The sequence below is a fragment of the Micromonospora sp. WMMD723 genome, from assembly GCF_049863385.1.
GTDB lineage: Bacteria > Actinomycetota > Actinomycetes > Mycobacteriales > Micromonosporaceae > Micromonospora > Micromonospora wenchangensis.
The window spans coordinates 5,392,898-5,450,568 of record NZ_JBMKNR010000001.1 but is presented as its reverse complement, the minus strand read 5'-3'; the positions used below and the strand labels follow the sequence as shown (position 1 = coordinate 5,450,568).

Below are 57,671 nucleotides of genomic sequence, written 5' to 3'. Positions count from 1 at the left end.
GACCGAGGCGTGGTACGCGAACGCGTGGTCGATCCGGGAGACCCGCAGCCAGACCGTGCGGGCGGCGACGACGAAGGCGTTGGCGTCGTCGGCGACGCCCCGGGCGACCACGGAGACGATCATCGGTTCGCCGTCGGGAGAGAGTTCGAAGCACAGCTTGCCCCAGTGCCGCTCGTCGACCCAGAGCAGCAGCACCCCGGCGTCGTAGGTGGCCGCGAAGTCGACGGTGACCCGGGCGCTGAACTGGAAGTCGCCGTCCGGGGGCGGGCCGAGCAGGGTCGCCGCGTCGAGCGTCGACCCGGCGGCCGGGTCGCCCGCCGCCGGGTCGATGAAGATGTCGCTGCGCGGGGCCGCCGACCCGGTCACCACGCCGTCCGCCCCGGCGATCGTCCACGCCGCCTCGGGCGACGGCGACAGCGCGAACGGCAGACCCGGGACGTTCCAGGTGGTGGTCATGGCGTCCATTATCTACCGGGGCCCCCGCGTGCGTCGTCCCGGTGACGCGCGCGGGTGACGGTGCGCGACCGGGAACGGCGGGACCGGCGGACGCCGACGGTCGGCTCCCCACCGGGCCGGCACGCACCGTTGTCGGTCGGGCCGCCTAGGGTGAGGGCATGGCTGAGCGAGGTCTGACCCTGATGGCGGTGCACGCGCACCCCGACGACGAGGCGACGAGCACCGGTGGCGTGTTGGCCCGGTATGCGGCGGAGGGCATCACGACGGTGTTGGTGACCTGCACCGACGGTGGTTGCGGTGACGGCCCCGGCGGGGTCAAGCCGGGCGAGCAGGGGCACGACCCGGCCGCCGTGGTGGCGATGCGGCAGGCAGAGCTGGAGGCGAGCTGCGCGGCGTTGAAGGTCAGTCACCTGGAGACGCTCGGTTACGCCGACTCCGGGATGATGGGCTGGTCGACCAACGAGCTGCCCGGAGCGTTCTGGAACACGCCGGTGGCGGAGGCGGCGCAGCGGCTGGCGGAGCTGATCCGGCGCTACCGGCCGGACGTGGTGGTCACCTACGACGAGAACGGCTTCTACGGCCACCCGGACCACATCCAGGCCCACCGGATCACCATGGCCGCCGTCGAGATGACCGACGTCCCGGCGAAGGTCTACTGGACCACCGTGCCGCACACGGCGTTCGCGGAGTTCGGCCGGGTGATGAAGGAGCTGGGCGTCGAGTGGGCCGAGCCGGAGGAGACGCCGGGCGCGGACGGGCCGGGCCCGCAGCTCGGCCTGCCCGACGACGAGATCACCACCTGGGTGGACACCAGCAGCTACGGCAACCAGAAGTTCGACGCGCTGGCCGCCCACGCCAGCCAGACCGAGAACATCTTCTTCCTGCGGATGGGCCGGGACCGGTTCGTCGAGCTGATGGGCCGGGAGACCTTCGTCCGGGTCCGCGACACCACCGGGGCGGCGCTGCCGGAGGACGACCTGTTCGCCGGTCTGCGCTGACCGGTCCGGCGAGTGTTGCCGGGGTGTTCCAGCCGTAACCGGGACGGAACACCCCGGCGGTCATCGCCTGGGGAAGATGGACAACTCGGTATGGTTATCCATCGACAACCGTCTTCCCAGACTCTCCACGGCCGACGATGATCGCGTCATCGAAAGATGCGAAAGCATCTCGGATCGGGGAGGTCAGTTTGAGATCAGCCCTAGCGCTGGCCGGCGTCACCATGCTGGTCGGCAGTGGTCTCGTGGTCACCACCACGAGCGCGTCCGCCGCTCCGCCCGCCGCCTCGGGACCATCGCTGGTCGCCGCCGCCGACACCGCGCTCAAGGAGCACTCCCGCGACGTCAGGTCGTCGGCGAAGGACCGCTACGCCGTGCACAGCAGCAGGCGCGACGCCCAGGGCCGGGGCGCGGTCCGCTACACCCGCGCCTACGACGGGCTCCGCGTCTACGGCGGGGACGTCGTCATCCGCACCGGGGCCGACGGTGACTACGCCGGCAGCTCGGTCGGCCTGGCCGCGCCGCTGAGCCTCGCCACCACCCCGAAGGTCAGCGCCGCCAAGGCCAGCAAGGCGGCGACCACCGCGTTCTCCGGCCGGATCACCGGCACCGGCGCGGCGGAGCTGTTCGTCGACGCCAGCAGCGGCACCGGCCGGCTGGCCTGGGAGACCGTGGTCACCGGCTGGGCGCCCGACGGGCAGACCCCCTCGAGGCTGCACGTGATCAGCGACGCGATCACCGGCGCCCGGATCGGCTCCTACGACGAGATCGAGTCCGTCGTCGGCACCGGCAACAGCATCTACGCCGGCCCGGTCGCGATCGACACCACCCAGTCCGGGGCCACGTACAGCATGATCGACCCGACCCGGGGCAACGGCCGCACCTGCGACATGAACAACGGCACGTCGACCTGCACCACCTTCACCGACGCCGACAACGTGTGGGGCACCGGCGCGGCCTCGAACCGGCAGTCCGCCGCCGTCGACGCCCACTTCGGCGCGGCGACGACCTTCGACTACTTCACCGAGGTGCACGGACGCAACGGCATCTTCGGCAACGGCACCGGCGTGCCGAGCCGGGTGCACTACGGCAACGCGTACGTCAACGCCTTCTGGGACGGCGCGCAGATGACCTACGGCGACGGCGCGGGCAACGCCAAGCCGCTGGTCGCCCTCGACGTGGCCGGCCACGAGATGTCCCACGGCGTCACCGAGAACGTGGTCCCCGGCGGCCTGACCTACTCCGGCGAGTCCGGCGGCCTGAACGAGGCCACCAGCGACATCTTCGGCAACATGGTGGAATTCTACGCGAACACCCCGGTCGACCCCGGCGACTACGAGGTCGGCGAGAAGATCGACATCCGGGGCACCGGCGCGCCGCTGCGCTACATGTACAACCCGACGCTTGACGGGTCGTCGCACGGCTGCTGGTCGACCAGCACCAACAGCCTCGACGTGCACTACTCCTCGGGCGTGGCCAACCACTTCTTCTTCAACCTGGCCGAGGGCTCCGGCGTCACCCCGTACGGCACCTCGCCGCTGTGCGGGTCGGCCCCGCCGGTGACCGGGATCGGCCGGGAGAAGGCGGAGAAGATCTGGTTCCGGGCGCTGGACGCGTACTTCGTGTCGAACACCCGCTACGTGAACACCGCCCAGCCGACCAACACCGCGCGGCTGCACACCCTGTCGGCCGCCACCGACCTGTACGGCCTGTGCAGCACCGAGTACAAGGCCGTGATGGCCGCCTGGACCGCGGTGAACGTCACCGGCACCGAGTCGTGCGCCGCCAACGACTTCACCGTCGCGGTCGCCCCGGCGACGGTGACCGTCGACCCGGGCACCTCGGCCACCGCCACCGTCACCACCACGGTCATCCGGGGCACCGCCGAGACGGTCACCTTCTCGACCGGCCCGCTGCCGGCCGGGGTGAGCGTGTCGTTCTCCCCCACGTCGGTCACCGCCGGCGGGTCGACCACCGTCACGGTCACCGCCGCCGCCACCGCCGGCAGCGGCACGGTGCCGATCACGGTGGTGGGCACCGCGCCCTCGGTGGCCCGCACGACCACGCTGAACGTGACGGTGAACGGGCTGCCGGGCTGCTCCGGCAGCAACGGCACCGACGTGCCGATCGCCGACAACTCGACGGTGGAGAGCACCATCGTGATCAGCGGCTGCGCGGCGACCCCGTCGACCACGAGCAAGGTCGAGGTGCACATCGTGCACACCTACATCGGTGACCTCGTGGTCAGCCTGATCGCCCCGGACGGCAGCGTGTACACGCTGCAGAACCGCTCCGGGGGCAGCACCGACAACATCGACCAGACGTACACCGTGAACCTCTCCTCGGAGGTGGCGAACGGCGCCTGGCGGCTGCGGGTGCAGGACGCGGCGAGCCTGGACACCGGCTACCTCAACAGCTGGAGCCTGAACCTCTGACGCGTCGGTGACGCAGGCGGGCCATCCGGGTCTTTCCGGGTGGCCCGCTCGCGCGTCGGCAGCCCGGTCCCACCCCGGTATAGTCATGCCCGTCTATTGGTGTCGCCGTCCCGACGCCCCAGGTCACCCCCACCCCACCACCGAGGAGGTCCGGATGACTCCGTACCGATCCCGCCTGCGGGCCTGGGCCGTCGCGTTCCTCGCGGCGGTCGCCCTGCCCGCCGCCCTGCTCGGCCCGCCGACGTCGGCGTCGGCCGCGAACACCCTGACCATGCTCGGCGCGGACGTCTCCTCCGTGCAGCGCAGCCTGGACCTCGGCGCGCGGTACTACGACGCCGCCGGCACCGCCCGCGACCCGCTCGACATCCTCAAGGGCGTCGGCGTCAACTACGTCCGGCTGCGGGTCTGGAACAACCCGGCCAGCGGCTGGAACAACAAGGCCAAGGTGCTGGCGTACGCGAGGACGGTCAAGGCCAAGGGCCTCAAGCTGATGATCGACTTCCACTACTCCGACACCTGGGCCGACCCGGGCAAGCAGTACAAGCCGGCCGCCTGGGCCAACCACGGCATCGGCCAGCTCCAGAGCGACGTCTACAACTACACCTCCGACGTGTGCACCAGCCTGCGCAACCAGGGCACCACGCCGGACAGCGTGCAGATCGGCAACGAGATCAACGTCGGCATGCTGTGGAACGACGGCAAGGTCGTCAACAACGACTTCACCAACCTCAGTCTGCTGCTCAAGGCCGGATACCAGGCCACCAAGGCGTGCAACGGCGGCACCCAGGTGATCATCCACACCGCGAACGCGGACAGCATGGACCACGCCCGCTGGTTCTACGACGGCATCCGGGCCAAGGGCGTGCAGTGGGACCTGACCGCGCTGTCGTACTACTGCATGTGGCACGGCACGCTGGCCAACCTCTACAACGTCATCACCGACGTCCGCACCCGGTACGGCAAGCCGGTGGTGCTCACCGAGACGGCGTACCCCTTCACCGCCGCGAACGCCGACAACGAGCCGAACGCGATCAACGGCACCGAACCCTGTGCGGGGCACCAGGCGAGCTGGACCGGCCAGGCCACCGAGTTCTCCTGGGTGCAGGACACCGCCCGCAACGCCGGCGCGATCGGCGTCTTCTACTGGGAGCCGACCTGGTACGCGGTGCCCGGCAACGGGTGGGACCCGGCGAACATCAACGGCACCGGCAACCAGTGGGACAACATGGCCGTCTTCAACTGGACCGGCCAGGTGAACCCGAACATCCGCTGGCGGCCGTAGCAACTCGCGTCCCGGTCGGCGGGCCACCGTCGGTGGCCCGCCGACCGGCCACTACCCTGGCGCGGTGCGATACGACGAGTGCGAAGCGGCCATCCGTGAGCTGGTCGACGCGGCCGACGAGGACGCCCTGCACGCCTTCGGGCTGGCGACGGTCACCCGCCTGCTGGAGGCCGACCTGATCGACGAGGCCGGCGGGGACGACCTGGACGAGGACGCCTGGGCGGCGCTGACCGCGGCGCGGGAGCGGATCACCACGGCCGGCGCGAGCGAGCTGCGCGCCCACCTCGACCGCGTCGACGAGGGTATCCTCGCCGACGGCGACATGGACCCCGGCCTGCTGATCGCCCTGTCGGCCCTCGAACACTGGACCAGCTACCTGGAGGAGCACCGGCGCGGCGAGCTGCACGAACTCGCCCTGCGCTCCGTCGAGGAGGTCGACTACCGGGTCTCGGCCGCGCTCGACGACTTCCTGGCCACGCCGGAGATGGCCGCCGAGTACGCGCGGATCAGGCGGTCGCTGGCCGCCTGACGGGTCGCCGGGCGGTGGGCCGGACCGACGGCGTGCCGCCACCCCGGTGGGCGGCGGCACGCCGGTGCGGACCTCGGTCCCGTGCGGTGCACCCGCGGGCCGGCGCGGCCGTGGCCTGCCGGCCGACGGTCACCGACCGCAGTTCAGCGTCAGCGCGGCCGGCGAGTTGGTCCAGACGAGCATGCCGAACGTCGTGCTGGCGCCCGGGGCCAGCGTGCCGTTCCAGGAGGCGTTGCGCACCGTGACATCGGCGCCGGAGGTGCTGAGCACGCCGTTCCAGAGGGCCGAGATGCGCTCGTCGCCGTACCACCGCCAGCTGACCTGCCAGCCGTTGAGCGTCTGCTCGGCGGTGTTGCGCACGGTGACCGTGGCGGCGAACCCGCCGGTCCAGCGGTTGTCGACGGTGATCGTCGCCCGGCACGACGCCGACCCGGCCGGCAGCGTCCGGACCGGCCCGCTGATGACGTACGGGTCGTGCTTCTCCCCGGCGCTGAACCGGTACCAGTAGTCGCTGTCCGGGGTCAGCCCGGTGACCGTGATCTCCCCCTGCCGTTCCGGACCGGACACCGCCGACGCCACCGGGTTCAGCCAGGCCACCGCGTCGGCCTGGCTGGCGAAGAGGACCAGGGTCATCGGCGGGTCGTAGCCGCACGGCGGCGTCATGATCATCGAGTACCGGACGGTGATGCTCGTGGCGCTGGCCGACACGAACTGCCCGGATACCGGCAGCGCCGGGGGGCACGCGTAGGTGGGGGTGGGAAGGGGGGTGGCCGAGAGCGCCGGCTGGGCCTGGGCGCCGGTGAGCGTGCCGGCCCAACCGGCCAGGGTCAGGGTCGTGGTCGCCAGCACCACGCCGAGCGTGCGGAGCATCCGTACCTCCGAGGGGGTTGCGGGGGCACCGGCGGCCGGGACGGGCCTGGGGTGCCGGGCGGTGAGGGGTGGGGTGATCTCTGCGCGACCGATGGCTGCCGTGGGCCGGGTGGTGCCGGACGGTCCTGCCGACGGGCGGGGGCGACCGGCCGGTGGTCACCGTCACGGACTGCCCGGCGCGGGATGGCGCAGCCGCCCCGCGTGCCCCGACGGATCGACGCGCGAGTGGTCACGCTGGCTCCCGAGCGTGACGACGTCAGAACAGTCTGGCATTCGATGACTGTCGATGCAATGACCGGCCGGCCGGACTCCGGGCCAGCCCTGCCGGGCGCGGCACGCCGCCGTCCGACCGATCGCCGACGGCGGGTCGGATCAGCGGTTACGCGGTGCCGCGGCGCTGTCGCGGACGACCAGATCGGTGGCGAGTTCGATGCGTGGACTCTCGATCGTCTCGCCCCGGGCCAGCCGCAGCACGGTACGGGCGGCCAACATGCCCATCTCGGCCAGCGGTTGCCGGATCGTGGTCAGCGGCGGCGAGCACCAGCGGACCTCCGGCAGGTCGTCGAAGCCCACCACGCTGACGTCGTCGGGCACCCGCAGGCCACGCTTGCGGACCGCCTCGTAGACGCCGAGCGCCATCTGGTCGCTGGAGGCGAAGATCGCGGTGGGCGGTTCGGGCAGGCCCAGCAGGTGCATGCCGGCGGTGTAGCCGGACTCGTGGTAAAAGTTGCCGGGCCGCACCAGCCGGTCGTCGACGGCGAGGCCGGCGGCGTCGAGCGCGGCCCGGTAGCCGTCCATCCGGGCCCGGCTGCACATCAGCTGCGGCGGGCCGGCGATGAAGCCGATCCGCCGGTGACCGAGGCCGAGCAGGTACTGGTTGGCGCGCAGGCTGCCCGCCCAGTTGGTGGCGCCGATGGTGGGGGCCTCCTGGGGGGCCACCCCGGCCGGGTCGACGATGACCACCGGCAGCCGCAGCCGGCGCAGCTCGGCCTGCAACGGCGGCTCCACCATCGAGGTCACGAAGATGACCCCCTCGGTGGAGCGGGTACGCATGTTGTCCAGCCACTGCTTGGCCGACGAGGTGCGCCGGTGGATGGCCGACACGACCGTGCCGGCCCCGCTGGCCTGCGCGACGTCCTCCACCCCACGGATGATCTCCACGGCCCACGGGCTGTCCAGGTCGTTGAAGACCAGGTCGATGAGGGCGGACTGGGTGCGTCGCGCCGCCGAGCGGGGACGGTAGCCGTGCCGGGTGAGCAGCTCCTCCACCCGTTCCCGGGTCTGCGGGGCGACGTCGGACCGGCCGTTGATCACCCGGGAGACCGTGGGCACGGAGACGCCCGCCAACCGCGCGATCATCGCGATGGTGACGTTCCTGCCGTTTTCGGAGCCCACGGTCGCCCTTTCGGTCGGGGGAACTACGGTCGCAGAAGGCTATCGCAGCAGGTCGGGGTCACCCCTTGACGCTGCCGGAGAGCCCACCGATGAGCTGACGTTCGGCGATGGCGTAGAAGCCCAACGCCGGGATCATCGACAGCACGACGTAGGCGAGCACCTTCGCGGTGTCGTCGGAGTACTGCCCCTGGAACGCCTGGACCCCGAGGGGCAGGGTCCACCAGCTCTGATCGGTGAACACCACCAGCGGCAGCATGAAGTTGTTCCAACTGCTCACCAGGGCCAGCACCGACACGGTGGCCAGGGCGGGCCGGGCCATCGGCAGCAGCACCCGCCAGAAGAACCCGAACGGACCGCAACCGTCGAGGGTCGCCGCCTCCTCGACCTCGCCGGGAATGGTCCGGAAGAACTGCCGCAGGATGATGATGGTGATCGGCAGGCCGAAGGCGGCCTGCGGCAGGATCACCCCGAGCGGGTTGTCCAGCAGGCCCATCCCGCGCAGCAGGATGAACAGCGGCAGGATCGCCACCGCGAACGGGAACATCAGCCCGATCGCGAAGAGGGTGACCAGGAACTCCCGACCCCGGAAGGCGAAGCGGGCGAACACGAACGCGGCCATCGCCGCCGCGGCGACCACGACGAACGTGCTGGCCACGGCGATGAAGACGCTGTTGCCCACGTTGCGCCAGAACACCCCGGCGGTGAAGATCTCGACGTAGTTGCCCGGCACCCACGGGTCGGGCAGGCCGAGCGGGTTGGTGGAGAGCTGCCCGTTGTCCTTGAACCCGCCGATCACCCCGAACCAGACCGGCACCACGATGAGCGCGCCGACGGCGATGGAGATGAGGTGCAGCAGGAGGCGGCGGGCCCGCTGGGCCGGGGTCGCCGGGCTGGTCATCGCTGGTCTCCTTGGACGGTGAGGGCGCCCTCGGTGTCGCGCCGCAGGACGATGCGCTGGTAGATGAGGGCGAAGACGAGGCTCAGCAGGAACATGACGATGCTGATCGCGCTGGCGTAGCCGACCTCGAAGCGGCGGAAGCCGAACTGGAACATCGTCACGGCCATGGTTTCCGAGGCGTGGATCGGGCCGCCGCCGGTGAGCACCCAGACCATGTCGAAGAGCTGGATGGTGCCGATGACCGACAGGAACACGCTGATCCGGATGGTCGGCCCGAGCAGCGGCAGGGTGACGAGCCGGAACGCCTGCCACGCGTTGGCCCCGTCGGTGACCGCCGCCTCGTCGAGTTCCTTGGGGATGCTCTGCCGGGCGGCCAGGAAGAGGATCATGTAGAGGCCGAAGTACTTCCAGGAGACCACCAGGAAGACGGCGTACAGGACGGTGTCCGGGTCGGCGAACACGGCCCCCGCGTCGGCCCCCAGGAACCGGGAGATCGCGTCGCCGAACCCCCGGTTGGGCGAGAACACCAGGTTGAACAGGACCGCGGTGGTGACCTCGGAGAGCACGTACGGGGCGAAGAAGATCACCCGGTAGATCGCGCGTCCCCGCAGCGGCTGGTTGAGCAGCATCGCCAGACCCATCGCGACCGGCAGCTGGACGACCAGGGAGAGCACGATCAGCACGAGCCCGTGCCACAGGTCGCCCCGGAACACCGGGTCGCCGAAGGCCCGGGTGTAGTTGTCCAGCCCGATGAAGTTCTCGGGCAGACCGAAGCCGTTCCACTTGTAGAGGCTGGCGTAGCCGGCCACCACGATGGGGGTCAGCACCAGCAGCAGGAACAGCAGCAGGGACGGGGTCAGGAAGACGGCCAGGGCCCGGCGACGGCCCGGCCGGGGCCGGCGGCCGGTACGGCGTACGCCGCCCGGCCCCGGCCCCGACGGTTCGGTCACTCGGCCGCCGGGTCCCGCGTTCGACAGGATCGATGGCGTGGTCATGCCTGCTCCACTCAGTTCTCGCCGGCGGCTGGTGATCGGTGGGGGTGGGACGTCACTACTGGGTCTTCGCCACCTGGGTGATGTCCTTGAGGATCTGCGCGGGTGACTTGCTGCCGGCGACCAGGGCGGCGACGCTGTCGTTGACCTGCTGGCCGACGGCCGGCGGGTACGCCTGGTCCAGGTAGAGCTGGAAGCCGGTGGCGGCGGCCAGCGTCTGCGCGACGACCTTGTTGTTCGGGTCGGCGACGGCGTCGGTGGCTTCCTTGACCGTCGGCAGCACCGCGCCGGTCTTGGTGCTGCGCCGCTGCACGTCGACGCTGAGCAGGGTCTTGAGGAAGTCCATGGTGGCCGGCGGGGCGTCCTTGCCGACGGCGAAGCCGTTGCCACCGCCGAAGACCTCGGTGGCCGAACCCTTGCCGCCGTCGACGGCCGGGAACGGGAAGAAGCCGAGCTTGTCGCCGAGCCCCTTCTTGCTGGTCGAGCTGGACGCCTGCACCGACGGCGCCCACTGCCCCATCAGCTCCAGCGCGGCACCGCCGTTACCCATGGTGGCGGCCTGGCCGTCCGGGGAGCCGTACTCGGCGCCGAGGAAGCCCTTCTGGAACGGCTGGAGGTCGATCAGCTCCTTGAACCGCTCGCCGGCGGCCACGAAGTCCGGGGTCTCGAAGTTCTTGTCCTTGGCGGCCTGCTGGAGCGCGCCCAGCCCGCCGATGCGCATGGACAGGTAGGCCCAGTAGAAGTGGGCCGGCCACTTGTCCTTGCCGGCCAGCGCCACGGGGGTGATCCCGGCGGCCTTGAGCTTGCGGACCACGTCGAGCAGCTCGGCCCAGGTGGCCGGCGGCGCGGCGATCTGCGCCTTGGCGAAGAGGTCCTTGTTGTACCAGAAGCCGACCATGCCGATGTCGAACGGCACCCCGTAGATCTTGCCGTCCACGGTGTACGGCTCCAGCGACAGCGGCAGCAGGCCGTCCTTCCACGGGGCGATGGTCTCGGTGAGGTCCTTGACCAGGCCCGCGTCGACCTGCTGCTTGAGCACCCCGCCGCCCCAGGACTGGAACAGGTCCGGCGGGGAGCCGGCCTGGGTGGCGGTGGTCAGCTTGGCCTTGAACGCCTCGTTCTCCAGCGGCTGGATCTCGATCTTCACGTTGCTGTGCGCGCTCTGGTACTCCTGGGCCACCGCAGCCCAGACCGGCAGCATCGGCTCGGTGTTCTGGATGTGCCACCAGTTGATCGTCTGGGGCGCGTCCGGGTCGTCGGACGCGTCGTCGCTGCAGCCGCTGAGCAGGTAGGCGCCGGCGCCGGCGCCGACGAGGCCGAGCAGCGATCTGCGGGAGAGGTGCGCTGTCATGATCCATCCCTTCAGGGACTCACGAGGTGCTCGGGCGCCGGCCGGGCCGGCGGGTTTCGAAACGTGTATCTCCGGAACTTTCAGAGCGTCGCCGGTATTACCGATCGATGGCGGGCACGCTACGAGTTGTTTCCACGCGGGTCAAGCCCTCTGTCCTATCGCGGCGAAAACGGCTAGCGTGTGCAGGGCTTCACCGACTACGGCCCTGATTCCGAAAGTTTCGAGAGCTGCCCGAGGAGTGCACGTGTCGACCGACACCGCTGAAGTGGCGACCGCTGCCCGGTCGATCCGCAATCCCGTCCTCGCCGGGTTCCACCCGGATCCGTCGATCCTGCGGGTCGGCGACGACTACTACCTGGCCACCTCGACGTTCGAGTGGTACCCCGGGGTCCGCCTGCACCACTCGCGCGACCTGGTGCACTGGCGACCGCTCGGCGGGATCATCACCGACCGCCGCCTGCTCGACCTGCGCGGCTGCGGCGACTCCAACGGTGTGTGGGCACCCGACCTGACCTACCACGACGGGCAGTTCCACCTCGTCTACAGCGACGTGGCCAGCTTCGCCAGCGGCTACTGGGACCCGCAGAACTTCCTGATCACCGCCCCCGACATCACCGGCCCCTGGTCGGACCCGGTGAAGCTGCACGGGCGCGGCTTCGACGCCGCGCTGTTCCACGACGACGACGGCACCACCTGGCTGCTGGCCATGAGCGCCGACTGGCGGCCCGGCCGGGACCGCTTCGGCGGCATCGAGATCCAGCAGTACGACCGGGAGGCGCGCCGCCTGGTCGGCCGGCCCCGCATCCTGTTCACCGGCACCCCGGTCGGGGTCACCGAGGGCCCGCACCTCTACCGCCACGACGGCTGGTACTGGCTGATCACCGCGGAGGGCGGCACGAGTTGGGAGCACCAGGTCACCGTGGCCCGCTCCCGCGAGCTGTTCGGACCGTACGAGGTGGACCCGGACGGCCCGCTGCTGACCTCGGTCGGCCGGCCCGACCTGCGGTTGCAGAAGGCCGGCCACGGCAGCCTGGTCCGCACCCCCGACGGCGGGTGGTACCTCGCCCACCTGGTCGGTCGCCCCTACTCCCCGCTGGGCAGCTGCGTGCTGGGCCGGGAGACCGCGATCCAGCGGGTCGAGTGGCCCGCGGGGGGCTGGCCCCGGATTCCCGGCGGGGTGCCCGCCGACGAGGTCGACGCCCCCGACCTGCCGGCGCACCCGTGGCCGGCGGAACCCGACACCGACGACTTCGACGCCGACGAGCTGGGCACGGCGTGGTCGACGTTGCGCCGGCCGGCCACCCCGGACTGGATCGACCTGCGCTCCCGCCCGTCGCACCTGCGGGTCCACGGTGGGCAGTCTCCGGTGGGGCGTCAGGCCCCCAGCCTGGTCGCCCGCCGGGTCGGCGCGACCCGGTGCGCCCTGGAGACCGTCGTCGAGTTCGACCCGGTCGACCACCGTCAGCTCGCCGGGATCACCGCCTACTACAACACCCTGAACTGGCACCACCTCTACCTGACCCGCGCGGACGACGGCCGTACCGTGCTGGAGCTGCTCAGTTCCGACAACGGTCGGCGTACCGCCCACCCGGAGCTGACCGTGGACACCGGCGGCGTCACCCGGGTCGGCCTGCGCGCCGAGTTCGACGGGCCGGTGGTGCGCTTCGGCTACGACCTGGGTACCGGCTGGCAGCAGCTCCCGGTCGAGTTGGACGCGACCATCCTCTCCGACGAGCACGCCGCGCTGATCATCGACGGCGAGCCGGCCGCCTGGGGGTTCACCGGGGCGTTCCTCGGGCTCTGGGTGCAGGATCTCGGCGGCGACGGCGGGTACGCCGACTTCGACCGGGCCACCTACCGGGAGCACTGACCGGCGCAGCACGACCGACCGCACCACGACCGGCTCCGGTGGGGCCGGTCGTGGTCGTGCCCGGGTCCCGGTCGGGTCGAAACGTTGCGACGCACGACCGGCGGTGTGACCAGGAGTTCCGGAAGTATCGATGGTTGACCGGCGGGTCCCGCGCTCGTAACGTTCCAGTCGACTTCCGGAAATCGATAGCCAACTATCGGTAGCTTCCGGCGCGGCCGTCGCCCGCACACAGCGGTGGCCGCACCGCGCCCCACCCACCTCGCCGCCGTCGACCCGTCGACGCGCCTCGGGAAAGGAACGCAGATGATGCTCAGACGGTGGATGGCCGCCGGGTTGGTCGCCGTCGCGACCGCCGGTGTGTTGAACGCCGTACCGGCCGCCGCCGAACGGCCGTACGACCCGACCGCGCAGAGCCTACGTGCCCTGGGCCAGCGCCACGGCCTGTACGTCGGCACCGCGGTCGACATGGCCGCCCTCGCCGACCCCGCCGAGCCCCGCTACCGGGAGATCGTGCGCGACGAGTTCTCCACCGTCACCGCCGAGAACGTGATGAAGTGGGAGTCCCTGGAGCCGACCCGGGGCACCTACGACTGGAAGGCCGCCGACGACCTCGTCGCCACCGCCCGACGTAACGGCCAGAAGGTCCGGGGTCACGTGCTGGTGTGGCACAGCCAGCTGCCCAAGTGGCTCACCGACGGGGTGGCCGACGGCTCCATCGACAACACCGAGCTGCGGTCGATCCTGCGCAAGCACATCACCACCGTCGCCAGCCGCTACCGGGGCAGGATCTGGCAGTGGGACGTCGTCAACGAGGCCGTCAGCGACCCCTGGGACACCCCGTCCACCCTGCACTACAAGGGCTTCTGGGCCGAGCACCTCGGCCCCGGTTACGTGGCGGACGCGTTCCGCTGGGCACGCGCCGCCGACCCGACCGCCCTGCTGTTCTACAACGACTACAACATCGAGGCGTTCGGCTCCGGCGACCCGGCCAACGACAAGACCCAGTTCGTCTACGACATGGTCAAGGGCCTGCTGGCCCGGGGCGTGCCGATCGACGGGGTCGGCAGCCAGGGCCACCTGGGCACCCAGTACGGCAACTACGACACCCTCCAGGTAGCCGACGCGCTGCACCGGTTCGCCGGGCTGGGGCTGTCCACCGCGTTCACCGAGGTCGACGTGCGCAGCCGGCTGACCGACGGGGTGCAGGCCGGCGACTCGGAGGAGATCAACCCACGGCTCCAGGCGTCGGCGGCGAACTTCCACGTGCTGTTGCAGGCCTGCCTGGCCGAGCCGCGCTGCCTGTCGTTCACCGTCTGGGGCTTCACCGACCGGCACTCCTGGGTGCCCGGCACCTTCGACGACCCGCCGCAGGGCCTGGCCACCATCTACGACGAGAACTACCAGCCCAAGCGGGCGTACCAGGTGATGAAGGCCGACCTGATCTACGCCGGACCGCCGTACGTGCGGATGCGGGCGACGCCGAAGCCGCGCCGGTAGGTCGGCCGGTGGGCGCCGACATCCTCGACACGGCCCGGGGCGGCGGGCGGACGGTCAGCCTCACCTTCGACGACGGCCCGAACCCCGCCGACACCCTGCGCCTGCTCACCGTCCTGCGGCGGCACCGGATCGCGGCCGTGTTCCTCCTCTGCGGCGGGCAGGTCGAGGCCCACCCCGAGGTGGTGCGCAGGATCGTGGCCGACGGCCACCACCTGGGCAACCACAGCATGCACCACGACGACATGACCACCTGGTCGGCCGAGCGGATCGAGGCGGACCTGCGGGAGACCAACGAGGTCATCCGGCGGGCCGTGCCGGCGGCCCGGATCCGGTACTTCCGGGCCCCCTACGGGGCCTGGGGGGCGACCCCGGCGGTGGCCGCCGCACTGGGCATGCGACCGCTCGGGTGGCGGCTGGCCGTCGGGGACTGGGAGCCGCCGGGCACCGACGAGCTCGTCCGCCGGCTGCTCGACGGGGTCACCCCCGGCGCGGTGGTGCTGCTGCACGACGGCGGCGGGGACCGCAGCCAGAGCGTCGCGGCGGTCGACCGGGTCGCGCCCGTGCTGCGCGCACGACGCTGGCGGTTCACCCTGCCGGCCGATTGACCCGCTGCCGGCCCGCCCCGGCGGAGCGGGCCGGCAGACCGGCTACGGCCGGTGCGGGTGGTGGGTGGGGGGTCGGGGTGTGCCGCCCACCCACCACGCCGTCGGGGTGCCGCCGGTCCACGTCCCTGGACGCGGCGGCACCCCGACCTGGCCGGTCACGGCCGGCGTGACCTACCGGACGATCCCGGAGCCACCGCTGCTGCCGCCACCGCCGCGCCGGTGGTGGTCACGGGTACGGTCGGACACGTTGCGCCGGCTCACCGACTCGTGCGACGAGCCGCTGTCCCGGCCGCTGGTGCGGGAGGTGTGGTTGCGGGACGTGTGGTTGCGGGAGGTGACCCCGCTCCTGCGGTGCGAACTGGCGGTGTCGGCGATCTCCCCCCGGGACTCCGTGTCCTGGTGGGAGCGCCTCGGCTGCTCCCGGGGACCCCGGGTGACCATGAGCCCGGAGCCCACCCCGTGCACGATGGCTCCCGAGTTGCCGGCCGTGGTGTCCTGACCCGGCGCGTAGCCGACGCCCCAGGTGAGCGCGCCCGCGGCGGCCACCGCGCCGTAGGCGGCCCGGACCAGGTCACCCTGGCGGCCCGCGCGCAGCGAGTTGACCACCTCCTTGCCCACCACGTACGCGCCGGGGCCGGCGGCCAGGGCCAGGCCCACGCTGTTGGCCACCGCGTTGCCCCGCAGCCCGGCGGCGCCCTGCACCCCGGGCGACGCGACCATCGACACGAAGTTGACGATCTTCTCGTCGTTCTCGTAGATCCAGTTGCCGGTCGCCTTGATCAGGGTCATCACCCGGTTCCCGCTGTCCAGCGAGTGCTCGCTGGTTTCCCTCTCGTTCCACTCGACGCTGATCGAGTCCCCCGGGCCGGGGCTGCTGCGACCCGAGGAGGTCGACGTGCTGTACGGCTGACCCACGTCGGCCTGGTAGTCGGCCGCGCTGTACTGGCCGTAGCCCGACGGCACCGACGAGGTGCTCGGGGCGTCCTGGCTGTAGTTGCTGGGGGTGTAGGCGCCCGGGGGGTAACTGACCTGGCTGTAGTTGCTCGGGGTGTAGGCCCCCGGGGTGTAACTGACCTGGCTGTAGACGCTCGGCGAGTAGACGACCTGCGGCTCGGACTCGGACGGGGTGGGCGGGTAGTGGACGCTGTAGTTCTCGCTGCCGGTGGGACTTCCGGTCCCGCCCGGTGGCGGCTGATGGGGTGAGGACACCTGGGCTCCTTGATGCTCGACCAGCGGTTGACACGCTCTTTACGACCGGCCCGGCGGGCCGGTTCAGCCGGCGGCGGGGGTTTCTCGCCGGTTCGCCTGCCACGGCGTCGCGGTGGCCTTGCCGGCGGCCCGTTCGGTGATCGCCGCGACCTCCTGCCGGGCCTGTGCCGAGATCCGCCCCGCGTCCGGCTCCTTGTACCAGGGCCGCAGCGTGATCACCGCCGGTCGGATGCCGGTGGCGAGCAACAGCGCGGTCCCCTTCGGCAGGGCCCGGATCCGGTCCGGCGGCAGCACGTGCTCCTGTCGGTACGAGGTGGACCGGGACGAGCCGTCCCGGCTGCGCGAGACGCTGACCGTGCTCACGTCGTGCTGCCCGACCAGCTTGGAGACCTTCTCCACGAAGTCGGCGTCGTCGAGGCCCGCGCCGAGCAGCTTGATGGTGGCCGCGCCCCACAGCGCGTCCATCCCGGCCTCCCCCCAGACCCGTGACCCCTGCCGGTAGCTCTGCAACAGGGTGACCACGTTGATCCCCCGCGATCCCAGGTGCGAGTAGAGGTCCGGCAGGTCGGAGATCCGGCACACGTTCGCCGCCTCGTCCAGCACCGCCGTCATCGGCGGGTCGAGCCGGCCGCCCATCCGTTCGGCGGCCACCACCCCCGCCCGCAGCGTCGCGTCGGCCAGGCCGGCGATCACCCCGGCGGCCGAACCACCACCGTCCTTGGAGAGCAGGAAGAGGGTGTCCCGGCCGAGCACGTGCCGCTCCGGGCGGAACTGCGGCAGGTACGGGTCCGGGGACACCCAGGCCAGGATCTCCGGGTCGAGCAGGCACGCCACGCACTGCCGGGCCGTCTCGTAGATGCCGTCGCGGGTCTCCACCGCCCCGCGTACGGTGCCCTGGAGCTGCTCGGCCATCGCCGGCAGCCCGGCGTCGCGCAGCAGGTCGATCGGGGTGCGGTCGGCCGGGTCGGCCAGCCAGCCGAGCAGCTCGGCGACGGGTGCCCGCCCCCGGGCGGCGGCCAGGAAGAGCGCGGTCAGGGTGTTCTGCGCCGCCGAGATCCAGAAGTCCTTCTTGGCGGTGTCGTCGTTGACCGACGCCACGAAGTGCCCGGCCAGTCGGCGGGCCCCCTCGATGCTCGTGCAGTCGGCGAGGATGTCCCACCACATCCGTCGGGGCACGTGGGCGATGCCCTGCGGGTCGAACGTCCATACCGTACCGACGCGTTCCCGTTCGGCGCGGGTCACCGCGTACACGTCGGACTTGTTGGAGGTGAGCAGCACCGCCCCCCGGGCCCGCAGCACCCGGGGCACCGCGATGCCTGTGGACTTGCCGGCCCGGGGGGCCATCAGGTCCAGCTCCACGTCCTCGAAGGAGGAGCGCAGCTCCGGACCGTTGGGCGACAGGTCGCCGAGCAGGTTGCCGGTGTCGTCCGGACTGAGCTGCCGCACCCCGGCCAGCGAGGGACGCAGCTCCCGGGCGCGGGCCGCGATCCCGGCGGGGGTCAGCGGGGCCAGGTCCCGCACCCGGGCCAGCCCGACGCCGCGCCCGCGCAGGTCCAGCAGCCGGCGTCCGGCGAGCACCGCCGGCACCACCAGCAGCAGCGCCACCACCAGCATCCCGGCGTAGACCGCGTACGGCGACGCGCCGGGCCACAGCGTGCCGGTGTCGCCGGAGATCAACGCCAGGTACGCGCCGAGCGTGAACGGCGGCGGGTGCCAGCCGTGCCCGGTCACCGCGGCGCCCAGGGTGCCGCCCAGCCAGGCGACCGTGAACAGCGCCGCGTTGGCGAGGACCACCAGGCAAAACGCCCAGAAGAACAGGTCCGCCCCCCGGGGCGCGCCCGACGACGCCCGGCTCACGCCCGCCACCTCCGCTCGCCGGCGGCGACCTCGTCGGCGGCCAGTTCCGGCCGGGTGGCCAGGTTGCCCAGTTCCGCCTCGGCCTCGAAGACCGCCTGCCGGGCCGCCGCCCGCTCGGCGGCCTGCTGGGCGGCGTAGCCGTTCTGCACCCAGCGCTGGTTGGTGTCGTGCAGCCGGCGCTCGGTGTCGGTGATGGACACCCGGATCGGAATGCCGGGCCGGCCACCCACCTTGATCAGGAACCGGCCCCGCCCCGGTGGCTCCTCGTTGCTGCCGGTGCTCGCCCAGCCCGGCGGCGACGACCAGGAGGAGACCAGCTCGATCTCCCGCTTGGACAGGCCGATCACCCGGCCCAGGTCGGTCATCTCCGCCGCCGGCAGTCCGGCGCAGGCGACGATCCCGGCCCGTTCCACGAAACCGCGCGCCTTGGCCCGGTCGGCGTCGGAACCCAGCGCCTCGGCGTCCTTGAGGGTGTGGGTGATCTTGGCATCGCCGAGGCCGAGCGACCGGTTGAGCCGGGTCAGCGCGTCGATCCGGTCGACGATGCCGGAGGCCGCCCGCAGCGGCCGCCACAACTCGTCCAGGATGGTGAAGAACCAGCGGCGCGGGGCCAGGCCCGCGTCGGCCAGGGCGTGCGAGGCGGCGACCGTGCCCAGCCCCTCGGACCAGGCGGCCAGCATCGCCGCGGCGGTGAGCTGGGTGTCGGACTCGCCGATGCGGGAGATGTCGATGCACACGGCCGGCGCGTCCGGGTCGATCCGGGTGGAGGTGGTCGAGCCGAAGGTGTCGCCCAACGCCCCGTCGAGGATGCCCAGCAGCGAGCGGTGCAGCGGATCCACCGCGTCGCGGTAGCGGCTCTCCTGGCCCCGGTCGAGGGTCACCGCGCGGACCCGGTCCGGCCCCTCCGCCAGCACCCGCAGCAGGTCCGGCAGCAGCGGGGCCCGGCCCTGCGGGGTGTGTTCACGCAGGTGCCGCAGGCAGGCCGAGAGCACCGACTGCTCGTGGTCGTCCAGGGCCCGACCCCGCACGATGGTCAGCAGCGCCGCCACCATGTTCAGCACCCGGCCGTGCGTCTCGGCGGCCAGCGCCCGGCCGGCCCGGCCGCCGATCCGCTCGGCGGCCAGCCCCATCGCCCCCGGGTCCAGCACGTTGATCCCGCCGACGCCACGCCCGATCGGGATCACCTGCCCGCCCAGGGCGCGCACGGTGTCCGCGTAGTCCGGCTTGAGGTCGCCGAGGACCAGCGGCACCACGCCGGTCGCGGCCAGGCCCACCGCCATCCGGTTGATCAGGGTCGACTTGCCCAGGCCGGGCATGCCCAACATGAACAGCGACGGGTTGGAGATGTAGCGGGCCCGGGTGAACCAGGAGATCGGATCACCGCAGACCGTGGCGCCGGTGTAGAGATGCTGACCCAGCGGCACCCCGGACATCGGCGCCCCCGAGCCGGCCGAGAACGGCCACAGCCCGCACGCCTGCACGGTGGTGGCCCGCCACATGGTGGGCGCGTCGAGATAGCCGACCCGCCCGCCGCCGGGCCCCTCCCACCCCCGCGCCGAGGCGGGCAGCTCCCGGCGGGGCCGGGGCGGCCTGGTGTTCTTCGGCGGTACGGGGGCCCCGTCGTCCGGGTCGCCGACCAGCCCGGTCAGCGCGGTCCGCGCCCCCGAGGTCCCGGCCGGCCAGCCCGCCCCGAGCCCGTCCGCGCGGACGACAGGTGCGCCGCTCACATCGCCTCCTGGAGTTCGTGTGGCAGCACGGTCTGCTCCCACGGAAGGATTCCGGCCGGCAGGGTGCAGGTGAACGCCGCCGCCTGCATCCGGTGGGCCGGCCGCATCGCGATCCGGGTCGCGCCGGTCATGTTGCGGACCAGCACCGACGCGTCGTCGAGCTGGGACCGGTCGTCCACGGTGACGGTGAGCATCAGCGAGAACTCCACCAGCCCCGCCCCGGTGGCCTCCTCGGCGGCGGCCTGCTCGGCGGCGCGGACCTCGGCGGCGGCCCGCGCCTGCACCATGCCCCGCCCGGAGGTGGCCATGAACTGTGCCGTACGCCGGTCCGCCTCGACGATCCGGGCCGAGGTCGCCGGGTCGATCGGCCGGTAGAGCAGCGCCACCCGCTTGCGGCGGGTGCCGGCGGACGCGTCGAGCATGGTGCGCAGCACACTGGAGCGCACCGTGCCCCGGGGGGCCAGGGTGAGCAGCCAGGTCCGGGAAACCCCCGAGTCGTGCTGGTAGGCGTCCACCGACTCGACCGCGGCCACCGGCCCGCAGTCGGCCCACTCCAGCCCGGTCTGCCCGTGCTCGGCGCGGACGCTGAGCACCTCGGCGGCGCACGCCGGGTCGTACGCCACCCGGACCACCTCGGCGATCTGCTCGGCCGACAGCGGCTCGGCGACACCGCCACCGGCCCCGATCAGCCCGGTCAGCAGGCTCGGCACCCGGATGGCCAGGTCGGTGACCACGTCCTCCGGATCGCGTCGCGGCCCGCCCACCGGGGCGTAGGTGAGGGTGATGTACGAGTTCATCTCCGACGACGCCGACGGGTAGTCCTCGACCACCTCCTCCAGCACCGCGCGCGCGGCGGCGGGAGCGGCGGCGTCCAGCCGGGGCAGCACCTCCGCCGCGAGCCGGGTGCCCGGGTCCGGGGCGGTCTCCACCACCACCGACGCCCCCCGCAGCCCCGGCTCGTGGGCGAGCCGGGACAGCCACTCCCCCCACAGCGACACCCACGTGTCGACCTGTTCCGGGTCGACCAGCGACCCGCCGTCGGGCTCGCACCGCAGCACGATCGTGTAGAGGTTGCGGCTCTTGTGGTGCAGCACCCCGAACGGCCTGTCGTAGGCGTCCCGGCCCTCCCGGGCGAGCACCCCGCTGAGCAGGCCGGGCGGCGGGAACCGGCCACCCGGTCGCGCCGAGAGCGGCCCGGAGACGTACAGGTGCTCCCGCCGGGACACCCGGCGCGACCAGCCGATCCGCAACGTCAGCAGCTGGTACATGTTGCGGCCGTCCTGGGTGCGGACCGCCATCGGCAGCAGCGCCACCACCAGCGGCACGCCGACCACGAACGCCGCCTGCAGCGACGCCAGCGAGGCCAGCAGCACCAGCACCAGCCCGCCGAACACCCCGACCGTGCCGACCAGGCCGAGCGGGCCCAGCCCGGCCCGGCGCGGCCGACGCCAGTTGCCGTACGTCGGTTCGATGACGGCTTCGGTCGTCATTGCCTCCCCCTCGTCTCACCCGGGCGACGACCGGCCGGCCGTCGCCCCGCTGTCAGTTGTGGCCGGCGTCGCCGTCCGCGCCCGACACGGTGCCGGCCGCCATGTTCCGGCCGGTGCGGGCCGCCCGGTGCGCCCCGTCGATCGCCGCCCCGACCGGCCCGGCCAGCCGGGCGGCGGAACCCGCGGCCGCCGCGGAGCCGGCGGAGCCACCCGCGTTACGGCCGGTCCGGCCCTCGCCGCCGGACGGTCCCTGCCGGCCGGTGTCGCCCCGGCTGCCCTGCGGCCCGCGAGCCCCGGACGGCGCGCCACCGCCGCCGCCACCTGAGGACAGGGCGGACCCGGCGACCCGTTTCGCGCCGGAGGCGACCATGCCGCCCGCGGCCGAGACGGCGGTGCCGGTCGGGTCGCCGGTGCCCAGCGCCGCCGTGGCCGGTACCACGATCTTGAGCAGCGCCGGCAGGGCGATCGCCGACAGCAGCAGCACGCCGATGCCGGCGATGCGGATGTGCGAGGAGTTCTGGGTCCGGCTGCCGACGGCGAGCATCTCCGCGCCGGAGAACATGATCAGACCGACGGCGGGCTTGTAGAGCAGCCAGGCCACCGTCCAGCCGATGTGCTTGCGCCACCAGCCGGCGCCCCAGTTCGTCATCGACGCGGCGGCGGCCAGCGGCAGCGTGCCGAGCATGATGGTCATCACGCCCAGCCGCAGGTAGAGCATCAGCACGTGCACGATGGCGGCGATCAGCAGCAGGAAGGCCAGCACCAGCAGCAGGAACGACTCGATGGAGGAGCCGTTGTCCACACACGGCACACCCATGATCACCTGCATGGCCGCCGACTTGAGCAGGTGGTCGGAGAAGCCGTCGGAGAGGCTGGCCGCCCGGCCCACCACCCACGACCCGGCCCCGGCGACCAGGATGACCCGCAGGAAGCCCTGCAGGGCGGTCCGCCCGGCGGTGCCCTTGCGTTCCATCGCCATCCGGGCGGCGGCGAACAGCACCGACCCGATCGCCAGGTAGGTCACGACCCACTCGATCTGGTCGCTGATCAGGCTCGGTACGTCGTCCGGGCCGCCCTCGGTCGTGGTGCCCAGCGTCGGCACCGAGGCGCTCAGCTCGGCGAAGATCGAGATCGCGGCGGCCAGCATCAGGTTGGCGATCATCCGGACCAGGGTGCCGATCGGGTCACCGAGGAACGAGAAGAAGCCGGTGATGATGTCGAGCGGACTGGGAGGTGAGCACCCGCCCATCTACTTCCTCCAGAGTGTGTAGCCGGCGCTGCCGGTGACCGTGCCGAGCGACGCGTGCACCACACCGGCCCGCGACGGCACGACCTTCCAGTCACCGGCGTCCCAGCGCAGCGCGACCAGGGTCGCCACGTAGCCCCCGGCACCCGTCTTGACCAGCAACTGCACCTGGGCGGTGTCGGCCGCGTACCGGGCCAGGGCGAAGCCCGCGTAGCTGCCGCCGCCGCGACTGGTGACGACCCCGGCGGCGGCTCCCAGCCGGGCCACCAGCACGTCGCGGCCCGGCCCCGGCAGCACCTGCCGGTCGGCCACGGCCCGCCAGGTGGGCCCGGCCAGCTGGGTGGGCACGGCGTGTGCCGCCAGCACCGCGCCGATCGGGGTGTGCGCGAAGCAGCCCAGCACCCCGTCGGCGGTGCGCGACGGTCCCTGCGTCGCGGAGACCGGCACCCGGTCGCCGCCGTCGAGGGTCCGCCACGCCACGTCGTCCGGCGGCACCGCCGCCCCCGAGGCCACCACCGGCCGGGACGGGCACCGCGCCACCGGTGCGTCGGCGGCGGTCCGGGCCACCGGGTCGACCGCCGTCTGCCGGGTCGCCCCGGACACCCAGACCCCCGCCGCCAGCAACGCCATGCCGGCGAGGAACGCGACGGACAGCAGCCAGCCGCGCTCGGCCCAGAACGGCGGGTCCGCCGGGGACCGGCCTCGCCCGCCGGTCACTGCGGCTGGCCCGCGGTGGTGCCGGCACCACCGAGGAAGAAGTTGGCCAACGGACCCGCGACGGCGACCAGGATGCAGCCACCGAGCACCAGGCCGAGGCGGGACATGTGCTCGGAGCTCTCGCCCCGCTTCACCGAGACCGCCATCATCGTTCCGGTGATCAGCACCCCGGCCACCCCGGCGGCGGTGCCGGCCCAGGCGATCAGACCCAGCAGCTTGTTCACCAGGGTGTTCAGCTGGCCCGGCGCGTTGGGGGTCGGGTTGATCCCGGCACCGCCCGGCTGCTGCGGGTCCGGGGCCATCGGGAGGCGGGCGAACAGGTAGGCCGCCGCGTACTGGGACAGGCTCGTGAACGTCATCGGAACAGCTCCTTCAGGGCAGGTGGCATCACCGGAGGCGTCGACGACGCTCCGGCGGCGACGGAGGTGGGACAGGGCCGGCAGTGCGGGGTGCGCTGCGGCCGGCGGCGACCGGCTCAGAGTCCGAGGTCGCCGAAGAACATGACGAGCGGTCCGGCGGTCGCGCCGAGCACGCAACCCATCGCAACGAACACCGCCCCGCGGAAGTGGTCGCTCATTTCCCCGGGCACGCCCCGGTTGAGTTGGATGGCCATCGAGATGCCGAGGATGAGCAGCCCGGCGACGCCCGCCGCGCTGACCCCCCAGGCGAGCAGGTTCAGCAGGTCGTCGGCCGCGCCGCCGGCCGGGTTGTACGGCGGTGGGGGCTGGAAGGCCGGCAGCGGGGAGGGCGCCGCCGCCGGACCCCGTGCCAGGAGCGCGGCGACGATCCCGTACCCGGAGGTCACGGTGTCCTCCCCTCGCCGGCCGACCCGGTCGCCACCCGCAGCCGGTCCAGGGCCTTAGGCATCCGGGCGGGCTGCTGTCCCAGCCGCCACGCCGGAATCCACGGCACCCGGTGCACCGGGGCGACCGACCGCAGCACCCGGATGCGACGGGCCAGTGCCGACGGCAACCGGACCGGGGCGTCGGCCAGCAGCACCAGACCGACCAGCCGCATGCCGGGCGGATGACGCCCCTCCCGCAGCGCGTTGAGCGCCCGGGACATCGCCCGCATGCCCTCGGCGTTGGTCCGGGCGACCAGCATCACCGTGGCCGGCTCCGCCCGTGCGGCGTCCGGCCACCGGCAGCCGAGGTCGACGCCGCCGAAGAGCCGGGACAGCGTCGTCGTGCCGGCGCCACCGTGCGCCGCGATCCAGCCCAGCCCCGCCTCGGACAGGGACCGCCGGGACACGGCCGCCCCGGGTCCGGTCCGGACGGACGGCGGCCCCGGTGGCATCCGCGGTGCCGGGTCGGTCATCGTCGCGGACCCCATGCACCCACCTCCTGTCGAATGTCGCTCCACTTCGTCGACGTCCCGGTTGAACCACCCCGGGTCCCGACCCGTCAGTACGGCGGGCCGGGCGGTCGACGGACGCCACTACGACGGGCCCCGCCACCCGGTTCACGCCGGGGACGAACTTTTTTCCACCGCACTGGTGAGCAGCCTGGGAGGCGACATGGCAGCGTCCGACAACGACGGCGCGGAGCCGACGCAAGGGTCGAACCGGAGCAGCGCGGCGCTGATCGGCGCGGCCGTCGCGGCCGGGCTGAGCTGCCTGGCGACCCCGGTGGCCGGGGTGGTCGGGGCCGCCGCCGTCTTCGTGATCGGCGCGCTGGGCGTGCTGCTCGCCCCGCTCGTCGCGCTGATCCTGTTCTTCGGCGGCGGCGGTGGGTCGGCCGATCCGGTCAGCGCCGCCGACGACTCGCTGGCCGCCGCGCAGGGCGACGGCAAGGGCACGCTCGACCCCGACCAGGTGCCCGAGGGGCTGGCGGACAGCATCGAGGACGCGGGGAAGACCTGCACCCAGATCGGCCCCGTGGTGATCGCCGCGCAGATCGAGGTGGCCTCCGGGTGGGACCCGGCGAAGGTCGGCCCGAACGGGGAGAAGGGGATCTCCCAACTGCCGCCCGAGGTCTTCACCAGGTACGGCGAGGACACCGACGACGACGGCGACACCGACGCGGTCGACGAGGAGGACTCGATCGCCGCCCAGGCCAAGCACGTCTGCGCCCTGGCCGGGCAGGCCCAGGCCCTGCTCGACGACGGCGAGGCGATCGGTGAGGTGCTCGACCTGACGCTCGCCGCGTACGCCGTCGGCATCGACGAGGTACGCCGGGCCGGTGGCGTCCCCTCCACCAATGCCGCCCAGCTCTACCTCGCGCAGGTCCGGTCCCTGTTCGCCAAGTACCAGGGGCTCGGCGGTCCGCCGCCGTCGTTCCCGCCGACCACCTCGCCCAGCCCCGGAGCCTCGGGCGACTGAACCGCACCGACCGGCGGAACCGATCCGACCGGCAGACCGATGAGGAGTGTCCATGACGGTGACGACCCCGCAGGAGCAGACCCGCGCCGACGACGCGCCGCCGGACGACCGGCCGCCCACCTCACCGTTCATCCTCTACCTGCGTGACGACGAGTACGACGAGGAGTTGGCGCTGCTCAGCAACTGGGTCCGGCTGCTGCTCGTGCCGATCTACGCCCGGGAGGCGTCCTCGGCCGCGCCCTGGTGCGGGCAGTGGTGGCGGCACCCCGAGGCGGTGGCGCAGCTGCACGGCCTGTGGCTGGCCTGGCAGGAACTCACCGGCCCGGAGGCGGGACTGTGCGGCCCGGCCAACTGGCACCGCGACTACCTGGAACCGGTGCTGACCAGCCTGCGCAACCCGGCCGGGCCGTTCGCCGGCTGCAAGGCGGGCGCGCACCGGGCCAAGGAGATCCCGCACACCGACCCGTACTGACCACGGCGGCCCGCCCCGCCCCGCCCCGGGCCGGCAGGTCCGGGTCCGGGGCCGGCACGTCGGGTCCGGGCCGGACTCGGACCTGACGTGCCCCGGGCGGGGCGGGGCCGGCCGGAGCGGCTCAGCGGGAGATCGGGGCGGTGACGATCGCGGTGCCGTCCACCAGGCCCACGGTGACGAAGGCCAGGTCCGCGACCGGCAGCGACAGTTCGCCGGTCACCTCCTGCGGCCCGGTCGAGGCGGTCCAGTCCCGCACCACGTGGGTGACGCCGTCGCGGGTCACCGCGAACAGCCGGTACCGCAGGCCCTGGCGCAGGCCGGTGGCGGTGATCCGGATGGTGGAGCCCCGCCCCTCGTCGGTGGTGATCGCGACGGAGAGGCTCACCCCCTCGGCAGGCGCCTCCCCGGTCGCGGTGAGCACCACGCCGCTGCGGTCGCCGAAGCCGGTGACCGCAGCGATCCCGCCGGCCAGGACGACGGCCACCAGCGCGGCGGCCACCCCTGCCCAGAGGACCGTCCGGCGACGCCGGGCCGGGTCGGCGGGCCGGGTGCCTCCCGGGCCGGGGGCCGTCGCGGGTCGGTCCCCGCCGGGGCGGCTGCCCGCCCCACGGCCGGTGGTACGCGGACCGGCACCCCGGCGGTCACCCCGTCGGGGTGCCGCGACCGGCGTGCCGGACTGCGGGACCGGCGCCACGTCGGCGGGCGGCCCGGTGTCGGCGGCCGGGGCGGGGGGCAGGTCCGACCCGGCGGGTGCCGGCGGGCCGCCGTCGGCGGCGGGTGTGACCGGGCCGCCGTCGGCGGCGGGTGCCGGCGGCGGGTCGGCGGGCGGACGCGCGACCGGCACCGGTGCCGCCGGCCGACCAGATCCGGTGGAAGATGGCGGGCCTGCCGGCGGCGGGTCGACCGACAACGGGCCCGGTGGCAGTCCCGACGACGGCGGGTCGGCAGGCGGCGCGGGGTGGGCGCGGGGGTCCGCCGGGGGGCCGAACCCGGGCGGTAGCGGAAACTCGGGCGTCAGGCCGGCGAGGTCGTCCCAGTCGGCGGCGTCCAGCCCGCCGAGGGCACTGGTCACGCCGCCCATCTCGCCCGCCGCGGCCAGGCACTCGTCACAACCGGCCAGGTGGTTCTCGAACGCGACCCGGTCGGCATCGTCGAGCGCGCCGAGCAGGTAGAGAGCCAGGGTGGCGTGCTCAGCGGTGGGATGGTCACCCCCGGTGCGCATCACGCCCCCCTTCTCGACCCGGAGACACCGGTGGCGGTGTGACGACCCCAGGGACGGCAGCCGTCCGGGAGGTCGAGCGGGAAACCGACACGTCGCGTCATCACGACGACTCGGTCGGGCCGATCGCTGCGTGCAGCGCGCGCACCGCATAGTACGTTCTGGACTTTACCGTACCCTCCGGGATTCCCAGTCGCTGCGCGGCCTCGGCGACCGAGGAGCCCTTGTAGTACATCTCGACGAGCACCTCACGGTGTTCCGGTTTGATCTGCTGCAACGCCAACCGGACGGTGTGGGTGCTGACCACCCGGTCCATCTCGTCGTCGGCCGAGGCGAGCCGGTTGAGGTCGGGGATGGCCACCTCGGGCGGTCGGGACTGCCGGGCGCGCATCGCGTCGATGGCCACGTGCCGGGCGACCGTGTAGAGCCACGGGGCGATCCGGCGTGGGTCCTCCGCCAGCGTCTCCAGGTTCCGCCAGGTGCGCAGGAACGTCTCCTGGACCAGGTCCTCGGCGAGTTCCTGCCGACCGAGGACGAGGCGGGTGAGGAACCTCAGCAGCGGTCCCCGGTACTGCTCGTGGATCCAGCGCATCAGGGCCTCGGGGGAGGCCCGTTCGGTCGCCGCGTCGCCGGTCACCCCGGGCGCTTCGTTGGGCACCGCCGACACAGAACGCCTCCCCCTGACGTACGGGTCGCCCCCGTACGGCCGCGCCGTCGTCTCGACGTCGAGCCCGCCTAGGAAGAGAGCATAACCGTGCTCATCGGACGGTCGACCGGGCCGTCGACCGGTCGACGGGTGCCGCCGGGGTGCGACGGTGGACGGCACGGCGGTGGTCCACCGGTCGGTGTCGTGCGCCGGGGCGACGAGGGTGGCCACGCTCATCGGGTGAAACGCAGCCAGCGGACGTTGACGAACTCCTCGGGTTGGCCACTGGCGAACGTGAGGTAGACGTCGTGCACCCCGGTCACCGGGGCGAGGTTCCCCGGCACGGTGACCCAGTTTTGCCAGCCTCCGGTACTGGCCACCGCGATGCTGCCCACCGGCGGCAGGCCGGGGGCGTCGAGGCGTACCTCGATCAGGCCGGAGACGCCCTGCGGCGCGCCGGAGGCCACCCGCACCTGGAACTGGGTCGCCGGTTCGCGGCCGAAGTCGACCCCCCGGTATCCGGCCCAGTCGCCGTGGGCGAGGAAGCCCAGGTGCTCGCCGCCCTCACTGGAGGGTTCCTTCCGTACGCCCTGCTGCCGGTCGAAGCTGGCCGCCGCGATCTCCTGGCCCACGCCCCGGGCGGCGACGACGGCCGCCGGCCCCTCCACGACCACCGGTCCCTCGACGACCACCGGGCGCTCCACGACCACCGGGCGTTCGACCTCGGGTGCCGGCTGTCCGGCCGCACCCCCGCCGAACGGGGTGAGCGTGATGGTCATCTCCCGGGGCTGGACGTCCTGGATGTAGGAGGCGTCGTCGGCGACGTCGTCGAAGGGGAAGCCGTACGCCCGGCCGTCGGCGCTGTGCCGGTGCAGCACCCGGGAGTAGTGGTTGGTCACCGGATGCTGGTAGTAGGCGTCCCGGCTGGTGGTCGGCTGGTCCGGTTGGTCGAGCACCGACCGGTTCAACCCGGCCCCGAGGACCGCCGCCACCGGACCGGAGAGCCCGTCGTTGGGTGCGGCGAGCGCGCCGTCGCAGTGGAACACGTTGAGTGTCGAGGGCCGGTCGAAGGCGCGGACCCCGCCGTCGAAGGCGAACCGCCCGTCGACCACCCGGCCCCGGACGGTGCCCTCCGACCGGTGGATCCGCAGCTCGGTACGGCTGTACCGGTCCCAGATCTCGGCGATGTAGCCGTCGTAGTAGGTCGGGTCGAAGCGACCTGTCTCGATGCCCTTGCCCGGTGCGATGACGCGCAGCCCGTCGCCGACCACCAGCCGCTCGAAGCCGGGCTGGCGGGCCAGTTCGGCGAAGATCGCGTCCCGGCCACCGTCGACGAGCTTGCCGGTGGCCTGCTCCACGTCGCCGAGCAGCCGGATCGACATCGGGATGCTGAACATGTCCACGGTGGTGGTGTTGCAGAACATGCCGGAGGCGTTGTAGGTGAACTCACAGCAGTCGTGCAGGACGCCGAAGCTCGGGTCGTCGGCCACCCAGCCGACCGGGTACTGCAACGCCGGCCGCCCGTTGCCGTCGGTGACCACGGTGAACCGCAGCTCGCCGTCGATGGCGAAGTAGATCCGGCCCGACATCATCGGCAGGACGAACCGGGTCACCCCGGAACCGGCCAGCCGCACGCCGATGTCGGCGACGCCGTCCGGGCCGTTGTGCGCCGGGTCGGCCGGGGTGAACTTCCCACTCTCCCGGACGTAGCCCATCGCCCCGGTCTCCGCGTCGGTGCCGACGACGTACATCCGGATCGCCGAGTTGGCGAACCGGCCCGTGCTGTTCACCACGTTCAGCGGCAGGCCGCCCGAGGCCCGCGCCCGCGAGATCAACGGGGCCGCCACGAGCGGCACGCCGACCACGGCGGCGCCGGCGAAACCCATCCCGAGTACCCTGCGGCGAGAAAGCATCCCAAGCTCCGATCAACGACACGGCCATCGCCGCCGAGTCCCGGTGTGACGTCGGCCCGGCCCGGCGGTAGCCACGTTGACGGCCCGCCGTACCCCTCGGTTCAATGTCGACCGGACCAAAATCACCAGATCCGATTCGAGCCCGGTGAACCGGGGACATCGCGCATCCGTCACGACAGCGATGTCGCCACGCCGGAAGGGACACCTCCCGTGAAATCCGATCACCCCTCCGTACTCGCCCGACTGGGGTCGATCCCCCGTCGTACCGCAGCCTTCGTCGTCGCCGGACTCGCCGTGTTGTCCATGGTGGTGGCCGCTGTCGGCTGGGGCGCGGCCGAGGCCCGCGACGACGACCTGACCGGTCGGCCCGTCTCCAAGGAACACCTGACGACCATCCAGGCAGCCGCCCGCTCGTGCCCGACGCTCACCCCGGCGCGGCTGGCCGGCCAGCTGATGGCCGAGTCGGGGTTGGACGGTCGGGCCGACCGGACCGCCTCCGGCGGGCAGGGCATCGCCGGTCTCGACACCGCCGCGTGGAAGTCGTGGGCACCGTGGCCCGGCGCGGAGCGTTCCGATCCGGCCGCGAACATCCTCGCCCTGGCCCACCTGATGTGCGACCTCAGCGGCCAGGTGCGGCTGGCGGACGTCGCGGGGGACACCTGGCGGCTCTCGCTGGCCGCGTTCCACACCGGCCTCGACGAGGTACGCGACGCCAAGGGGGTGCCCACCGACGCGGTCGAGTACGTCGACCAGGCCAGCGGGTACGCCGCCTACTACGGCAAGCTGACCGCGTTCGGCGGTTCCGGCCAGCCCCGCCCCAGCTCCGGCGTCCAGCAGCCCAAGGCGGTGCCCGGCAACTACACGGCGCTCGTCGTCCGGGCCGGTTCGGTCTGCCCCGAGGTGACGCCGCCGCTGGTCGCCGCCCAGCTGATGGCGCTGTCCGGATTCGACGCCAACCTGCTCGGCCCCGAGGGGCAGCGGGGTGTCGCGCAGTTCCGACCCGAGGTGTGGCAGGCGTACGGCCCGTCCGACGCCTCGGCGTGGGACCCGCAGGCGGCGATCCCGGCGGTCGGCACGGCCCTGTGCGCCCTGCACAAGGAGCTGTCCGGGCTGGAGGGTGACCCGTCGCTGCTGGCGTTGGCCGCGTACCGCAACGGCCCGGCCGCCGTGCGCCAGGCCGGCGGCGACCTCGACGCCGGCACGCAGGCGTTCCTACGGACCATGCGGGAGCACACCGACTACTACGCCCTGGACAACCGGCTGCGGCCGACGCCGCCGTCGGCGTCGCCGTCGCCCAGCCCGACCGTGACCCCGCCGGCGTCGCCGTCGCCCGGCCCGAAGGGCAGCTCGGCCGCCCCGCCGCCGCCCGCGAGCCCGTCGGCCAAGCCGGCGGCGGCACCGACCCGACCGGCCGGCACCAAGCAGCTCGTGGGCAAGGAGACCGGGCTGTGCGTCACCGCCGGGACCAGCGACGGGGTACGGGCGGTGCTGAACAAGTGCCGGGAGGAGCGGTCGCAGTGGTGGGACTTCCGCTCCGACGGCAGCGTCCGGGCCAACGGGCTCTGCCTCGACGTGGCCTGGGGTGAGAAGAAGGACGGCACCCCCGTGCAGGTCGCCGTGTGCAGCGGCAATCCCGCCCAGAAGTGGGAGTGGATCGAGCACAACGGCCGCACCTCCCTGTTCAACCGGGAGACCGACCGCTGCCTGGACGTCGACGGGCACGGCGTCGGCGCGCCGATGATGTCCTGGATCTGCGTGTTCAACCCGAAGCAGACCTTCACCCGGCGGTAGCAGTACCGACAGGCGGGCTCCGGTGGGCAACGTGCCCACCGGAGCCCGTCGCGTCGGGACCGCCGGGGCCCGGCGGTCACCCGGGCCCGGCACCGGCGTCGGCGGCCGGGCCGGGCACGACCGGTGGAGGGCTCAGCCGGCGAACCGGCGGCGGCGCAGCCGCAGGCCGAAGACCACGGCGACACCGCAGAGCAGCGCGATGCCGAGGATGACGGCGAGCGCCGCGCCGTTGTTGCCCTGCTGCTGGCTGGCCACCTGGTTACGGTCGTCGACCGCCACCGACACCGAGGCGGCCGGGTTGATCATGCCGGAGCCGTACTTGGCGTCGGGGGCCGTGCCGATCGCGTCGGCGGTGCTGCGGATACGCTCCTTGACCTGGGCGGCGGTCAGGTCGGGCTGGGCCGCCCGGATCAGCGCCGCCTGCCCGGCGACGAACGCGACGGCGAACTCGGTGCCGGTGTTGCTGACCGCCTTGCCCCCGCCCACGCCGAGGCTCGCCACGTCCACCCCGGGCGCGACCACCTCCACCGCGCCCTGCACGTACTGCTCGGCAAGCTGGTCGCCGGCACCGACGCCTCCGGTGAACAGCAGCGCACCGCCCCCGGAGCGGCCGGCCGGGGACGGCGGCGGCACCGCTTTGGTCGGCGCACCGGCCACCAGCAGGACATCGTGGTCGAGGGCGGTGGCCACGGAGGACGCCACCGCCGGGTCGCCGAGGTCGACGTGGGAGCCGACCGCGACCACCGACGCGCCGGCGCTGACCGCCACCTCGATGGCGTTCGCCGCGTCGGCCGCCCGCGCGGCGCCCGAACCACGGACCACGCGGACGGGCAGGATGGTGGCGTCCGGCGCGATGCCCACCGGGCTGCCGTCGACGCTGCTGTCACCGGCGATGATGCCCGCCATCGCGGTGCCGCTGCCCAGGCAGTCGGTGTCCCCGCGCCCGTTGCCGACGGTCACGTCCGCGCCGACCGCCACCCGGCCGCTGAGCTGCTGCACACTCGCGTCGACGCCGGTGTCGACCACCGCCACCTTGACCCCGTTGCCACGGGTGAGGGTCCAGGCGCTGTCGGCGGCCATCCGCAGCTGCGCCCAGTCCGACCTGCTGCTCGACCCGGTGGTGGCGGTGCACTTCGGGCCGTTCGCGCCCGGTCGGGGGCTGCCGCCCGTTCGGGTGGGGCTCGGATCCGGGCTCGGGCTGACGGCCCTGGGTGTGGGGTCGACCGCGCCGGAGGGCCGGGCACTCGGGGTGGGCCGCTTGCCCGTCGGGAGCTGGCCGTACTTCACCCCCTCACCGGCCGCGTCCCAGGGCAGCACGAGCTGCCAGCCGGCCTTGAGGCTGCCCGGGTCGGTCAGCCGGGACCCGTCGGGCTGCACCCGGCCGGTGTTGAGGTGGTAGATCTCCGCGGACCGTTCGCCGCTACCGAGGAACCGCCGCGCGATCGCCGTCAGGCTCTCCGGCTGGCCCTGGTACTGCGCCGCGACCACGTAGTACTTCACGTACGGCTGCGGATCGTTGGTGGCCTTCGCCACAACCGGCCCGGTCGGCGCCATCAGCACGCAGCCGGCCATCGCCACCGCGAGCAGGCGGGCAAGGATCGAGCGCTTCGCCAGCACTGGGTGTCCCCCTTCAGTCACCATGGCCGAGCGTCACCGGCCTTCACCGTCTATTGCGGATCAGCGGCCGGTCCGTTCAAATCAATCTGAACCAGATTTCCATGATCCTCGTCATGAGGTCAGCCGAGGGTACCGGCCGCCGATGACGGGAACGTCTCCTCGGGCCGTCCCCCGATGGGGACGGATGACCGGCAGGCGGGCGACCCTCCACCACCGACGGTGGCGGCGAACGACCGGCCGGGCGATCAGGTGCCGGTGGAGACGAAGGTGGGGCGGCGGTGAACGGGCTCGGGCGCACGGTGGAGCCGATGGGCGGCAACGGCTTGGACCGGGTGCCGGCCACCCGCCGTTTCGACCCGCGCCGGCACCGCCGCATCGCCGGGCTGTACGACCTCTGGCTGGCCCCGGGCGCCGGCGGACGGCTGGTGGTACCCACCGCCCCGGGCCGGCCGCTCGACGCGCGGGCCGTCGCCACCCTGGTCCGGCACGGCGCGGACGCGGCGCAGGACGTCCGGATCCTCGCCGACGACGGGGCCCGCCACCTCGACCTGTTCACCGAGGTGGCCGGCCTGCTCGGGCACGACGTGCTGGTCAGCCCGGACGGCTCGGACATCAGGCACGCCGTCGACAGGTCGGCCACCGGGCCCACCCGCCCGACCGCCGACAGCGGGCCACTGGACGCGGTGCCGCTGGACCGGGTGACCCGGCAGCCGATGGACTGGCTCGTGCTCCAGCCACCGGATCTCGCCACCTCCCTACCCGGCTGGTTCGCGGTGGACGACGGGCTGGTCCGCCCCCGTACCGGGGTGGTGGGGTTGCCGCTGCCCGACGGCCTCGCCCTGGCCACCCGGGCCGACTTCGTGACCAGGCGGGCCACCGCGCACCGGCTCGGCGCGTCGAGCGGGGTGGTCACCGTCGCCGTCACCGCCCGTTCCGGCGGCTTCCTCGTCGGCACCTACAGCGGCACCCAGGATGTGCACAGCGGCGGGCAGCTCGCCGCGCTCCTCGGCGACCTGCCGCTCTACGGCGCCGACCTGCGGCTCTGGCTGACCTGGCCGTCCGACGCCGACGAGCAGGCCCGGCTCGTCGCGGAGGTGGTCGAGCTGGCCGAAACGACCGGGGCCACCGTCTGGACCCCACCCGCGGGCGGCCGGGCCGAGCTGATCGACGACCGGCGCGACCTGCGGGCGTTCGACCCGACGGGCGCGGTCGCCGCGTGGCAGGCCCACCGGCCGAGGTACGCCGACGGCCCGTCGACCCTGGACGCGACCCCCGAGGGGCTGCTGGTGTCCCGACGCGACCGGGAACGGATCGTGGTCGCCTCCCCCGCCGCCGGAGCCGTCGACACCGGCTCGGCCGACGGCCACCCGGGACCGGCCCGCGCCGACGACCCGGCCCCCGGACCGGACGGCACCTCCCCGCCCCGCTCGGCGGACCCGGCCGACCCGGCACCCCCGACGCCGGTCGGCGACGGCACCGGGGCGGAACAGCCGGCCGTGCCCCTCCCCCGGCCCGCCCTGGTCACCGAGAGCCGCCGCGCGGCCGACTACGGCCCGCCCTGGTTGCGGCGCGGCCAGCAGGTCAACGCCGAGACGTTCGAGGCGTACGTCCTCGTCGAGGGTGACCCGGCGCGGGCGGTCGGCGACGGGTTGCCCGGCGTCGAGTTGTTCGTGCCCGCGTTCCTCGACCCCCGGTCGGCCCCGGCCGGCAGCGAACTGCTGCGGGTGCGGATCTCCCCGGGCGGCGCGATCCCGATGGCGGTGCTGCGGGCGCACGTGCCCGCGCGGTTCAAGTACGTCCTGGGCAGCCCCGACACCTACCTGCTGCCGGCCGCCCGGCTGGACCGGGTCCGGCTGGTGGGCGGTTTCCGCTGCGACGGGTTCAGCCGCCTGCTGCCCACCGTGGACGCCGACGGCGAGCCCCTGCGGATCCGCGCCGCGCCCACCAACCGTTCGGTCGCCGGGCTGCCGAACGACGTCCGCCGCTGGCCCGGCTTCGGCACCCGGCAGGCGTACGCGCTGCTGCCGGCCCGGTCCCGGGGGCTGCCCCGGGGCTGGTTGCCCCTCTACCAGCAGCGGCCGGTGGCCCGGCCGGGCCGGTTGCTGGTCGAGGTGCGGGTGCCGGCGGGACGCACCGTCGACGTCGGGGCCACCCACACCATGCTGGCCGGGTTGCCCCTGGTCCGGAGCAGGGTGGACCGGCTGCACCGGGCCGGCGTGGACCTGGTCCTGGCCAGCCGCTCGTACGACCGGATCGTGGTGCAGCGCGCCTTCCGGGCGCAGGGGGGCGGGTGGCAGCGGATCGCGGAGTTCACCCCGGGGCCGCTGCCGTCCGCCGTCGCCGGCCTTCAGTCCGCCGTACCGCCCCGGGTGGACCCGCCGTCGACCGGGGACACCTGAACCGACCAGCGGCCGGCCGGCACCGGTCCGATCACCACCGGCACGCACCGCCCCCCGGTGTCCGTGGCGAGTCGCCGCGCCCCGGCCAGCTCCGCACCGGCCAGGCCGGGGGTGAACACCACGTACGGCGCGGGCGGGTCGGCGTCGGGTGCGCTCGCCGCCGGCAGCCCCGGCAGCGACCGGCACCCCGGCGGGGCCTGCCCGCCGAGCACGTCGCCCACCGTGGCCACGCCGATCCCCCCGGCCCGCAGCCGCCCGGCGAACAGGGCGGCCGTGCGCCGGCAGTCGTCGGTGTCGCCGACCAGGGTGAGCACGTCGGGTGCCCGCCCCAGGTCGACGTGCAACCGCCACGGTCCCCGGTGGCCCAGCACCAGGGGCAGGGTCGCCGGGGGCGCGGTCTCGTCCGGGCCGAGCCAGGCGTACGCGGGCGCGCCCCGGCCCGCCGCAACCCCGACCAACCGGACCCGGATCGGCCCGAGTCCGGTCTCCAGTTCGGTGCTCAGGTACGGGACCTCGTTGCCGGTCGGCACCACCGGACGCGGCAGATCCACCCCGGCCGACGCGTCGGCGGTCCCGACGGAAGCCACGCCCGCCGAGGCGGGGACAGCCCCGGGGGATGCCACGCCGACCGACGCGCCGGCGGTCCCGGCGGATGTCCCTGCGGTCGGCGCGGTGGCGGTCGGGCTCGGACCGGCCGGCGGCTGCGGTGGGTCGATCGGGGTCGGTCGGGGTGGTGCCGACTGTGGTGCCCGGGGCGGCCAGACCGGCTTCACGGGCAGCCCGCCCGTCGTCGCCGAGGGTGACGGTCGGGTACCGGGGACCACCGCCTCCGATACCGCCACCTCGGCCGCCGCTCCCGGCACGGACTCCGACACCGGCACGGAATCCGACGCCGGGACGGGTTCAGCCACCGGGGGGGCCGCCGGCTCCGGGGCGGACGCCGCAGCCGGGTCTGCGGGCAGCTCCCGCGGGGACGTCGACCCCTCGACCGGCACCGGCGCCGGTGGTGACGCTGGACCCGGTAGTGCCGCCGGGGGCGACACCGACGGGGCGGTGGGCCGGGCGGCGGTACGCGGTGCCGGCAGGACCACCGACGGCGGCGGGGGCAGGATCGGCGGGGTGACCGCCGGCGGGGCCGGTCGCCGGGCCGGTGCCGTGACCGGCCGGGTGATCGGCGGAGCCGGCGGGGGCGACGGCGGTGCCCCCGACGTCGACGCTGCGGGCGTCCGGCGGGTGACCGGGGGCGGTGCGGTGTCCACCTCGCCGGGCACCGGCACGGCGGCCAGCTCGGCGGGGGTCGGGGTGTGGTGCCGCTGCGGCGGCCACGGCCCGTCGTCCTCCAGCACCAGCCGGCGGGGTCCGCCACGACGCAGCAGCAGCACGGCCACGGCGGCGAAGAAGACCGCCAGCAGCCCCGCACCGACCCGGATCAGCAGCGGGTCCAGCCCGTCGCCCACCTGCGGAGCCTCCGGCGGCCGGGCGACGGCCCGGGTGGTCGCGGCGGCTGTCCGCGCCGGACGGGAGGCCGTCGCGGAGGACGGGGCCACCGCGCGCGGGGTCGAGCCGGGGCGGGACGGGGTCGTGGCGCGCGGGCTCGGGCTGGCCGGAGCCGGTGACCGTGGCCCCAGTTGCGGCAGCCGGCCGATCCGTACCCCCTGGCCCTGCGCGTCCCTGGGCAGCACGAGCCGCCAGCCGGGGCGCAGGACCACCCCGTCGGTGAACGTCTCGCCGTCGGGCTGGACCCGGCCGACGTTGAGTTCGACGATCTCCCGGAACCGGTTACCGTTACCGAGGGTACGCAGCGCGATGGCGTAGAGGTACTCCCGTTGCCCGTCGACGGGTGGCCCGACCACGTAGTACCTACCGGTTTCGGCCGGCACCGCGCTGACCGGCCGTACCGCACCGGGCGGTCGAGCCACGCCCACCGGCTGCGCCGCCTGTGCCGGCTGTGCCGCCACGAGCAGCGCGATCCCGGCCAGCAGCACCGTGACAAAGGCCCGCCGCATCGCCACCATCGCTTTCCCCACCCTCGGTCCCACCGACATCCTCCCGTCCCGGCCCCCTTATACGAACCGGGGTGCCGACGGTTCAACCCGAGCCGGATCGTCCTGCGTGTGGGCGGGTGCCGTCCCGTCAGGCCGGCGGCAGGCCGCCCGCGCGCACCGCGTCCGAGGGTCGTGCCAGGATGTGGCGATGTCGTACCCCCCTCAGCCGTCGTACCCGTCCGCGCCCGGCCCCGTCACGCCGCTGATCGCCTACCCGCAGCCGATTCCCCCGCCGCCGGGACACGCGGTGCTGGCCGTCTCGGTCAACCGCGGTCCGTACCTGGTGCCCGTCCCGGCCACCAGCCGTTTCAAGGTCGACGGCCGGTTGGTGTCGATCCCCGGCGAGGGCACCTGGTACGTGGCCGTGCCGGCCGGGGCACACGACATCCGCTACACGGACTTCATGGGCATCCCGATCGTCACCACCGCGCTCACCGTCCAGCCCGGACTGGTGTACCCGCTGTCGTTCCGCTTCGGCGGCTGGCGCAACCGGGTCCACGACGGGCAGGGCACCGACGTGACGAAGTTCGGCATGTGGTCGAACTACAGCCTGGTGCTCGTCATCCTGCCGGTGGTGCTGCTGCTCTGCTGCGGTGGTCTCGGCCTGATCAGCACGCTCTCGACCTCCCCCTGACCGACGGCACCGGCCGGGCCGGCACCCGGTAACGTCGCCCCGATGCCTCCTGCGGACGGACCGAGCGGCCTGACCACGACGGAACGTGCGGTCGACGCCCGCTTCCGTGCCGTCCTGGCCCGGCTGCCCCGACGCGGACCGGCCGGCTGGCTGGTCGAGTTCCTGGTCTTCGGGCTCAAGCAGGCCTGGGCGTGCGTGTTCGGCGGGGCGATGCTGGCGGTCATCCTGGCGGCCCGGCTCTGGTACCCGCAGGATGCCGCTCTCGCCCGGAACGACCTGCTGACCGTCGCCGCGGTCGTCATCCAGGCGGCCATGCTGGCCGGACGGCTGGAATCCCTGCGCGAACTACGGGTGGTGGTGCTGTTCCATCTGGTCGGGACCGCGATGGAGTTGTTCAAGACGCACGTCGGCTCGTGGTCCTACGCTCCGGACGGGGTGCTGCGGCTCGGTGCGGTGCCGCTGTTCAGTGGCTTCATGTACGCCGCGGTCGGCTCCTACCTGGTCCGGGTCAACCGGTTGTTCGACCTGCGTTTCACGCGCTACCCCCGACGCCGGGTGACGGCGCTGGTGGCGGTCGCGATCTATGCCAACTTCTTCACCAACCACTACCTGCCGGACGTCAGGTGGCTGCTCATCACCCTCGTCGCGGTGGTGTTCGGCCGTTGCGTGATGCAGTTCCGGGTCTTCCGGTTCCGGTTGCGGATGCCGCTGCTGCTGGCCTTCCTCCTGGTCGCCTTCTTCATCTGGTTGGCGGAGAACATCGCCACCTGGTCGCAGGCGTGGCTCTACCCCGGTCAGGTGGCCGGGTGGGACCCGGTGTCGCCGACGAAGCTCGCCTCGTGGTTCCTCCTCATGATCATTTCGGTGGTCCTGGTCACCTGGGTCTCGCCACCCCGCCCACCGGAAAAGCCACGACCGCCGAAGAAGTCACCCCGACCCCCGCAGCCGGGACGTGCCACCGGCGGGGGCCGGTCGGCGGCGCAGCCCGTGCCCGGGTCAGCGCAGCCGGCGGGCGGTGAACCGGGCCGGCGGGTCGGCGACGGCGTCCTGGGCGGCGACCAGTTGGATCTCCCGGGTGCCCGCCGCGAGGGTCCGCTCCAGCACGGTGAAGACCGAGGAGATGGTCCGTTCCAGCGCGGTCGCCGGTGAACCCGTCGTCCGCAGGTGGGCCAGGTAGAGCGCGGCGGTGACGTCGCCACCGCCGTTGGGGTTGATCGGCAGCAGCGGCGTGGTCACCGCCCAGGCGCCCTCGTCCGAGACGGCCACCACCTCCAGCGAGCCGGTCGGCACGTCGTCGTGCAGCACGCTGGTCACCAGCACGTCCCGGGGGCCGGTGGCGCGGACCACGTCGACGGCGTCCAGCACGGCGGGCAGCGAGGTGGTCGTCCGGCCGGCGAGGAAGTCCAACTCGAAGTGGTTCGGGGTGATGATGTCGGCGCGCGGGACCACCACGTCACGCAGGTACTCCGGAATGCCGGGCCGGACGAACATCCCCCGCCCGGTGTCGCCCATCACCGGGTCGCAGCAGTACACCGCGTCCGGGTTGGCGGCCCGCACCCGGTCGGCCGCGGCGAGGATGACCGCACCCATCGCCGGGTCGCCCTGGTAGCCCGACAGCACCGCGTCGGCGGTGCCGAGCACCCCCCGGTCGGCGATGCCCTCGATCACCTCCGCCACGTCGGCCGGGGCCAGCAGCGGCCCGCGCCACGCGCCGTACCCGGTGTGGTTGGAGAAGTGCACGGTCAGCACCGGCCAGACCTCGTGCCCGAGGCGCTGGAGGGGGAACACGGCCGCCGAGTTGCCGACGTGGCCGTAGGCGACCGAGGACTGGATGGACAGGATCTTCACCGGCTCATCATGGCCGTTCCCCCCGACACCCCGGGTACGGGCCCACCGATTCGCCCCCGCGTCGCCGACCTGCCGGGTCGGACCGGGCGGGCGGTGACGGTTCCGGCCGCCCCGGCGGTGCACGCGGGGTCGGCCGGAACCGTGCTCAGGTCAGGTCGAGGGTGTACTGCGCGGTGTGCACCGTCCCGTCGACCTGGAAGTCGAAGAACGCCCGGTAGCGGCCCGCGCTCGGGGCGGTCAGCCAGAACCGCACCGTCCCGTCCACCAGTTCCTGGTCCGGGTGGACGTGCACGTAGCCCAGGTCACCCTCACGTACCACCACCAGGTGCCCGTACGCCCCCAGGTAGCGTTCCAGGCGGGCCGGGTCGACGCCGTCGAGCCGGAAGGACAGCGGCACCGTCACCCCCACGGTGGGGGTGCCGCCCATGGTGACCGTGAACGGCCCGGCCGTGGACTGCGACGCGGCTGGCGGCAGCGGGACCGGGGTGTGCGCGCCGGGCACCTGGTGGTCGACCCCCAGCACCAGCGGGGCCGTGGTGCCGTCGGCGCCGGTCACCGAGAAGTCGGCGTAGATCCGGTAGCCGCCGGGCCGGGTCAGCGTCAGCGGGACGCTCCAGGTGCCGTCCGCCGCCATGGTCGGGTGCAGGTGCTGGTAACCGCTCAGGTCCCGCCCCACCACGACCAGGTGCAGCGGCTTGTCGTGGACGACCGCGAACCGGGTCGCCGCCTTCCCGTCCGCGCCGACGATGCGGAACCGGTAGTCGGCCCGTACGCCCGCCGGTTGGGTCCGGGCCGCCGGCTCGACGGTGTAACCCCCGGCGTTGACCGACAGCCCGGTCACCTGTGCCTGGGCCCCACCGGCGTCGCCGGGATGGGTGTGCGCCCCGGTGCCGGGCCCGTGCTGGTGCCCGTCCCCGGCCGCCAGCGCCGCACCGGTGGCCGGCGGGGCGGCGGTGGTGGTGCCGTCGGCGGGCCGGGTACCGGAACCGATCCGGCCCAGCGCGAAGCCCGCCAGCAGGGCCACCACCAGCCCTCCGACGAGCAACGCGAGACCCGTGTTGCCCAGTCGGGACCCGGGATGCGGTGCAGGGGCGGCGGATACCGGCACGCCGGTGCCGGAGTCCGTCGCGGCGGAGTCCGTCGCGCCGACGTCGGCGGACGTCGCGGCGGAGGCCGCCTCGTCGGCCCCGGAGGTCGCTCCGGCGGACCCCACCGTGGCCGTGGCCGTTCCCGCCGTGGCCGCAGCCGCCTCGGCGGGGAGTCGTTTCGCCCTGCCGGAGGCCGGGGCAGCCTGAGCCGAGGTCGGGGCCGCCCTGCCGGAGGCCGGGGCAGCCGGGGCGGCCGGGACCGCCTTGGCCGGGGCCGCGCCGGTCCTGGCGGGGGTCGTCACGGACGCGGTGACCACCTGACGGCGGGCGGCGGCCGGACGGGCCGTCTTCCTGCCGCCGCCCGTCCCCTTCGACCGGTTGACGCGGGTGCCGGAGCCGGGCCGGGCGGCCGTCCCCCCGGACCGGGGCCGACCGGCGGGCCGGGTGGCGGGCACCGGGCGACGCCGCCAGGCCGCGAAGCCGACCGCCGCCACGACCAGCACCGCACCGCCGGCCCAGGCCAGCCAGCCGAGGCCGGCCCCGTCGTCGTCTTCGGCGGCGGCCGGCGGGGCGGCCGGCGCGGCGGCGGTCACCGGGGCGGTCGGTACCGCGGAGGCCGCCGGGCCGCCGTGGCCGGAGGTGGCGTGCTGTTCGGCGGCGGCCACCAGCGCCGGATCCGGCTGGTCGACGGGGGGCTGCCAGCCGGACGGCGCGGCGGTCGGCCGTCCGGTGTAGCGGAAGGTCATGGTGCCCCGGACCGGCTCACCGTCGGAGGCCACCGACAGGTAGCTCACCGCGTACTGGCCGGCCGCCGGCAGGTGGGCCAGGGTGACCACCGCCGGGAAGCCGGTGCTGTACTCCTTCGGCTCGAACTTGCCGTCGACCAGCAGGTACTCCCGGACCGGCTTGTCCAGGGGCCGGGGGGAGCCGTGCCGCCAGCCGTTGTCGACCCGGCCACCGCCGGGCCCGGTGACGGTGAAGTACGCGTTGGCCGCGACCTGCTCGGTGAAGTACAGCTCCACCGTCGTCAGCGGCTCGGCCACCGTGGCGTTGGCCGCCGGGGTCGACATCGCCAGGGTGCCGTGCGCCTGCGCCGCCGTGGTGGGCAGCAGGACCACCGCCGCGGCGAACACGAGGGCGAGCAGGCCGGCGAGGGTACGTCCGGCGGGTCCGGTGGCTGGAGGGGGACAGCGCATCGGATCATCCTCACGAAGAGTGGACTTCAATCAATAGTTCACTAACTTTTTACGCAGATGGCAAAAGTTTTGGCTACGGCGTCCCAACCTGAGGTCGGGATGATCAAAACTCGTCCCCGGCTCCGCACCCCGTGCCCGGCCGGTCACGGTGGGCCTCCGTTTCCGACCACGGTACGGATGATCCGCCGACGCCTCCCGTCCGTACCAGTGGGCGGGGACGACGCCGGGTATGCCGTACGCTCACCCGGGACCTACTACACCTCGTCGTTACCGTTGACGGACGACGACGGAGCACGACAGACGGCAGAACCGGACACGGAGGTGGCAGGTGGGCGACGACGACGCGGAGATCACCGCGTGGGCGCTGGCCGCCGGTCGGGGTGACCGGGAGGCCGCGGCCCGCTTCATCCGGGCGACCCAGCAGCACGTACGACGGTTCGTCGCGCACCTGATCAGCCCGGCCGAGGCCGACGACCTCACCCAGGAGACGTACCTGCGGGCGATGCGCTCGCTGCCGTCGTTCGCCGCCCGTTCCTCGGCCCGCACGTGGCTGCTCGGCATCGCCCGCCGGACCGCCGTCGACCACGTCCGGGCGGCCACCTCGCGTCCGCGGACGGTGCCGCTGTCCGAGTGGCACGACACGCCGGACACCCGGGGCAGCGGCTTCGACGGCGAGGTGGTCCTCAACGACCTGCTGCTGGCCCTGGCCGCCGACCGTCGGGAGGCGTTCGTCGCCACCCAGGTCCTCGGCCTGTCCTACGCCGAGGCGGCCGAGGTGTGCGGCTGCCCGGTCGGCACCATCCGCTCCCGGGTCGCCCGGGCCCGCGAGGATCTCGTCGCGGCGGTCGAGGGGAACCCCCGGGCGATCCGCCGCCGGCCGGGAAGCGCCGCCGGCTGACCGTCGCCCCCGGGCCGCGACCGTGCCCCGGGGACCCACGGGAACCACCACACCCTGCCGGCCGACTACCCGTACATGGGGTGTGAGCAGTGGCGGGAGATCCTGTCGGCACAGTTGGACGGCGAGGAGACCCCCGCCGAGCGGATCGCGGCGGACGCGCACCTGGACGGGTGCGCGGGCTGCCGGCTGTGGTGTGACCGGGCCGCGACGGTGACCCGACGGTCCCGCCTGACGCTCTCCGCCACCGACCGCCGCGACCCGACCGTCGACCGGCCCGGCCGCCTGCGGTCGACGACCGCGGCCACGGCAGGGTCGGAGCCGGAGGGCGCGGCGGCCGACCCGGATCTCGTCGACGTCGTGCTGGCCGCGCTCCCCGCGCCCCGCCGGCTGCGGGACCGGCTGGTGCCGGTCCTGCGCACCGGGCTGGCCCTCATCGGCGCCCTGCAACTGGTGCTCGGGCTGGCCCAGGTCGGCCGGGGCCCGGCCGCCGGGCACGCCCACGGCGCGCTCGACACGCTGGCCTCCGGGCACCTGTGGCACGAGTCGGCCGCGTGGAACATCGCGGTCGGCGCGGGTTTCCTCTTCGTGGCCGCCCGGCGCGCCCCGACCGGAGGGCTGCTGCCGATGTTGAGCGCCTTCGTCGGCGCGCTCGTGCTGCTCTCGGCCAACGACCTGGTCACCGGCCGGGTGGAGCCGACCCGGCTGGTCAGTCACGGGTTCCTGGTCACCGGCTACCTGATCGTGGTCGCGCTGTCCCGGCCCCGGCTGCGGCCGGACGGCCCGGCGGGGCGGGGCCGGGCAGACCGGCCCGCCTGGCGGCTGCGTACGGACGACGTGCCCGCCGCCGCTCCGACGGTGCGCCTGCTGCCGCCGTACGCGGGCTCGGCGCGGACCCGCGACCGGTCGGCCGCCTGAGCCGGACGTCGCCCGGTCCGCCGTCCCCGCGCCCGCCGGGCGGCGGCCGACGGCGCGTCCCGCCCGGCGGGACGATCCGGTCACCCGGAAGGGCACGATCCCGACCGGCCGGAACTATCGGTGACCGGTGACCGACCAACGGGACAGAGCATCGGCACAACGGAGGAAAACCCATGCGTCCCACCGGTCCACTCGGCACGAATCGACGCGCGTCAGTCGTCTTCGCCGCCGCCACCGCCGCCCTGCTGGCCGTCGGCCCCGCCGGCTGCGGCCCGGCCGACCCGGCGTCGGGCACCCCGTCGGGCGCCTCGGCACCGGCGAGCGCGTCCGCCGGGGTGATCACCATCCGCGACCCGTGGGTGAAGGCGGCCGACAAGGGCATGACGGCGGCCTTCGGGACCCTGGTCAACGACAGCGACACCGACGTCACGCTCACCGGCGCCACCACCGAGGTGTCCGTACTGGAACTGCACGAGATGACCACGAAGGACGGCACGATGGTCATGCGGCAGAAGCAGGGCGGCGTCGTGATCAGGGCGAAGGGCACCCACGTGTTGGAGCCCGGCGGCGACCACCTGATGTTGATGGACCTGCGCCGGCCAGTGCGGGCCGGCGACCAGGTCACCGTGACCCTCACCTTCGCCGACGGCCGGACCCAGCAGTTCACCGCCGTGGCCAAGCCGTTCACCGGGGCGCAGGAGAGCTACGCCCCCGGCCACGGCGCGCCCGAGCCGACCATGAAGGGTCAGCCGACCATGAGCGGTCAGCCGGTCCCGGGTGGACAGCCGACGAGCGGCCCGACCTCGTGACCGGACACCCGGACGTGCGTGCGGTGAGCCGGCGCGGCCTGCTCGCCGGCGGGGCGCTGGCCGCGGGCGGCGCGCTGGCCGGCGGTGCGGTGGTCGTCGCCGGGCGGGACGGGCCGACCGGCGGGCCGGCCGCGCCGCAGCCGAGTCCGGTGGCGGCCGTCGGGGGCCTGGTCGAGCCGTTCCACGGGCCCCGGCAGGCGGGGGTGACCACCGAACCGCAGGCCCACGCCGCGTTCGTCGCGTTCACCCTGCGACCGGGAACCGACCGGGCGGCGCTGGGCCGGCTGCTGCGGCTGCTCAGCGACGACGCGGCCCGGCTCACCCAGGGCCGGCCGGCGTTGGCCGACACCGAGGCCGAACTCGGACTGCTGCCGGCGCGGCTGACCGTGACCTTCGGTTTCGGACCCGGCCTGTACCGGGCCGCGGGCGTCGACGACCGGCGGCCCGCGTCGGTGGCCGACCTGCCGGCGTTGCGGATCGACCGGCTCCGACCGGCCTGGTCCGGCGGGGACCTGCTGGTGCAGATCTGCGCCGACGACGCGGTCACCGTCGCCCACGCCCAGCGGGTGCTGGTGAAGGACAGCCGGCCCTTCGCCACCGTCGCGTGGGTGCAGCAGGGCTTCCGGCGCAGCCCCGGCGTCGAGCCCGCCGGGCACACCCAACGCAACCTGTTCGGCCAGCTCGACGGCACCGCCAACCCCCGTCCCGGCAGCGCGTTGGACACCGCCGTCTGGGTGCCCGACGGACCGGACTGGCTGCGCGACAGCACCACCCTGGTGGTCCGCCGGATCAGCATGAACCTGGAGACCTGGGACCTGCTCGGCCGTACCGACCGGGAACTCGCCGTCGGCCGGCGGCTCGACACCGGCGCCCCGCTCACCGGCACCGGCGAACACGACGAACCCGACTTCGCCGCCGTCGGCGACGACGGGCTCACCGTCATCCCCGACTTCTCCCACCTCACCCGGGCCCGGGTCACCGACGACCGGTTGAAGATCCTGCGCCGCCCGTACAACTACGACGGTGTGCCCTCTCCGCAGGGGCACGCCGACAGTGGCCTGATCTTCGCCTCGTACCAGGCCGACGTCACCGCCCAGTTCCTGCCCATCCAACGTCGACTCGCCGACCGGGACCTGCTCAACGAGTGGACCACGCCGATCGGATCCGCCGTCTTCGCCGTCCCGCCCGGCTGCCCGCCCGACGGGTGGATCGGCCAGCAGGTGCTGGGCTGAGCCGGCCGATGACGACCATGTCACCGTGGCACCGGGCCGCCGGCCGGTTCGTCGCCGTACTGCTGGCCGGCGTCCTGACCCTGATCGTCGCCGCCACGCCGGCCCGGGGGCACAACGGACTGCGGTCCGCCTCGCCGGCCCGGGACGCGACGCTGACCCGCGCACCCACCGAGATCACGCTGGAGTTCATGGCGCGGCTCGACCCGACACTCACCACCATCGTGCTCACCGACGGGACGAAACGACGTGTCCCCACCGGCGATCCGGTGGTCTCCGGCGCGACGGGAAACGTCCGGGTGACCGCTCCCCTGCCCAACGGGACGTACACCGTCGCGTACCGGGTGGTCTCCGCCGACGGGCACCCGGTACAGGGGTCGTACCCGTTCACCGTGGCGGACCCGGCCGGTCCGGCCGCCCCGCCGTCCCCCGAGCCGCCCGGCCCGTCGACCGCCGCGGTCGCGTCGGGGCGCGACGGCTGGGTCGCCGTCGTCGGCGTCGCCGGCAGCGCGTTGGTCGTCCTGCTGGGGGCGGCGGCCGTGCTACGTCGGCGACGCCGGTCGTCGCGCCCCTGAGGCCACCCGCCGCCGCTGGGCCGCAGGCGGTCGCGGCCCGCAGAACCGGTCCGGCAGGCCGCCGGGACGCCCGCTCCCCTGTGGACCGGTGACGTCGCGGCCCTGTCCGGACATGTGCCGGGAACCGCCGGGACGTCCGCTGCGACTACCTCACCGGGTGACGCCGACCGCACGGACGGCGGCCCATCAGCCAAGGCACGGGCGACCATCGGGTACCTCCCGACACATTCGATCGGATGGATATGTCTGTCACTGAGTTGTCCGACCCGCCGAGGCCGGAATCCGCGCCGTCCGCCGCCCCAGCCGCCCGCCCGGCCCGGGGCGGGTCCCCGTTCGGCGCGCTGCTGCTGCGGCTGCACTTCTACGCCGGCGTCCTGGTCGCACCGTTCCTGGTGGTCGCCGCGTTGACCGGGCTCGCCTACACGGTGGCCCCGCAGGTGGACGCGGCGCTCTACGGCGACCGGTTGACCGTGACGCAGGTGGGTGAGCGCCCCGTTCCGGTGGCCGACCAGGTCGGGGCGGCCCGCAACGCCCACCCGGAGGGCAGCGTCAGCGCGGTGCAGCCCGGCACCGGCGACCGCACCACGCGGGTGGTGTTCACCGTGCCGGAGCTGGCGGACCGGCAGCACACCGTGTACGTCGACCCGTACACCGGCCGGGTGCAGGGGCAGCTCACCACCTGGTTCGGGTCCACACCGGCCACCACCTGGCTGGACGACCTGCACCGCAACCTGCACCTGGGCGCGGTCGGCCGGCACTACTCGGAGCTGGCCGCGAGCTGGCTGTGGGTGCTCGCGCTCGGCGGGGTGGTGCTGTGGTGGCGTCGCCGCCGGGCCTCCCGGGCCACCGCGCGGCACCTGCTCGTCCCGGACCTGACCGCCGCCCGCGGGGTACGTCGGACCCGGAGCTGGCACGCCACCACCGGGATCTGGCTCACCGTCGGCCTGCTGTTCCTCTCGGCCACCGGGTTGACCTGGTCCCGGTACGCCGGGGCGAACTTCGGCGCCGGTCTCGACGCGCTCGACGCCCGCGCCCCGCAGCTGTCCACCGCCCTCGCCGCCGGACCGGTCCCGACCGACACCGGCGGCGGCCACCACGGCGCCGCCGGGGCCGGCGGGGTGGTCGAGTCGGCCGCCTTCGACCGGGTGCTGACCGCCGCCCGGACGGCCGGACTGGCCGGCCCGGTCGAGATCGCCCCCGGCGCGCCGGGCTCGGCCTGGACGGTCACCCAGGTCGACAACACCTGGCCGGTCGCCAAGGACCGCGTCGCCGTCGACCCCACCACGGGCACGGTCACCGCCCGCAGCGACTTCGCCGACTGGCCGGTGCTGGCCCAGCTCAGTGGACTCGGCATCCAGGCCCACATGGGGGTGCTCCTCGGCCCGGTCAACCAGATCCTGCTCGCCGCGCTGGCCCTCGGGCTGCTCTGCGTCATCGTCTGGGGCTACCGGATGTGGTGGCAGCGCCGGCCCACCCGGGCGGACCGGCGGGCCCGCACCGGCACCGCGCCGCCCCGGGGCGGCGTCCGGGGACTGCCCTGGTGGGCGGTGCTGGTCGGCGTACCGGTGGTGGCGGCGGTCGGCTGGGCACTGCCCCTGCTCGGGTCGAGTCTCCTCGCCTTCCTCGTCGTCGACGTCACCCTGGGCGCGGTGGCCCGACGACGCCGCCGGGGCACCGCCCCCGACTCCCCCGTGTCGGCCGGCGGATGACGTGCCGACGCCCGGCCGGCACGTCACATTCCCGGGGCGACGATTGACCGGCCGGGGGTCGCGCCGTTACGGTCGAACCACTATCTGCGGCGTCGCGAGGTAAGCCGGTGGGAATCCGGCGCGGTCGCGCCACTGTGAGCGGTTCCGTCGTCGACGGGTCCGCGAGCCAGGACGCTCGGTCGTCCGCAGCCTTGCGATGGGGACGCGTCATCCCCGGGAAGGTTCGAATCCCATGTCGAGTCCCACTCCTGCCCAGCCGCTGGTACACCCCGTCGGGTCCGCCCGTCTGTGGTGGGCGGCCCTGGCCGTCGTCGGCGTACTCCTGCTGCTCACCTACCTGGTCGCGTTCGACCAGGGTGCGGTCTCGCGCAGCGGCATGTTCCTGCACGAGCTGATGCACGACGGCCGGCACCTGCTCGGTGTCCCGTGCCACTGACCCCTGCCCACAACCCACCCACCTTCGTCACCGTCCTGATCCGCGGGCTCCTCGCCGGCCTCGTCGCCGGCCTGCTCGCGGGCGGTTTCGGCTACCTCGTCGGTGAGCCGCGCATCGACGCGGCCATCGCGATCGAGGAGGCCGCCACCCACACCGGGCCGGTGGCCGACGACCACCACGCCGAGGACCTGGTCGGCCGGGACGGGCAGCGGTTCGGCCTGTTCCTGGCCACCGGCCTGTTCGGGACGGCGATGGGCGGCCTGCTCGCGACCGCGTTCGTGCTGCTGCGCCGACGTTTCCCGGCCGCCGACGACGGCCGGTCGGCGTTGCTGCTGGCCGGCGGCGCCCTGCTCGGCGTGGTGCTCGTGCCGTTCGGGAAGTACCCGGCCAATCCCCCGGCGGTCGGCAACCCCGACACCATCGACCAGCGCACCGTCGCCTACCTGGCGTTGGTGGTGCTCGGCCTGGTGGCCGTCTGGGCGGGCACGCTCGGCTACCGGTCGGTCCGCGCCGACGCGCCGCCCTGGCAACGGTACGGCGCCGCCCTCGGCGGATTCATCCTGGTCGCCGGCGTCGGGTACGTCGTCCTGCCGTCCTTCCAGGAGGTCCCGGACGACTTCCCGGCAACGCTGCTGTGGAACTTCCGGCTGGCGTCGCTCGGCACCCAGGTGGTGCTCTGGGTCGCCGTCGGTCTGCTGTTCAGCGCCCTGATGAGCCGACGTCCCGGAGGCTCACGCCCCGACGACCGGGCCGGCGAGCCACTGTCCGGTCAGGCCACGCCGGCCCGTCGGTGACCTCGACCAGCCTGCGGCTGGTCGCCCACGCCCACACCGGCGCGCTGCGGCGGGCGGTGTTCGGCGCGGGCGACGACGACCTGGACGAGGGCGGTCGACAGGCCGCCCTCGCCCTGGCCGGCCACGGGCGGACCGGGCCACTGGGCACGGTGGACACCTGCCTGACCAGTCCGGCCACCGCAGCGGTGCAGACCGCGTACGCCCTCGGGTTACGGCCCACCGTCGAGGCCGCGTTGGCCGACTGCGACTACGCCGGCTGGGCCGGACGCAGCCTGACCGACGTCGGGGCACGGGAACCCGGGGCGCTGCGCCAGTGGTGGGAGAAACCCGAGGCGGCACCGCACGGCGGGGAGTCCCTCGCCGCGCTGCGCGACCGGGTCGCCGGCTGGCTCGACGACCGGCTCGGGCCGGGCCGGCGGATCGTCGCGGTGACCCATCCGATGGTGGTCCGGGTGGCGATCGTGCACGCGCTCGACCTGCCGATGGCCGCCCTGCCCCGGCTGGACGTCACCCCCCTGGCGGTGGTGCGCCTCAGCCGCTACGGCCCCCGGTGGCAGCTCCGGTTCACCGCCCCGGTCGGGCCGCAGGACCGGAACCCGCGATGAACCGCCGGTCCGCCTCCGCCGAATCCGCGCGTTGGGTGCCGCCGGAGTCGAGGACGTCCTCGCCGCCGAGGGTGACCTGCACCGGTTCCGGGTCTTCAGAACCAGCCCGCCCAGCGCGGCCGGTCCGTGCAGCGGCAGCTGCGCCGGTTCCTGGGCACCACCGGCGGCCGCAGGGCCCGGTACGCTGCCGCGCTGGTGCACGCCCTCGACCCGGACCACGTCCCCCGGCCGTTGGACCGGCTGCTTCCCGCTCGGCCGTACCGCGCGGACTGACCCCGACGGACCCGGGCGGCAGGGCACGGCAGCCGGCTGCGGGGCGGCGACGGGTAGCGTCGCGCAGATGACCGGTGATCCGCTGCTGCTCGCTGCCGACGATCCGCTGGCGGTCGCGGTGACCGGGGCGATCCGCGACGGTGACCTGACCCGGCTGCGGTCGCTGCTCGGCGCGCACCCGGGGTTGGCCGCCGGGCGCATCGTCGACCGGGTCGGCGGGGTCCGTACCCTGCTGCACGTGGTCACCGACTGGCCGGGCCGGTTCCCGCGCGGTGCCGGCACCGTCGCCGCGCTGGTCGCCGCCGGTGCCGACGTCGACGCCCGGTTCGCCGGGCCGCACCGGGAGACCCCGCTGCACTGGGCGGCCAGCTGCGACGACGTGGACGTCGTCGACGCCCTGTTGGACGCCGGTGCCGACATCGAAGCTCCCGGCAGCGTGATCGCCGGCGGCACGCCGCTTTCGAATGCGCGGGCCTTCGCCCAGTGGCGGGTGGCGTACCGGTTGGTCGTCCGGGGCGCCCGCACCACCCTCGTCGACGCGGCGACGCTCGGCCTGCACGACCGGGTGGAGCGGGCCTGCACCGGCGACGCCCCGCCGTCGACCGACGAGCTGGACTGGGCGTTCTGGGGTGCGTGCCACGGCGGGCGGCAGTCCTGCGCCGGGTACCTGTGGACGCGCGGCGCGCGGCTCAACCGGGTGCCGCCGTGGGAGCACCGCACCGCCCTGGACGCGGCCGTCCGGCGCGGTGCCACCGAACTGGTCGGCTGGCTGCGGGCGCGAGGTGCCGTCACCGCCGCCGAGCTGGACCCCCACCCGCCCGACGCCACCGGCTGAACCGGGTAAGCCCACCGTGCGTCCGACGGGACGACTCCGGGCTACTCCCCGGCGGCCAACTGCTCCTTGGCGTCGTCGTAGCCGGCCTCCGCCGGCGCGTCGGCCGGCGCGTAGATCACCCGGATCACCCCGGTCGGGTACACCTCGGTCGTGGTCACCCGCAGGTGGTACGGGGTGTCCCCGTCGTCGAACAGCCGGCGGCCCTTGCGCGCCGCCACCGGGTGCACCAGCAGCCGCAGTTCGTCGACGAGACCGGCGGCGAGCAGCTGCTGCACCACGGAGATCGAACCGGGGATGAGGACGCCGCCGACACCGGGGTCGTCGCGCAGCGCGGTGACGACGTCGACGAGGTCGCCGTCGAGCACCTCGGAGTTGCGCCAGGGCAGCTCCCTCGCCTGCCGCGTGACGACCACCTTGCGCAGGTCGCCGAGCTGCTTGGCGAAGGGCGCGTCGTCGCCACCGGCGGCCTCCCGGTCGGGCCACGCCCCGGCGAAGCTGTCGTAGGTCTCCCGGCCGAACAGCAGCACGTCGGCATCGTCGTAGTCCGCGCTGACGGCCCGCCCCATGTTGTCGTCGAAGTACGGGAAGTGCCAGTCGGGGTCGATCTCGGCCACGCCGTCGGCCGAGATGAACAGCGTGGAGATGACCTTTGCCATCGGAAGGGTCCCTTCGGGTCGGTAACCGGACCGGCCCAGCATCCCAAACTCCCCGATCGGGCACGGCCCATCCCCGGTCACCGGTCCGGCCCGTCGTGAATAGGTCCTACCCGCGCAGCGGGAGCCGGTAGCGTCGGGTGGGGCCGAACCGGGTGTCCCCGATGCCTTCGAAGAGGCCGCCGCACCGCTCGATCGTCCGTGCGGAGGCGACGTTGTCGGTAGCGCAGACGACCAGCAGCCGTTCCCGACCGAGTAGCCGCGCCTCGTCCATCATCCGTCGTACCGCCCAGGTGGCCAGCCCCCGGCGGCGGGCGGAGGGACGGATGCCGTACCCGAGGTGGCCGGCCCAGGGTGCCTGCTCGTCGCAGTCGGGGCGCAGGGCGATCCCACCGAGCACCCGCACCCGCCCCGGCTCCCGCTCGACGATCCAGCGGTACGCGTAGGTGTCGTCGGGGGCCACGGTCCGGTCCGACGGCGGCGTCAGTCGTGCCAGCCACGCAGCGAACCCGGCCGGCGAGTCCACGTCGTCGCAGGGGTGCAGTCCGAAACCGTCCTCGTGCTGCCCCGGCCCCCACTCCGCGTGCGCTTCCTGCCAAGCGGCACGCAGCCGGGCGGTGGGGGCGACCAGGTCGGGCATCCGCCGAAGGTACTCCCGCCGGGTGAGGGATGCTGCGGTCCGGTCGCCGCTGACGAAAAAGATCGTGGCGGGTGGTGAAACCCGGGGACGGTTCCGGACGTCCTGAGGGGTGAGTCGGGTGCCGGCGGCGACCACCGGGCCGGTACGCCGACCGCGATCCCCCACCAGAAGGAGCGGACGATGTCGACGAAACGATGGCTCGCGGGCGTCGGGTTGCTGGCCCTGGCCGGCACGATGGCGGCCTGCGCCCAGGCGCGACCCGGTGCCGACGCGCCTGCGGCCGAGCCGCAGCGCAAGCCGGCGGCCGTGGCGGTGGGGCTGTCCGCCACCCCGCCGCAGAAGAGTTCCGCCCCGCGCGGGTTCACCGGCACCCGGCAGTACACGATCGTCCGGGTCGGTTCGTTCGAGGGCGGCCTGTCGCTGACCGACTCCGGGCGGCTGGCCGAGGTCGACGACGACCAGGGGCGGCAACTGTTCGTGCCGACCCCGCTGGGCGGTGGGAAGTACCTGATCAAGGCGTACGCCCGGACCAGTGCCGGCCCGCTGTGCTGGCGGGTGCATAATCCCGGCAACAGCCAGCCGCTGGTGGTGCAGGCCGCCACCTGCCGGACCGACGACGCGCGCCAGCAGTTCGAGATCTTCGCGGCGGCCGGCAGCACGCCGTCGTACCTGATCAGCAGCGCCGGGGCGTTCCTGCGGACCTCCGCGCGCTCCGGCCTCATCCTCGAGGAGTTGGGTGACGCCCCGCCGACGAGCAGTTTCCGGTTCACCGACAATGGGCCGGCACCGGCCGGTCGGTGACGGTGGACCGGTCGGGTCGGTCGGGGTCGTGCCCCGGCCGACCCGACCGGAACGGGGCGTGACAGGGTCGGGCGGGGCCGGGCGGGCTGTCCGCAGGCGGGGACGGCACCAGAGGCGAGCGGGTGGGTGGAGAGCGTGATCGATGCGTGACGCCGAGGAGTTCGACGCGTTCTACGCCTCGTCGGCCCAGCGGGTGCTGGGGCAGGTGTACGCGATGGTCAGCAGCCGTACCGACGCCGAGGACGCGGTGGCCGAGGCGTACGCCCGTGCCTGGAGCCGCTGGTCGACGGTGCGGGAGTGCGACAGCCCCGAGGCGTGGGTGCGCAAGGTGGCGTACCGGATCGCGGTGAGCGCCTGGCGCAAGACGGTGAACCGGGTGCGGGCCCACCGCCGGGAGGCGGTCGCCCAGCAGGTCGAGCCGGTCTCGGTCGATCATGTCGTACTGGTCGAGGCGTTGCGGCGCATTCCCAGCGAGCAGCGCCGGGCCATCGTGCTGCACCACCTGGTCGGCCTCAGCGTGGCCGAGATCGCCGTGGAGACCCGGGCGAATCCGAACACCGTCAAGACCCGGCTGGCCCGGGGCCGCCGGGGCCTGGCCGGGTACCTGAGCGGGGACGAACACCAGACGACGGCGGGGAGGGGCCATGGGGTCTGACGACATGCTCGACGACGCCCTGCGGGGGCTGGCCCGGCACGCCGGGCAGACCGCTCGGCTCGCCACGGTCGCCGAGGTCCGTCGGCGGGGCGACCGCAGGCGTCGACGGCGGCACGTCGCGACGGCCGCGGTGGGGGTCGTGGTGCTGGGGGCGCTGGGGGCCGGTTTCGCCGTGGCCCGCCTGGCAGGGCCGCCGCAGGCCACCCTGCCCGTCGGTCCGCCCGCCACGACGTCGGCGCCGCCCACGGCCACCCCGTCCACCGGGCCGACTCCGCGTACCCCGGCCACCGGCGGGCCGACGTCCGGGTCGACGGGTGCCACACCGGATACGACGCGGGGTTCGGCGTCCGCCGATCCGTTGCGGCTCGGGCAGCGCCGGTTCGCCCTGGTCCGGTCCGCAGCGGCGGAGGGTGCGGTGTCCCTGCTCGACGACGGCCGCCTCGGCGAGGTCGACGGTGACGAGGGCCGGTCGCTGTTCGTCTTCGTGCCCCAGGGTTCCGGCACCTACCTGGTCCGCACCGCCGAACCGGACGCCGACGGCGACCTGGCCTGCTGGCAGGTCCGGTCGTCGGGTTCCCAGCCGCTCACCGTGGCGGGGGCCCCGTGCGCGCCGACGGAGCCGCGGCAGCTGTTCTCGATCGCCGTCGACGGCACGGCGGGCGGTCAGCGGACCTACGCCATCAGCAACAACTCGGCGTACCTGCAGTACTCCAGCCGTCGCGGACTGATCCTCGAGGAGCTGGGCGACGCCCCGCTGACCACCGTGTTCCGGTTCGTCGACAACGGCCCCGCGCCGCAGGGCTGACCCCGGCAGGGGCGCGGGTGGGCCGCGCTCACCGCCGGGGCAGGCCGGCCACCCAGCGGTCCAGTTCCGTCGGGGAGTCGAAGCGCAGCACGGGTGGTCCGGTGGGATCGGCCTGCCAGGCCCGCATCCGGCGGCGGGCCCGGCCGAACGCGCCGACGTGCCAGACCAGGATCGAGTCCCGGGACAGTACGCTGCCGAGCGTCTCCCGGTTGCCGTTGCAGATCACCTCGCCGGTCACCAACCGGCTGACGGTACGGCGCAGCAACCGCCCGAAGGACCGCCAGCGCGGGTAGTCCAGGGCGACGACCAGGTCGGCGCGGGCCAGCGGTACGTCCCGCCATCCGTGGTAGGCCCCGTCGATGATCCACCGTTCGCCCCGGCAGATCTGCGTGATCCGGTCGCGTTGCTGGGCCACCGGCACCTCGACCCAGCCGGGCAGCCACAGCAGGTCGTCGACGGGGTGCCAGGGCAGTCCCAGCCGGTCGGCCAGCCGCGCGGCGAGTGTGGACTTGCCCGCGCCGTACACCCCGTAGACCAGGATGCGGGACGGTGCGCTCATCCGGGCAGCCTACGCAGCCGGTACGGGGGCCGCACGGGATGCCCGGGGCGGTCCGGCGCGACGGTCGCCCGGCGCGGGCGGCCGGTCGCCGGTCGGCACGGCGGGCGTCGATGCCTCTTGTCGGAATCTCCCGCCGTCCATTAGTTTGTTTAACATCCAGACCAACTAGCTCCACCTCCACCTGCGAATCCACCACCAGCCCTTTCCAAGGGGGGACCGATGACACCCCAGCAACCCGGCTCGAAGGCCTCGCGCCGCCACTTCCTCGGCCTGGTCGGCCTCGGCACGGCCGCCATCGCCGGCGGCCCCCTGCTCGCCGGGTGCTCCGAGAAGCCGGCCGGCTCCGGCGCCGCGCAGAACCTGGACTCCTACGCCAACCTGCTGCCGACGCGCAAGGACCTCGCCCAGAGCATCAAGCCCGACATCATCGGCACCCGCCCGGTGCCCGACGGCTACACGAAGTACCCGACCTCGCTGGTCGACGCGATCACCGAGCGGCCGGGCACCAGCGGCAAGGAGGTCACCGCGATGACCCCCGCGTGGGGTCCGGCCCCGCCCGGGGCGGCGCAGAGTGCCTACCTCCAGGCGGTGAACGCCGAGCTGGGCACCCCGGTCAACTTCACCATCCAAGACGGCAACACCTACGCCGACAAACTCAACGCGATGCTCGGCGCGCGGGACGTCCCGGAGCTGCTCTGCGTGCCGGCCTGGGAGGTGGACAAGATCCCGCGCTTCTCCGAGGCGATCAAGGTGCTCTTCGAGGACCTCACCGACCACCTCAAGGGCGACGCGGCCAACGCCTACCCGATGCTGGCCTCGTTCCCCACCGGCGCCTGGCGCAACTCGCTGTGGAACGAGCGGCTGATGGCCGTGCCCAACCCGACCGACGGGCCGTTCCCCTGGGCGTTGTTCACCCGCAAGGACCTGCTCGACGCGCGCGGGCTGGCGGTGCCGGCGTCGCTCGACGACCTGCTCACCGTGGCCAAGCAGGTCACCGACCCGGCCAAGAAGGTGTGGGCGTTCGACAACGTCTTCGACATGATCCAGATGTACCACAAGGTGCCGGCCTCCAAGCAGGGCTGGCGGCTGAAGGCCGACGGGACCCCGGAGTTCAAGTACGAGACCCCGGAGTACCGGCAGGCCGTCGAGGTGATGGCCAAGATCTACAAGGACGGTCTGGTCCACCCCGAGATCATCGCCAGCAAGGGCGCGGACAGCGCCCAACTGTTCGCCAAGAACGGCGCGATCGTCTTCACCCGCAACGGCGTGGGCTTCTGGCAGGGCGCCCAGGCCGAGCACCAGAAGGTCAACCCCAAGCTGAACATCCAGCCGGTGCCGGTCTTCTCGGCCACCGGCGGCGACCCTCTGGTCTGGGGCGACGACGAGCCGATCTCCTTCACCTTCGTCAAGAAGGGCGTCGGCAAGGAGCGGGTCGAGGAACTGCTGCGGATCATGAACTGGTGCTCCGCGCCGCTCGGCTCGCAGGAGGCGCAGCTGCGTGACTACGGAGTGGCGGGCAAGCACCACACCAGCACGCCGAACGGGCCGGTCAAGACCGACCTGGCGTTCAAGGAGATCGCCAACCAGTACTTCTTCATCAGCGGTCGCAACCCCACCATCGGCCCGTACCCAGAGACGCCGAACTACGTGCCGGACCTCCTGAACTACTCCAACGCCATGGTGAAGTACCTGGAGAAGGACCCCTGGGACGGGGTGAAGCTGGAGATGCCGGCCGCGTACAAGGCCAACCAGGTGCCCGCCGAGGACAAGATCACCGACATGCTGCGGGGCCGCCGGCCGCTGTCCGACATCGACGCCATCGTGCAGGAGTGGAAGGCCAACGGGGGCGAGGAAGCGCGGGAACTGCTCGC

At 73.8% G+C, this 57,671-nt stretch carries 52 protein-coding genes, 1 pseudogene and 1 riboswitch (2 of these 54 running past the window's edge); of the genes and pseudogenes, 28 read left to right on the top strand and 25 right to left on the bottom strand.

Annotated features, from left to right (window positions below; all coding sequences use genetic code 11):
• Positions 1–456 carry the 5' portion of a DUF1349 domain-containing protein gene (locus tag ACN261_RS23670; protein ID WP_425852183.1) on the bottom strand. Its footprint begins 168 nt before the window's first position, so the window shows 456 of its 624 coding nt (coding positions 1–456); the start codon lies at positions 454–456; its stop codon lies beyond the left edge, outside the window.
• Between the two features lie 158 nt (positions 457–614).
• Here ACN261_RS23670 and ACN261_RS23665 point away from each other — a divergent pair, with 158 nt between their 5' ends.
• From ACN261_RS23665 to ACN261_RS23650, 4 genes are all read left to right on the top strand, one after another.
• Positions 615–1,454, top strand: a complete 840-nt coding sequence (locus ACN261_RS23665) for a PIG-L family deacetylase (RefSeq protein ID WP_421481848.1) — start codon at positions 615–617, stop codon at positions 1,452–1,454.
• Positions 1,455–1,642: 188 nt separating this feature from the next.
• The gene (locus tag ACN261_RS23660) at positions 1,643–3,886 is read left to right on the top strand and encodes a M4 family metallopeptidase (RefSeq protein ID WP_425852181.1); all 2,244 of its coding nucleotides are present in this window, start codon (positions 1,643–1,645) and stop codon (positions 3,884–3,886) included.
• A 154-nt stretch (positions 3,887–4,040) separates the two neighbouring features.
• Positions 4,041–5,168 carry a glycoside hydrolase family 53 protein gene (locus tag ACN261_RS23655; RefSeq protein ID WP_425852179.1) on the top strand — a complete coding sequence of 376 codons (1,128 nt, stop codon included), beginning with the start codon at positions 4,041–4,043 and terminating at the stop codon, positions 5,166–5,168.
• A gap of 64 nt (positions 5,169–5,232) precedes the next feature.
• Complete coding sequence (locus tag ACN261_RS23650; RefSeq protein ID WP_421481845.1) at positions 5,233–5,697, top strand: hypothetical protein; 465 nt, start codon at positions 5,233–5,235, stop codon at positions 5,695–5,697.
• A gap of 129 nt (positions 5,698–5,826) precedes the next feature.
• On the opposite strand, the gene ACN261_RS23645 is transcribed toward ACN261_RS23650, so the two are convergent.
• The 5 genes from ACN261_RS23645 to ACN261_RS23625 all read right to left on the bottom strand — a co-directional run bounded on the left by ACN261_RS23645 (position 5,827) and on the right by ACN261_RS23625 (position 11,203).
• The gene (locus ACN261_RS23645) at positions 5,827–6,567 is read right to left on the bottom strand and encodes a cellulose binding domain-containing protein (protein WP_425852177.1); all 741 of its coding nucleotides are present in this window, start codon (positions 6,565–6,567) and stop codon (positions 5,827–5,829) included.
• A gap of 372 nt (positions 6,568–6,939) precedes the next feature.
• Positions 6,940–7,926 (bottom strand): LacI family DNA-binding transcriptional regulator, encoded by a 987-nt coding sequence (locus tag ACN261_RS23640; RefSeq protein WP_363793472.1) that lies wholly within the window; start codon positions 7,924–7,926, stop codon positions 6,940–6,942.
• 94 nt (positions 7,927–8,020) lie between these two features.
• Entirely contained in the window at positions 8,021–8,860 is an 840-nt protein-coding gene (locus ACN261_RS23635; RefSeq protein ID WP_421481842.1) for a carbohydrate ABC transporter permease, read from the bottom strand.
• Positions 8,857–9,855 carry a carbohydrate ABC transporter permease gene (locus ACN261_RS23630; RefSeq protein WP_363655293.1) on the bottom strand — a complete coding sequence of 333 codons (999 nt, stop codon included), beginning with the start codon at positions 9,853–9,855 and terminating at the stop codon, positions 8,857–8,859. The genes ACN261_RS23635 and ACN261_RS23630 overlap by 4 nt, the downstream gene beginning before the upstream one ends.
• A gap of 55 nt (positions 9,856–9,910) precedes the next feature.
• Positions 9,911–11,203 carry an extracellular solute-binding protein gene (locus ACN261_RS23625; protein ID WP_421481841.1) on the bottom strand — a complete coding sequence of 431 codons (1,293 nt, stop codon included), beginning with the start codon at positions 11,201–11,203 and terminating at the stop codon, positions 9,911–9,913.
• Positions 11,204–11,447: 244 nt separating this feature from the next.
• Here ACN261_RS23625 and ACN261_RS23620 point away from each other — a divergent pair, with 244 nt between their 5' ends.
• The 3 genes from ACN261_RS23620 (at position 11,448) to ACN261_RS23610 (ending at position 15,175) form a co-directional block, all read left to right on the top strand.
• Positions 11,448–13,073 (top strand): glycoside hydrolase family 43 protein, encoded by a 1,626-nt coding sequence (locus ACN261_RS23620; protein WP_421481840.1) that lies wholly within the window; start codon positions 11,448–11,450, stop codon positions 13,071–13,073.
• 303 nt (positions 13,074–13,376) lie between these two features.
• Entirely contained in the window at positions 13,377–14,570 is a 1,194-nt protein-coding gene (locus ACN261_RS23615; protein WP_425852174.1) for an endo-1,4-beta-xylanase, read from the top strand.
• Positions 14,571–14,578: 8 nt separating this feature from the next.
• Positions 14,579–15,175, top strand: coding sequence for a polysaccharide deacetylase family protein (locus ACN261_RS23610; RefSeq protein WP_421481838.1), 597 nt, complete (start codon positions 14,579–14,581; stop codon positions 15,173–15,175).
• Between the two features lie 171 nt (positions 15,176–15,346).
• Here the strand turns inward: ACN261_RS23610 and ACN261_RS23605 are convergent, their stop codons facing one another.
• The 9 genes from ACN261_RS23605 to ACN261_RS23565 all read right to left on the bottom strand — a co-directional run bounded on the left by ACN261_RS23605 (position 15,347) and on the right by ACN261_RS23565 (position 24,672).
• Complete coding sequence (locus ACN261_RS23605; protein ID WP_421481837.1) at positions 15,347–16,384, bottom strand: hypothetical protein; 1,038 nt, start codon at positions 16,382–16,384, stop codon at positions 15,347–15,349.
• Between the two features lie 63 nt (positions 16,385–16,447).
• Positions 16,448–18,241 (bottom strand): type IV secretory system conjugative DNA transfer family protein, encoded by a 1,794-nt coding sequence (locus tag ACN261_RS23600; protein ID WP_421481836.1) that lies wholly within the window; start codon positions 18,239–18,241, stop codon positions 16,448–16,450.
• Positions 18,238–19,968 (bottom strand): ATP/GTP-binding protein, encoded by a 1,731-nt coding sequence (locus ACN261_RS23595; RefSeq protein WP_421481835.1) that lies wholly within the window; start codon positions 19,966–19,968, stop codon positions 18,238–18,240. Before ACN261_RS23595 ends, ACN261_RS23600 begins: the two co-directional genes overlap by 4 nt.
• A complete protein-coding gene (locus ACN261_RS23590; protein ID WP_421481834.1) occupies positions 19,965–21,458 on the bottom strand; it encodes an SCO6880 family protein in 1,494 nt (497 codons plus the stop codon). The genes ACN261_RS23595 and ACN261_RS23590 overlap by 4 nt, the downstream gene beginning before the upstream one ends.
• Before the next feature lie 52 nt (positions 21,459–21,510).
• Complete coding sequence (locus ACN261_RS23585) at positions 21,511–22,707, bottom strand: hypothetical protein (RefSeq protein ID WP_421481833.1); 1,197 nt, start codon at positions 22,705–22,707, stop codon at positions 21,511–21,513.
• Positions 22,708–23,421: a hypothetical protein gene (locus ACN261_RS23580; RefSeq protein WP_421481832.1), complete on the bottom strand. Its 714-nt coding sequence runs from the start codon at positions 23,419–23,421 to the stop codon at positions 22,708–22,710.
• Positions 23,418–23,780, bottom strand: coding sequence for a hypothetical protein (locus ACN261_RS23575; protein ID WP_363658128.1), 363 nt, complete (start codon positions 23,778–23,780; stop codon positions 23,418–23,420). The genes ACN261_RS23580 and ACN261_RS23575 overlap by 4 nt, the downstream gene beginning before the upstream one ends.
• Before the next feature lie 116 nt (positions 23,781–23,896).
• Entirely contained in the window at positions 23,897–24,226 is a 330-nt protein-coding gene (locus ACN261_RS23570) for a hypothetical protein (RefSeq protein WP_421481831.1), read from the bottom strand.
• Entirely contained in the window at positions 24,223–24,672 is a 450-nt protein-coding gene (locus ACN261_RS23565) for a hypothetical protein (protein ID WP_421481830.1), read from the bottom strand. Before ACN261_RS23565 ends, ACN261_RS23570 begins: the two co-directional genes overlap by 4 nt.
• Positions 24,673–24,937: 265 nt before the next feature.
• Here ACN261_RS23565 and ACN261_RS23560 point away from each other — a divergent pair, with 265 nt between their 5' ends.
• Together ACN261_RS23560 and ACN261_RS23555 are read left to right on the top strand one after the other, a co-directional pair.
• Entirely contained in the window at positions 24,938–25,741 is an 804-nt protein-coding gene (locus ACN261_RS23560) for a transglycosylase SLT domain-containing protein (protein WP_425852169.1), read from the top strand.
• A gap of 52 nt (positions 25,742–25,793) precedes the next feature.
• On the top strand, positions 25,794–26,213 hold the full coding sequence (locus ACN261_RS23555) for a DUF4913 domain-containing protein (RefSeq protein ID WP_425852167.1): 420 nt from the start codon (positions 25,794–25,796) through the stop codon (positions 26,211–26,213).
• 121 nt (positions 26,214–26,334) lie between these two features.
• Here the strand turns inward: ACN261_RS23555 and ACN261_RS23550 are convergent, their stop codons facing one another.
• From ACN261_RS23550 to ACN261_RS23540, 3 genes are all read right to left on the bottom strand, one after another.
• Complete coding sequence (locus tag ACN261_RS23550; protein ID WP_425852165.1) at positions 26,335–27,435, bottom strand: zf-HC2 domain-containing protein; 1,101 nt, start codon at positions 27,433–27,435, stop codon at positions 26,335–26,337.
• A 100-nt stretch (positions 27,436–27,535) separates the two neighbouring features.
• Positions 27,536–28,090, bottom strand: coding sequence for a sigma-70 family RNA polymerase sigma factor (locus ACN261_RS23545; protein WP_145920254.1), 555 nt, complete (start codon positions 28,088–28,090; stop codon positions 27,536–27,538).
• A 221-nt stretch (positions 28,091–28,311) separates the two neighbouring features.
• Positions 28,312–29,964, bottom strand: a complete 1,653-nt coding sequence (locus ACN261_RS23540; protein ID WP_425852162.1) for a beta-1,3-glucanase family protein — start codon at positions 29,962–29,964, stop codon at positions 28,312–28,314.
• A gap of 237 nt (positions 29,965–30,201) precedes the next feature.
• Here ACN261_RS23540 and ACN261_RS23535 point away from each other — a divergent pair, with 237 nt between their 5' ends.
• On the top strand, positions 30,202–31,782 hold the full coding sequence (locus tag ACN261_RS23535; protein ID WP_421481826.1) for a ricin-type beta-trefoil lectin domain protein: 1,581 nt from the start codon (positions 30,202–30,204) through the stop codon (positions 31,780–31,782).
• A gap of 132 nt (positions 31,783–31,914) precedes the next feature.
• Here ACN261_RS23535 and ACN261_RS23530 read toward each other — a convergent pair whose 3' ends face one another.
• Positions 31,915–33,399 carry a S8 family serine peptidase gene (locus ACN261_RS23530; RefSeq protein ID WP_421481825.1) on the bottom strand — a complete coding sequence of 495 codons (1,485 nt, stop codon included), beginning with the start codon at positions 33,397–33,399 and terminating at the stop codon, positions 31,915–31,917.
• A gap of 278 nt (positions 33,400–33,677) precedes the next feature.
• On the opposite strand from ACN261_RS23530, the gene ACN261_RS23525 reads away from it, so the two are divergent.
• Positions 33,678–35,798 (top strand): hypothetical protein, encoded by a 2,121-nt coding sequence (locus ACN261_RS23525; protein ID WP_425852160.1) that lies wholly within the window; start codon positions 33,678–33,680, stop codon positions 35,796–35,798.
• Here ACN261_RS23525 and ACN261_RS23520 read toward each other — a convergent pair.
• Positions 35,747–37,825, bottom strand: a complete 2,079-nt coding sequence (locus tag ACN261_RS23520) for a hypothetical protein (RefSeq protein WP_425852158.1) — start codon at positions 37,823–37,825, stop codon at positions 35,747–35,749. The genes ACN261_RS23525 and ACN261_RS23520 overlap by 52 nt on opposite strands.
• A gap of 166 nt (positions 37,826–37,991) precedes the next feature.
• On the opposite strand from ACN261_RS23520, the gene ACN261_RS23515 reads away from it, so the two are divergent.
• On the top strand, positions 37,992–38,477 hold the full coding sequence (locus tag ACN261_RS23515; RefSeq protein WP_204924450.1) for a hypothetical protein: 486 nt from the start codon (positions 37,992–37,994) through the stop codon (positions 38,475–38,477).
• A gap of 42 nt (positions 38,478–38,519) precedes the next feature.
• A pseudogene (locus ACN261_RS23510) lies at positions 38,520–39,377 on the top strand (DUF817 domain-containing protein); the annotation flags it as partial.
• Between the two features lie 96 nt (positions 39,378–39,473).
• Here the strand turns inward: ACN261_RS23510 and pdxY are convergent.
• On the bottom strand, positions 39,474–40,325 hold the full coding sequence (gene pdxY, locus ACN261_RS23505; protein ID WP_421481822.1) for a pyridoxal kinase PdxY: 852 nt from the start codon (positions 40,323–40,325) through the stop codon (positions 39,474–39,476).
• A 145-nt stretch (positions 40,326–40,470) separates the two neighbouring features.
• Positions 40,471–42,609, bottom strand: a complete 2,139-nt coding sequence (locus ACN261_RS23500) for a copper resistance protein CopC (RefSeq protein ID WP_425852155.1) — start codon at positions 42,607–42,609, stop codon at positions 40,471–40,473.
• Positions 42,610–42,937: 328 nt separating this feature from the next.
• Here ACN261_RS23500 and ACN261_RS23495 point away from each other — a divergent pair, with 328 nt between their 5' ends.
• From ACN261_RS23495 to ACN261_RS23445, 11 genes are all read left to right on the top strand, one after another.
• The gene (locus tag ACN261_RS23495; protein WP_421481820.1) at positions 42,938–43,507 is read left to right on the top strand and encodes a sigma-70 family RNA polymerase sigma factor; all 570 of its coding nucleotides are present in this window, start codon (positions 42,938–42,940) and stop codon (positions 43,505–43,507) included.
• Between the two features lie 75 nt (positions 43,508–43,582).
• Positions 43,583–44,422 carry a zf-HC2 domain-containing protein gene (locus ACN261_RS23490; RefSeq protein WP_421481819.1) on the top strand — a complete coding sequence of 280 codons (840 nt, stop codon included), beginning with the start codon at positions 43,583–43,585 and terminating at the stop codon, positions 44,420–44,422.
• 173 nt (positions 44,423–44,595) lie between these two features.
• Positions 44,596–45,231 carry a copper chaperone PCu(A)C gene (locus ACN261_RS23485; RefSeq protein ID WP_425852152.1) on the top strand — a complete coding sequence of 212 codons (636 nt, stop codon included), beginning with the start codon at positions 44,596–44,598 and terminating at the stop codon, positions 45,229–45,231.
• A 23-nt stretch (positions 45,232–45,254) separates the two neighbouring features.
• Positions 45,255–46,463, top strand: coding sequence for a Dyp-type peroxidase (locus ACN261_RS23480; RefSeq protein WP_421481816.1), 1,209 nt, complete (start codon positions 45,255–45,257; stop codon positions 46,461–46,463).
• A gap of 17 nt (positions 46,464–46,480) precedes the next feature.
• On the top strand, positions 46,481–47,035 hold the full coding sequence (locus tag ACN261_RS23475) for a copper resistance CopC family protein (RefSeq protein WP_425853640.1): 555 nt from the start codon (positions 46,481–46,483) through the stop codon (positions 47,033–47,035).
• 236 nt (positions 47,036–47,271) lie between these two features.
• Positions 47,272–48,744, top strand: a complete 1,473-nt coding sequence (locus ACN261_RS23470; protein WP_425852150.1) for a PepSY-associated TM helix domain-containing protein — start codon at positions 47,272–47,274, stop codon at positions 48,742–48,744.
• 103 nt (positions 48,745–48,847) lie between these two features.
• A riboswitch (cobalamin riboswitch) is annotated at positions 48,848–48,916 on the top strand.
• Positions 48,917–48,976: 60 nt separating this feature from the next.
• Complete coding sequence (locus ACN261_RS23465; protein ID WP_088644932.1) at positions 48,977–49,180, top strand: CbtB domain-containing protein; 204 nt, start codon at positions 48,977–48,979, stop codon at positions 49,178–49,180.
• The gene (locus ACN261_RS23460) at positions 49,171–49,974 is read left to right on the top strand and encodes a CbtA family protein (RefSeq protein WP_421481814.1); all 804 of its coding nucleotides are present in this window, start codon (positions 49,171–49,173) and stop codon (positions 49,972–49,974) included. Before ACN261_RS23465 ends, ACN261_RS23460 begins: the two co-directional genes overlap by 10 nt.
• Positions 49,971–50,579, top strand: coding sequence for a histidine phosphatase family protein (locus ACN261_RS23455; RefSeq protein WP_425852147.1), 609 nt, complete (start codon positions 49,971–49,973; stop codon positions 50,577–50,579). Before ACN261_RS23460 ends, ACN261_RS23455 begins: the two co-directional genes overlap by 4 nt.
• A gap of 126 nt (positions 50,580–50,705) precedes the next feature.
• Positions 50,706–50,852 (top strand): hypothetical protein, encoded by a 147-nt coding sequence (locus ACN261_RS23450; RefSeq protein ID WP_425852145.1) that lies wholly within the window; start codon positions 50,706–50,708, stop codon positions 50,850–50,852.
• A 67-nt stretch (positions 50,853–50,919) separates the two neighbouring features.
• Positions 50,920–51,687 (top strand): ankyrin repeat domain-containing protein, encoded by a 768-nt coding sequence (locus ACN261_RS23445; RefSeq protein WP_425852143.1) that lies wholly within the window; start codon positions 50,920–50,922, stop codon positions 51,685–51,687.
• 41 nt (positions 51,688–51,728) lie between these two features.
• On the opposite strand, the gene ACN261_RS23440 is transcribed toward ACN261_RS23445, so the two are convergent.
• Both ACN261_RS23440 and ACN261_RS23435 read right to left on the bottom strand, forming a co-directional pair.
• Positions 51,729–52,343, bottom strand: coding sequence for a dihydrofolate reductase family protein (locus tag ACN261_RS23440; protein ID WP_425852140.1), 615 nt, complete (start codon positions 52,341–52,343; stop codon positions 51,729–51,731).
• A 106-nt stretch (positions 52,344–52,449) separates the two neighbouring features.
• Positions 52,450–52,980, bottom strand: coding sequence for a GNAT family N-acetyltransferase (locus ACN261_RS23435; protein WP_425852138.1), 531 nt, complete (start codon positions 52,978–52,980; stop codon positions 52,450–52,452).
• Between the two features lie 180 nt (positions 52,981–53,160).
• On the opposite strand from ACN261_RS23435, the gene ACN261_RS23430 reads away from it, so the two are divergent.
• The 3 genes from ACN261_RS23430 to ACN261_RS23420 all read left to right on the top strand — a co-directional run bounded on the left by ACN261_RS23430 (position 53,161) and on the right by ACN261_RS23420 (position 55,241).
• Positions 53,161–53,781, top strand: coding sequence for a hypothetical protein (locus ACN261_RS23430; RefSeq protein WP_425852136.1), 621 nt, complete (start codon positions 53,161–53,163; stop codon positions 53,779–53,781).
• A 142-nt stretch (positions 53,782–53,923) separates the two neighbouring features.
• Positions 53,924–54,436, top strand: coding sequence for an RNA polymerase sigma factor (locus ACN261_RS23425; RefSeq protein ID WP_425852135.1), 513 nt, complete (start codon positions 53,924–53,926; stop codon positions 54,434–54,436).
• Complete coding sequence (locus ACN261_RS23420) at positions 54,426–55,241, top strand: RICIN domain-containing protein (RefSeq protein WP_425852134.1); 816 nt, start codon at positions 54,426–54,428, stop codon at positions 55,239–55,241. Before ACN261_RS23425 ends, ACN261_RS23420 begins: the two co-directional genes overlap by 11 nt.
• A gap of 28 nt (positions 55,242–55,269) precedes the next feature.
• Here the strand turns inward: ACN261_RS23420 and ACN261_RS23415 are convergent, their stop codons facing one another.
• Complete coding sequence (locus ACN261_RS23415; protein WP_421481806.1) at positions 55,270–55,800, bottom strand: adenylate kinase; 531 nt, start codon at positions 55,798–55,800, stop codon at positions 55,270–55,272.
• Between the two features lie 219 nt (positions 55,801–56,019).
• On the opposite strand from ACN261_RS23415, the gene ACN261_RS23410 reads away from it, so the two are divergent.
• Positions 56,020–57,671: the 5' portion of an extracellular solute-binding protein gene (locus ACN261_RS23410; protein WP_421481805.1), read on the top strand. Its footprint extends 28 nt past the window's final position; 1,652 of the gene's 1,680 nt are visible here — the first part of the coding sequence; its start codon is at positions 56,020–56,022; its stop codon lies beyond the right edge, outside the window.

Coding starts and splice junctions, on each gene's coding strand:
- ACN261_RS23665 (WP_421481848.1), top strand. CDS start 615: ATGGCTGAGCGAGGTCTGACCCTGATGGCGGTGCACGCGCACCCCGAC.
- ACN261_RS23655 (WP_425852179.1), top strand. CDS start 4,041: ATGACTCCGTACCGATCCCGCCTGCGGGCCTGGGCCGTCGCGTTCCTC.
- ACN261_RS23645 (WP_425852177.1), bottom strand. CDS start 6,567: ATGCTCCGCACGCTCGGCGTGGTGCTGGCGACCACGACCCTGACCCTG.
- ACN261_RS23640 (WP_363793472.1), bottom strand. CDS start 7,926: ATGATCGCGCGGTTGGCGGGCGTCTCCGTGCCCACGGTCTCCCGGGTG.
- ACN261_RS23635 (WP_421481842.1), bottom strand. CDS start 8,860: ATGACCAGCCCGGCGACCCCGGCCCAGCGGGCCCGCCGCCTCCTGCTG.
- ACN261_RS23630 (WP_363655293.1), bottom strand. CDS start 9,855: ATGACCACGCCATCGATCCTGTCGAACGCGGGACCCGGCGGCCGAGTG.
- ACN261_RS23625 (WP_421481841.1), bottom strand. CDS start 11,203: ATGACAGCGCACCTCTCCCGCAGATCGCTGCTCGGCCTCGTCGGCGCC.
- ACN261_RS23615 (WP_425852174.1), top strand. CDS start 13,377: ATGATGCTCAGACGGTGGATGGCCGCCGGGTTGGTCGCCGTCGCGACC.
- ACN261_RS23590 (WP_421481834.1), bottom strand. CDS start 21,458: ATGACGACCGAAGCCGTCATCGAACCGACGTACGGCAACTGGCGTCGG.
- ACN261_RS23585 (WP_421481833.1), bottom strand. CDS start 22,707: ATGGGCGGGTGCTCACCTCCCAGTCCGCTCGACATCATCACCGGCTTC.
- ACN261_RS23575 (WP_363658128.1), bottom strand. CDS start 23,780: ATGACGTTCACGAGCCTGTCCCAGTACGCGGCGGCCTACCTGTTCGCC.
- ACN261_RS23560 (WP_425852169.1), top strand. CDS start 24,938: ATGGCAGCGTCCGACAACGACGGCGCGGAGCCGACGCAAGGGTCGAAC.
- ACN261_RS23555 (WP_425852167.1), top strand. CDS start 25,794: ATGACGGTGACGACCCCGCAGGAGCAGACCCGCGCCGACGACGCGCCG.
- ACN261_RS23550 (WP_425852165.1), bottom strand. CDS start 27,435: ATGCGCACCGGGGGTGACCATCCCACCGCTGAGCACGCCACCCTGGCT.
- ACN261_RS23540 (WP_425852162.1), bottom strand. CDS start 29,964: ATGGGTTTCGCCGGCGCCGCCGTGGTCGGCGTGCCGCTCGTGGCGGCC.
- ACN261_RS23515 (WP_204924450.1), top strand. CDS start 37,992: ATGTCGTACCCCCCTCAGCCGTCGTACCCGTCCGCGCCCGGCCCCGTC.
- ACN261_RS23500 (WP_425852155.1), bottom strand. CDS start 42,609: ATGCGCTGTCCCCCTCCAGCCACCGGACCCGCCGGACGTACCCTCGCC.
- ACN261_RS23490 (WP_421481819.1), top strand. CDS start 43,583: ATGGGGTGTGAGCAGTGGCGGGAGATCCTGTCGGCACAGTTGGACGGC.
- ACN261_RS23485 (WP_425852152.1), top strand. CDS start 44,596: ATGCGTCCCACCGGTCCACTCGGCACGAATCGACGCGCGTCAGTCGTC.
- ACN261_RS23475 (WP_425853640.1), top strand. CDS start 46,481: ATGTCACCGTGGCACCGGGCCGCCGGCCGGTTCGTCGCCGTACTGCTG.
- ACN261_RS23470 (WP_425852150.1), top strand. CDS start 47,272: ATGGATATGTCTGTCACTGAGTTGTCCGACCCGCCGAGGCCGGAATCC.
- ACN261_RS23465 (WP_088644932.1), top strand. CDS start 48,977: ATGTCGAGTCCCACTCCTGCCCAGCCGCTGGTACACCCCGTCGGGTCC.
- ACN261_RS23445 (WP_425852143.1), top strand. CDS start 50,920: ATGACCGGTGATCCGCTGCTGCTCGCTGCCGACGATCCGCTGGCGGTC.
- ACN261_RS23440 (WP_425852140.1), bottom strand. CDS start 52,343: ATGGCAAAGGTCATCTCCACGCTGTTCATCTCGGCCGACGGCGTGGCC.
- ACN261_RS23435 (WP_425852138.1), bottom strand. CDS start 52,980: ATGCCCGACCTGGTCGCCCCCACCGCCCGGCTGCGTGCCGCTTGGCAG.
- ACN261_RS23430 (WP_425852136.1), top strand. CDS start 53,161: ATGTCGACGAAACGATGGCTCGCGGGCGTCGGGTTGCTGGCCCTGGCC.
- ACN261_RS23425 (WP_425852135.1), top strand. CDS start 53,924: ATGCGTGACGCCGAGGAGTTCGACGCGTTCTACGCCTCGTCGGCCCAG.
- ACN261_RS23420 (WP_425852134.1), top strand. CDS start 54,426: ATGGGGTCTGACGACATGCTCGACGACGCCCTGCGGGGGCTGGCCCGG.
- ACN261_RS23415 (WP_421481806.1), bottom strand. CDS start 55,800: ATGAGCGCACCGTCCCGCATCCTGGTCTACGGGGTGTACGGCGCGGGC.